General features: G+C 73.2%; 51 protein-coding genes, 1 other RNA gene, 4 pseudogenes and 1 riboswitch (1 of these 57 cut by a window edge). Of the genes and pseudogenes, 30 read left to right on the forward strand and 26 right to left on the reverse strand.

Annotation, left to right across the window (positions count from 1 at the left end; translation table 11 throughout):
- The first annotated feature begins 256 nt into the window (after positions 1-256).
- The 3 genes and pseudogenes from AC5WRT_RS24510 to AC5WRT_RS24520 all read left to right on the forward strand — a co-directional run bounded on the left by AC5WRT_RS24510 (position 257) and on the right by AC5WRT_RS24520 (position 1,811).
- Positions 257-904: a biliverdin-producing heme oxygenase gene (locus AC5WRT_RS24510; protein ID WP_496098890.1), complete on the forward strand. Its 648-nt coding sequence runs from the start codon at positions 257-259 to the stop codon at positions 902-904.
- A 243-nt stretch (positions 905-1,147) separates the two neighbouring features.
- Positions 1,148-1,579 (forward strand): annotated as a pseudogene (locus tag AC5WRT_RS24515) (PP2C family protein-serine/threonine phosphatase); the annotation flags it as partial.
- 37 nt (positions 1,580-1,616) lie between these two features.
- Entirely contained in the window at positions 1,617-1,811 is a 195-nt protein-coding gene (locus AC5WRT_RS24520; protein WP_496098889.1) for a hypothetical protein, read from the forward strand.
- A 56-nt stretch (positions 1,812-1,867) separates the two neighbouring features.
- Here AC5WRT_RS24520 and AC5WRT_RS24525 read toward each other — a convergent pair whose 3' ends face one another.
- Positions 1,868-2,512: a PhzF family phenazine biosynthesis protein gene (locus AC5WRT_RS24525; RefSeq protein ID WP_496098888.1), complete on the reverse strand. Its 645-nt coding sequence runs from the start codon at positions 2,510-2,512 to the stop codon at positions 1,868-1,870.
- A 178-nt stretch (positions 2,513-2,690) separates the two neighbouring features.
- Between AC5WRT_RS24525 and AC5WRT_RS24530 the strand changes: the two are divergent.
- Both AC5WRT_RS24530 and AC5WRT_RS24535 read left to right on the forward strand, forming a co-directional pair.
- Positions 2,691-3,110: pseudogene (locus tag AC5WRT_RS24530) on the forward strand (FTR1 family protein); the annotation flags it as partial.
- Positions 3,073-4,065 carry an SCO2278 family lipoprotein gene (locus AC5WRT_RS24535; protein ID WP_496098887.1) on the forward strand — a complete coding sequence of 331 codons (993 nt, stop codon included), beginning with the start codon at positions 3,073-3,075 and terminating at the stop codon, positions 4,063-4,065. The pseudogene AC5WRT_RS24530 and the gene AC5WRT_RS24535, both read left to right, overlap by 38 nt.
- A 313-nt stretch (positions 4,066-4,378) precedes the next feature.
- Here AC5WRT_RS24535 and AC5WRT_RS24540 read toward each other — a convergent pair whose 3' ends face one another.
- The 4 genes from AC5WRT_RS24540 to AC5WRT_RS24555 form a co-directional block, all read right to left on the reverse strand.
- Positions 4,379-5,107 (reverse strand): bifunctional DNA primase/polymerase, encoded by a 729-nt coding sequence (locus tag AC5WRT_RS24540; protein ID WP_496100601.1) that lies wholly within the window; start codon positions 5,105-5,107, stop codon positions 4,379-4,381.
- Positions 5,108-5,242: 135 nt separating this feature from the next.
- Positions 5,243-6,238: a small ribosomal subunit Rsm22 family protein gene (locus tag AC5WRT_RS24545; RefSeq protein WP_496096528.1), complete on the reverse strand. Its 996-nt coding sequence runs from the start codon at positions 6,236-6,238 to the stop codon at positions 5,243-5,245.
- A gap of 46 nt (positions 6,239-6,284) precedes the next feature.
- Entirely contained in the window at positions 6,285-7,466 is a 1,182-nt protein-coding gene (locus AC5WRT_RS24550; protein ID WP_496096529.1) for a serine hydrolase domain-containing protein, read from the reverse strand.
- A complete protein-coding gene (locus AC5WRT_RS24555; RefSeq protein WP_496096530.1) occupies positions 7,406-8,710 on the reverse strand; it encodes a multidrug effflux MFS transporter in 1,305 nt (434 codons plus the stop codon). The genes AC5WRT_RS24550 and AC5WRT_RS24555 overlap by 61 nt, the downstream gene beginning before the upstream one ends.
- Positions 8,711-8,818: 108 nt before the next feature.
- On the opposite strand from AC5WRT_RS24555, the gene AC5WRT_RS24560 reads away from it, so the two are divergent.
- A complete protein-coding gene (locus tag AC5WRT_RS24560; RefSeq protein WP_496096531.1) occupies positions 8,819-9,826 on the forward strand; it encodes a Gfo/Idh/MocA family protein in 1,008 nt (335 codons plus the stop codon).
- Positions 9,827-10,217: 391 nt separating this feature from the next.
- The gene (locus AC5WRT_RS24565) at positions 10,218-10,976 is read left to right on the forward strand and encodes an SDR family oxidoreductase (RefSeq protein ID WP_496096532.1); all 759 of its coding nucleotides are present in this window, start codon (positions 10,218-10,220) and stop codon (positions 10,974-10,976) included.
- Positions 10,977-11,240: 264 nt separating this feature from the next.
- On the opposite strand, the gene AC5WRT_RS24570 is transcribed toward AC5WRT_RS24565, so the two are convergent.
- The 3 genes from AC5WRT_RS24570 to AC5WRT_RS24580 form a co-directional block, all read right to left on the reverse strand.
- Positions 11,241-12,461, reverse strand: a complete 1,221-nt coding sequence (locus tag AC5WRT_RS24570; RefSeq protein WP_496096533.1) for a D-alanyl-D-alanine carboxypeptidase family protein — start codon at positions 12,459-12,461, stop codon at positions 11,241-11,243.
- Positions 12,462-12,776: 315 nt separating this feature from the next.
- Positions 12,777-13,757 (reverse strand): aldo/keto reductase, encoded by a 981-nt coding sequence (locus AC5WRT_RS24575; RefSeq protein WP_496100602.1) that lies wholly within the window; start codon positions 13,755-13,757, stop codon positions 12,777-12,779.
- Between the two features lie 51 nt (positions 13,758-13,808).
- Entirely contained in the window at positions 13,809-14,135 is a 327-nt protein-coding gene (locus tag AC5WRT_RS24580) for a nuclear transport factor 2 family protein (RefSeq protein ID WP_496096535.1), read from the reverse strand.
- Between the two features lie 136 nt (positions 14,136-14,271).
- Here AC5WRT_RS24580 and AC5WRT_RS24585 point away from each other — a divergent pair, with 136 nt between their 5' ends.
- Positions 14,272-14,817 (forward strand): DoxX family membrane protein, encoded by a 546-nt coding sequence (locus AC5WRT_RS24585; protein WP_496100603.1) that lies wholly within the window; start codon positions 14,272-14,274, stop codon positions 14,815-14,817.
- A 163-nt stretch (positions 14,818-14,980) separates the two neighbouring features.
- Entirely contained in the window at positions 14,981-15,340 is a 360-nt protein-coding gene (locus tag AC5WRT_RS24590) for a MazG-like family protein (RefSeq protein ID WP_496096537.1), read from the forward strand.
- Between the two features lie 20 nt (positions 15,341-15,360).
- Here the strand turns inward: AC5WRT_RS24590 and rnpB are convergent.
- The 3 genes and pseudogenes from rnpB to AC5WRT_RS24605 form a co-directional block, all read right to left on the reverse strand.
- Positions 15,361-15,762: RNase P RNA component class A (gene rnpB / locus AC5WRT_RS24595), an RNA gene on the reverse strand.
- A gap of 118 nt (positions 15,763-15,880) precedes the next feature.
- Positions 15,881-16,660, reverse strand: a pseudogene (locus AC5WRT_RS24600) (DMT family transporter); the annotation flags it as partial.
- A 22-nt stretch (positions 16,661-16,682) separates the two neighbouring features.
- Positions 16,683-17,531, reverse strand: a complete 849-nt coding sequence (locus AC5WRT_RS24605) for an AraC family transcriptional regulator (RefSeq protein WP_496096538.1) — start codon at positions 17,529-17,531, stop codon at positions 16,683-16,685.
- A 544-nt stretch (positions 17,532-18,075) separates the two neighbouring features.
- On the opposite strand from AC5WRT_RS24605, the gene yaaA reads away from it, so the two are divergent.
- Both yaaA and eda read left to right on the forward strand, forming a co-directional pair.
- The gene (yaaA, locus tag AC5WRT_RS24610) at positions 18,076-18,858 is read left to right on the forward strand and encodes a peroxide stress protein YaaA (protein WP_496100604.1); all 783 of its coding nucleotides are present in this window, start codon (positions 18,076-18,078) and stop codon (positions 18,856-18,858) included.
- Between the two features lie 87 nt (positions 18,859-18,945).
- Positions 18,946-19,593 (forward strand): annotated as a pseudogene (gene eda, locus AC5WRT_RS24615) (bifunctional 4-hydroxy-2-oxoglutarate aldolase/2-dehydro-3-deoxy-phosphogluconate aldolase); the annotation flags it as partial.
- 27 nt (positions 19,594-19,620) lie between these two features.
- Here eda and AC5WRT_RS24620 read toward each other — a convergent pair.
- The 3 genes from AC5WRT_RS24620 to AC5WRT_RS24630 form a co-directional block, all read right to left on the reverse strand.
- On the reverse strand, positions 19,621-20,850 hold the full coding sequence (locus AC5WRT_RS24620) for a bifunctional RNase H/acid phosphatase (protein WP_496096540.1): 1,230 nt from the start codon (positions 20,848-20,850) through the stop codon (positions 19,621-19,623).
- Positions 20,851-20,875: 25 nt separating this feature from the next.
- The gene (locus AC5WRT_RS24625) at positions 20,876-21,571 is read right to left on the reverse strand and encodes a zinc ribbon domain-containing protein (protein ID WP_496096625.1); all 696 of its coding nucleotides are present in this window, start codon (positions 21,569-21,571) and stop codon (positions 20,876-20,878) included.
- Positions 21,572-21,637: 66 nt separating this feature from the next.
- Complete coding sequence (locus AC5WRT_RS24630; protein ID WP_496096541.1) at positions 21,638-22,474, reverse strand: Nif3-like dinuclear metal center hexameric protein; 837 nt, start codon at positions 22,472-22,474, stop codon at positions 21,638-21,640.
- 187 nt (positions 22,475-22,661) lie between these two features.
- On the opposite strand from AC5WRT_RS24630, the gene AC5WRT_RS24635 reads away from it, so the two are divergent.
- Positions 22,662-23,900, forward strand: a complete 1,239-nt coding sequence (locus tag AC5WRT_RS24635; RefSeq protein ID WP_496096542.1) for a hypothetical protein — start codon at positions 22,662-22,664, stop codon at positions 23,898-23,900.
- Between the two features lie 97 nt (positions 23,901-23,997).
- A complete protein-coding gene (locus tag AC5WRT_RS24640) occupies positions 23,998-24,156 on the forward strand; it encodes a hypothetical protein (RefSeq protein WP_496096543.1) in 159 nt (52 codons plus the stop codon).
- Positions 24,157-24,402: 246 nt separating this feature from the next.
- Here AC5WRT_RS24640 and AC5WRT_RS24645 read toward each other — a convergent pair whose 3' ends face one another.
- The 3 genes from AC5WRT_RS24645 to AC5WRT_RS24655 are packed head-to-tail and all read right to left on the reverse strand — an operon-like array spanning position 24,403 to position 27,345.
- Positions 24,403-25,344, reverse strand: a complete 942-nt coding sequence (locus AC5WRT_RS24645; RefSeq protein WP_496096544.1) for a 3-oxoacyl-ACP reductase — start codon at positions 25,342-25,344, stop codon at positions 24,403-24,405.
- 11 nt (positions 25,345-25,355) lie between these two features.
- Positions 25,356-26,432, reverse strand: coding sequence for a Zn-dependent alcohol dehydrogenase (locus AC5WRT_RS24650; protein ID WP_496096545.1), 1,077 nt, complete (start codon positions 26,430-26,432; stop codon positions 25,356-25,358).
- A gap of 37 nt (positions 26,433-26,469) precedes the next feature.
- Positions 26,470-27,345, reverse strand: a complete 876-nt coding sequence (locus AC5WRT_RS24655; protein ID WP_496096546.1) for a MaoC/PaaZ C-terminal domain-containing protein — start codon at positions 27,343-27,345, stop codon at positions 26,470-26,472.
- Between the two features lie 243 nt (positions 27,346-27,588).
- On the opposite strand from AC5WRT_RS24655, the gene AC5WRT_RS24660 reads away from it, so the two are divergent.
- Genes AC5WRT_RS24660 through AC5WRT_RS24670 form a run of 3 tightly spaced genes read left to right on the forward strand, consistent with a single transcriptional unit; the run spans position 27,589 to position 30,577 of the window.
- Positions 27,589-28,578 (forward strand): ABC transporter ATP-binding protein, encoded by a 990-nt coding sequence (locus tag AC5WRT_RS24660; RefSeq protein ID WP_496096547.1) that lies wholly within the window; start codon positions 27,589-27,591, stop codon positions 28,576-28,578.
- Positions 28,578-29,294 (forward strand): ABC transporter permease, encoded by a 717-nt coding sequence (locus AC5WRT_RS24665; protein WP_496096548.1) that lies wholly within the window; start codon positions 28,578-28,580, stop codon positions 29,292-29,294. The genes AC5WRT_RS24660 and AC5WRT_RS24665 overlap by 1 nt, the downstream gene beginning before the upstream one ends.
- Positions 29,295-29,311: 17 nt before the next feature.
- On the forward strand, positions 29,312-30,577 hold the full coding sequence (locus tag AC5WRT_RS24670) for a sensor histidine kinase (protein WP_496096549.1): 1,266 nt from the start codon (positions 29,312-29,314) through the stop codon (positions 30,575-30,577).
- Here the strand turns inward: AC5WRT_RS24670 and AC5WRT_RS24675 are convergent.
- Positions 30,555-32,138: an alpha-L-arabinofuranosidase B gene (locus AC5WRT_RS24675; protein WP_496096626.1), complete on the reverse strand. Its 1,584-nt coding sequence runs from the start codon at positions 32,136-32,138 to the stop codon at positions 30,555-30,557. The genes AC5WRT_RS24670 and AC5WRT_RS24675 overlap by 23 nt on opposite strands.
- Before the next feature lie 485 nt (positions 32,139-32,623).
- Between AC5WRT_RS24675 and AC5WRT_RS24680 the strand changes: the two genes are divergently transcribed.
- Positions 32,624-33,265 carry a response regulator gene (locus AC5WRT_RS24680; RefSeq protein ID WP_496096550.1) on the forward strand — a complete coding sequence of 214 codons (642 nt, stop codon included), beginning with the start codon at positions 32,624-32,626 and terminating at the stop codon, positions 33,263-33,265.
- 9 nt (positions 33,266-33,274) lie between these two features.
- On the opposite strand, the gene AC5WRT_RS24685 is transcribed toward AC5WRT_RS24680, so the two are convergent.
- On the reverse strand, positions 33,275-34,711 hold the full coding sequence (locus AC5WRT_RS24685; RefSeq protein ID WP_496096551.1) for an MFS transporter: 1,437 nt from the start codon (positions 34,709-34,711) through the stop codon (positions 33,275-33,277).
- A 194-nt stretch (positions 34,712-34,905) separates the two neighbouring features.
- Here AC5WRT_RS24685 and AC5WRT_RS24690 point away from each other — a divergent pair, with 194 nt between their 5' ends.
- From AC5WRT_RS24690 to AC5WRT_RS24710, 5 genes are all read left to right on the forward strand, one after another.
- A complete protein-coding gene (locus AC5WRT_RS24690; RefSeq protein WP_496096552.1) occupies positions 34,906-36,654 on the forward strand; it encodes an MFS transporter in 1,749 nt (582 codons plus the stop codon).
- Between the two features lie 135 nt (positions 36,655-36,789).
- Complete coding sequence (locus tag AC5WRT_RS24695) at positions 36,790-37,443, forward strand: class I SAM-dependent methyltransferase (RefSeq protein ID WP_496096553.1); 654 nt, start codon at positions 36,790-36,792, stop codon at positions 37,441-37,443.
- 22 nt (positions 37,444-37,465) lie between these two features.
- Positions 37,466-38,431 carry an N-acetylmuramoyl-L-alanine amidase gene (locus AC5WRT_RS24700; RefSeq protein WP_496096554.1) on the forward strand — a complete coding sequence of 322 codons (966 nt, stop codon included), beginning with the start codon at positions 37,466-37,468 and terminating at the stop codon, positions 38,429-38,431.
- An 83-nt stretch (positions 38,432-38,514) separates the two neighbouring features.
- A complete protein-coding gene (locus AC5WRT_RS24705; RefSeq protein WP_496096555.1) occupies positions 38,515-39,312 on the forward strand; it encodes a DUF5336 domain-containing protein in 798 nt (265 codons plus the stop codon).
- Between the two features lie 105 nt (positions 39,313-39,417).
- Complete coding sequence (locus tag AC5WRT_RS24710; protein WP_496096556.1) at positions 39,418-40,428, forward strand: LLM class F420-dependent oxidoreductase; 1,011 nt, start codon at positions 39,418-39,420, stop codon at positions 40,426-40,428.
- Here the strand turns inward: AC5WRT_RS24710 and AC5WRT_RS24715 are convergent.
- A complete protein-coding gene (locus tag AC5WRT_RS24715; RefSeq protein ID WP_496096557.1) occupies positions 40,425-41,006 on the reverse strand; it encodes a hypothetical protein in 582 nt (193 codons plus the stop codon). The genes AC5WRT_RS24710 and AC5WRT_RS24715 overlap by 4 nt on opposite strands.
- Positions 41,007-41,135: 129 nt before the next feature.
- On the opposite strand from AC5WRT_RS24715, the gene AC5WRT_RS24720 reads away from it, so the two are divergent.
- Positions 41,136-41,429 carry a hypothetical protein gene (locus AC5WRT_RS24720; RefSeq protein WP_496096558.1) on the forward strand — a complete coding sequence of 98 codons (294 nt, stop codon included), beginning with the start codon at positions 41,136-41,138 and terminating at the stop codon, positions 41,427-41,429.
- A gap of 489 nt (positions 41,430-41,918) precedes the next feature.
- On the opposite strand, the gene AC5WRT_RS24725 is transcribed toward AC5WRT_RS24720, so the two are convergent.
- The 3 genes from AC5WRT_RS24725 to AC5WRT_RS24735 are packed head-to-tail and all read right to left on the reverse strand — an operon-like array spanning position 41,919 to position 45,186.
- The gene (locus tag AC5WRT_RS24725; RefSeq protein ID WP_496096559.1) at positions 41,919-42,989 is read right to left on the reverse strand and encodes a prenyltransferase/squalene oxidase repeat-containing protein; all 1,071 of its coding nucleotides are present in this window, start codon (positions 42,987-42,989) and stop codon (positions 41,919-41,921) included.
- Positions 42,986-43,732 carry a class I SAM-dependent methyltransferase gene (locus tag AC5WRT_RS24730; protein ID WP_496096560.1) on the reverse strand — a complete coding sequence of 249 codons (747 nt, stop codon included), beginning with the start codon at positions 43,730-43,732 and terminating at the stop codon, positions 42,986-42,988. The genes AC5WRT_RS24725 and AC5WRT_RS24730 overlap by 4 nt, the downstream gene beginning before the upstream one ends.
- The gene (locus AC5WRT_RS24735) at positions 43,726-45,186 is read right to left on the reverse strand and encodes a glycosyltransferase family 4 protein (protein WP_496096561.1); all 1,461 of its coding nucleotides are present in this window, start codon (positions 45,184-45,186) and stop codon (positions 43,726-43,728) included. The genes AC5WRT_RS24730 and AC5WRT_RS24735 overlap by 7 nt, the downstream gene beginning before the upstream one ends.
- Before the next feature lie 219 nt (positions 45,187-45,405).
- On the opposite strand from AC5WRT_RS24735, the gene AC5WRT_RS24740 reads away from it, so the two are divergent.
- The gene (locus AC5WRT_RS24740) at positions 45,406-46,026 is read left to right on the forward strand and encodes a TetR family transcriptional regulator (RefSeq protein WP_496096562.1); all 621 of its coding nucleotides are present in this window, start codon (positions 45,406-45,408) and stop codon (positions 46,024-46,026) included.
- A gap of 225 nt (positions 46,027-46,251) precedes the next feature.
- On the opposite strand, the gene AC5WRT_RS24745 is transcribed toward AC5WRT_RS24740, so the two are convergent.
- Both AC5WRT_RS24745 and AC5WRT_RS24750 read right to left on the reverse strand, forming a co-directional pair.
- Positions 46,252-46,482 (reverse strand): ferredoxin, encoded by a 231-nt coding sequence (locus tag AC5WRT_RS24745; RefSeq protein ID WP_496096563.1) that lies wholly within the window; start codon positions 46,480-46,482, stop codon positions 46,252-46,254.
- 3 nt (positions 46,483-46,485) lie between these two features.
- Positions 46,486-47,937, reverse strand: coding sequence for an aldehyde dehydrogenase (locus tag AC5WRT_RS24750; protein WP_496096564.1), 1,452 nt, complete (start codon positions 47,935-47,937; stop codon positions 46,486-46,488).
- A gap of 178 nt (positions 47,938-48,115) precedes the next feature.
- Here AC5WRT_RS24750 and AC5WRT_RS24755 point away from each other — a divergent pair, with 178 nt between their 5' ends.
- Together AC5WRT_RS24755 and AC5WRT_RS24760 are read left to right on the forward strand one after the other, a co-directional pair.
- Entirely contained in the window at positions 48,116-49,141 is a 1,026-nt protein-coding gene (locus tag AC5WRT_RS24755; protein ID WP_496100605.1) for a Strvi_7410 family MBL fold metallo-hydrolase, read from the forward strand.
- A 40-nt stretch (positions 49,142-49,181) separates the two neighbouring features.
- On the forward strand, positions 49,182-49,661 hold the full coding sequence (locus tag AC5WRT_RS24760; protein ID WP_496096566.1) for a nuclear transport factor 2 family protein: 480 nt from the start codon (positions 49,182-49,184) through the stop codon (positions 49,659-49,661).
- On the opposite strand, the gene AC5WRT_RS24765 is transcribed toward AC5WRT_RS24760, so the two are convergent.
- On the reverse strand, positions 49,639-50,307 hold the full coding sequence (locus AC5WRT_RS24765; protein ID WP_496096567.1) for a phosphotransferase family protein: 669 nt from the start codon (positions 50,305-50,307) through the stop codon (positions 49,639-49,641). The genes AC5WRT_RS24760 and AC5WRT_RS24765 overlap by 23 nt on opposite strands.
- A gap of 276 nt (positions 50,308-50,583) precedes the next feature.
- A riboswitch (cobalamin riboswitch) is annotated at positions 50,584-50,655 on the forward strand.
- A gap of 133 nt (positions 50,656-50,788) precedes the next feature.
- Here AC5WRT_RS24765 and AC5WRT_RS24770 point away from each other — a divergent pair.
- The 4 genes in view from AC5WRT_RS24770 to AC5WRT_RS24785 are tightly spaced (each overlapping or abutting the next) and all read left to right on the forward strand, a layout consistent with a single transcriptional unit that may run on beyond the window.
- A complete protein-coding gene (locus tag AC5WRT_RS24770; protein ID WP_496096568.1) occupies positions 50,789-52,018 on the forward strand; it encodes an SCO2321 family membrane protein in 1,230 nt (409 codons plus the stop codon).
- On the forward strand, positions 52,015-52,665 hold the full coding sequence (locus AC5WRT_RS24775; protein WP_496096569.1) for an SCO2322 family protein: 651 nt from the start codon (positions 52,015-52,017) through the stop codon (positions 52,663-52,665). Before AC5WRT_RS24770 ends, AC5WRT_RS24775 begins: the two co-directional genes overlap by 4 nt.
- Positions 52,652-53,845 (forward strand): CbiQ family ECF transporter T component, encoded by a 1,194-nt coding sequence (locus AC5WRT_RS24780; protein ID WP_496096570.1) that lies wholly within the window; start codon positions 52,652-52,654, stop codon positions 53,843-53,845. The genes AC5WRT_RS24775 and AC5WRT_RS24780 overlap by 14 nt, the downstream gene beginning before the upstream one ends.
- Positions 53,842-55,369: the 5' portion of an ABC transporter ATP-binding protein gene (locus AC5WRT_RS24785; RefSeq protein WP_496096571.1), read on the forward strand. 236 nt of this gene lie beyond the right edge of the window; the window shows 1,528 of its 1,764 coding nt (coding positions 1-1,528); it begins with the start codon at positions 53,842-53,844; its stop codon lies off the right edge, out of view. The genes AC5WRT_RS24780 and AC5WRT_RS24785 overlap by 4 nt, the downstream gene beginning before the upstream one ends.

Consider the following 55,369-nt stretch of genomic DNA (forward strand, 5'->3'; position numbering starts at 1 on the left):
TAGGGGGGTTCGTTTGGATCGGCCCGGGTCCGCGACGGCCGGCACAGCAGCGCGCCGCGTTGCCGGACCACCCGGGGACGCCGAGGACGCGGGTGGTCCTCCGCCCCGCGACGCACCGCGGAGGAGTCCGCGGCCTGTCCGACCCGATCCAGACGCCCCCCAGGCCCGCGCCCGCATCGCCCGCCCTCTGCGAGGGCGGGCTTTCTCTCGTACACTTTTACCGACACCCTGTCGGCAAATGCGCAGAGGCGGTCCCATGGAGTCCTTCTCGACCCTCATCCGCACCGCGTCCCACGAGCAGCACGCGGCGGTGCAGACCTCGTCGTTCATGAGCGCCCTGCTCGGCGGCCGGCTGGGCGTGGCGGCCTATGCGCGCTACACCGAGCAGCTGTGGTTCGTCTACGAGGCCCTGGAGAGCGGCGCCGAGCGGCTGGCGGCGGATCCGGTGGCGGGACCGTTCATCCGGCCCGAGCTGTTCAGGCTGGCCGCGCTGGAGCGGGACCTGGCACATCTGCGGGGGCCGCGGTGGCGGGCGGGCCTGAGCGCCGTACCGGCCACACGTCGGTACGCGGACCGGGTCCGTGCGTGCGCCGAGCGCTGGCCCGCGGGCTATGTCGCCCACCACTACACCCGCTACCTGGGCGACCTGTCCGGCGGCCAGGTCATCCGCGACCGCGCGGAGAAGACCTGGGGTTTCGCAAGGAGGGGCGACGGTGTCCGCTTCTACGTCTTCGAAGGCGTCGCGAACCCCGCCGCGTTCAAGCGGGGCTACCGGGAGCTGCTGGACGGCATCCGGGCGGACGAGCTGGAGCGCCGGCGGGTGGTGGCCGAGTGCAGGCGGGCCTTCGCCCTGAACACGGCGGTCTTCCGGGCGCTGGGCGACGAGTTCGCGTTGAGCGCCTGATGGCAGACGATCACAATACGGGGAAAATTAAGGGGGGATGTTCGCATTGTTCCCCTGCGAGTGAGAGCTGCGACGACGAAGACGTCCGCCACCGGGGGCCCGCGCGTGTGGGCCCCGGCATCACCCGGCGCTTCCTGGCCGGCCGTCCCACTGCTGGTCGTCGCCATCCCGGTCGCCGACGCGTTCCTCCCGCCGGACATCCACCTCGCCCATCTCCTGGTCGTGGCGGCCGCGGTGACCGCCATGGGCTACGGCCCCGGACCCACGGCGCTGGTCGGCGCGCTCGCGGTCCTCGCACTGATCGCCGCCGGGGTGGAGAGACACACCCTGGCCACCGAGAGCGTGCTGGTGGAGCTGGGTTCACTGACGGTGCTGTGCACGCTGCTCGTCGTCTTCACCCATCTGCGGGACCGGCGGGGGCGGGAACTGCTCAGGGCGCGCATCGTCTCCGACACCGCACAGCGCGTCGTCCTGCGCCCGCTTCCCACGCGCGCCGGACCACTGTCCCTGGCCGGCGAGTACCACAGCGCCGAGGCCGACGCCTACATCGGCGGCGATCTCTACGCCGCGGCCCGGACCTCCGGCTCCACGCGCCTGGTCATCGGAGACGTCCGCGGCAAGGGCCTGGCCTCGATCAGCGGCACGGCGATCGTGCTGGGCGCCTTCCGCGCCGCCGCGCACCGCCGCGTCCCGCTGCCGGAGCTGGTGGCCTATGTGGAGGACGCCGTCCGCTGGGGTCTCACCGAGTTCGCGGACGCGGACCCGGACGTGGAAGAGCACCGCTCACGCCCCACGCCCCCTCCTGCGGGAGATCGTCGCCGACCTGCGCGCCCACGCGGGCGGCACGCTCCACGACGACATGGCCATGATGGTCGTGCAGCGCGACGAGGCGCCCGCGCCCGGGTGAGCCGACGCGGACCGTTCCGCTCCGGCGGTAGGGGCGTGCGCCCCACGGGCGGCCGGTCATCGCTCGAGGTGCACCCGGCCCCCCACCTCCACCCACCCGTGCGGCTGCGGCGCCGTGAGGATCTGGGAGCCCTTGCCCTGGGTGATGTTCAGGGCGCGGCCCAGCTGCTCGGTGAGGAGGAGGGCGGCGGCGCCGGTGGCCTCGTCCTCGTCGATGCCGTCGTTCCGGCCGGGGAAGGCGCGGGCGCGGATCCGGCCGGCCGCCTCGTCCTCCCAGGCCCAGGCGTAGATCCAGTCCCCCGGCGGGGGCACGTCGAGGGCGTCCACCTCGGCGGCGCCCGCGTACTGGCGCAAGGTGCGCGGCGGGGCCCACTCGGCGCGGGCCTCGATCCAGCTGAACTCGCCGTCCTGGCGGGCGCCGACCACCCCGGCGGGCGTGACCAGTTCGGGCACGTCGAGCAGCCAGGCGGTGCCGACGCAGGGGTGACCGGCGAAGGGCAGGCGCACGGTGGGCGCGTAGATGTCGATCACGCCGCGCTCGGGGTCGTCCACGAACACGGTCTCGCTGAAGCCGAGTTTGGCCGCCAGCTCCTGCCGGTCGCTCTGCTCGGGCAGGACCGAGCCGTCGCGGACGACACCGAGTTCGTTGCCGTAGCCGCCGTCCGGCCCGCAGAAGACGCGGAGTACGTCGTAGTCAGTCACAGTGGAATTGAAACATCGCGGCCCGCGCGACCGTGTCCCACTGCCTGCCGCCGAAAGGCGGCAACACCCTGTCGCCCCCCTTCGAGATCCGCATCACGACCCCAAATTGGTGGCAGCAGCGGGTGGGCAAGGCCGGGATCACCCGGCTGACGTTCGAGGCGCGGGAGGCGCTCGGCGGCTCGGCGTGGCCCCGGGCCTGGCCACGGCGGTCCTGCCGGGCCGTCCGTTCCACCGGGGCGTCCCGCGCGTCAGCCCGGGGAAGTTCTTCACCTGGACCGGCGGGATGCTGGTCGTGGTCGCGGCGGGCGGTGCCGGTGTACGGCTTCCGCGACCTGCGGGAGGCGGACCGGCTGCCCGGCCTGACGCACCTGGCCTTCGACGTCAGCGGTACCATCCCGCCGGACAGTTGGTACGGCATGCTGCGGAGGGGCGTGTTCGGCTCCGGCCCGACCCGGCCGTCCTCCAGGTCACGGTGTGGCTGCTGTACCTGATCCCGACGCTCGGGATCTTCCTCGCCCCGGTAGGGTTCGCCTCCGAAAAGGGGAAGGTGAAGGGACCCGATGAGCAGGGATCGCAGCCCGCGCAGGCTCCGCAGGCGTGGGAGGAACGCACTCGTGGCGGCCTCGCTGACCGCTTTGTCGCTGACGGCGAGCGGATGCGTGGTGGTGCACGGGGAGCGCGAGGTGCTCCCCACCGCCACCCGCGCCGAGGCCGCCAAGGCAGTCACCGCGTTCCTGGCCGCGTACAACAGGGCCGACAAGGCCTACGACAACTCCCTGGACGCGCCCTATCTCACCGGCCCGTTCGGCGACATCACCGCCGCGCGCCTGAAGGCGGGCCACGCCAACAGCCCCTCCGGCAACGCCGGTCACGTGCCGCTGAAGCTGTCGGACATCAAGATCACCATCCCCGAGAAGGCCGGCTGGCCGCGCTGGTTCCTGGCCGACGCCCAGGGCAACAAGACCGGCAAGGTGCGCTGGCTGATGGTGTTCACCCGCGACGGCCTCGGGCAGCGCTGGCGGGTTGCGTACGTCACCCTCGTGGCGCCCGGTGCCGTACCGCGGTTCAGGACGGACAAGGACGGCCGGGCCGAGGCGGTACCGTCCGACTCCGGACAACTCGCCCTACCGCCCGGGAAGTTGAGCGCGGACTACGCGACATACTTGAAGAAGGGCGGCACGTCCTTCGCCGACGGCACGTACACCAGCGTCGAACGCGCCGACCGGACCAGGCGTGCCCGCAAGCCGGGCCTGGTCACGCAGTTCATCGACCGGCCGCTGACGAACGGCGACTACGCTCCGCTGGCGTTGCGCACGGCGGACGGCGGGGCGCTGGTGTTCTTCACCACCCACCACTACGAGAAGCAGACGGCCGCTGCCGGCACCACCGTGCCGGTCCCGAACAAGGACGTCCAGGCCCTGACCGAGGGCGAGGTGAAGCAGTCCCTGACCCTGGAGTTCGTCTCGGCAGAGGCCGCCCTCGACCCGGCGGGCACCGGCAAGGTGTCGGTGCTGGGCAGGGTGCCGGGTCTGACTGCGGCGCAGGGAGAGTGAAGGCGCCCCCTGACAGCCCCTAGGGCATGTTTCGAAAGTAGCGTCGTCCGCCCGGAGGGCGGGGTCCGCGGCGTCCGGTGCGGTGCATCGCAAGGCGGAGGGTCGTCCTCGTACCGGGCGTACCTGGACGATCCCGACAACGCGGCGAGGTGCCGTGCCAGGCGTCGCGGAGCAGACGGGACTTTCGAAACACGCCCTAGAAGTGTCCTGAAGATCTTGAAAATGCGCCCGGCTTGCCCCGGTTGATAGCGATTGACATTTACCGGCAATACGGGGTGAGTCGGGCGGCCAGAGCAAGATCTTCAGCGGTCTCCTAGTGCTGCAGCGGCCAGGAAGCCCCCTGGGGGTCGGTCCCGGCGTACCGCGAGCAGGCGTCGGTGAGCACCTCAAGCAGGCTGAGGGGGTCAGGCAGCGCATGCTCCGGTCCCCGCACCCACCGCACGCGCCGGTCGTCCCCCGGCAGCCTGGCCGGCGGCACCAGCACGTACGACCCCCGGCAGTGCCAGCGCAGCCCCGGGTGCTCGTCCATGGTCTCGGGGTGGCAGTCCAGCTCGCAGGGCCACCACTCGTCCTCGTCCTCGGGGGTGCCGCGGGTGAGGGTGAAGAACAGCATGCGGCCGTCGTCGCTCTCGGCGACGGGCCCCACCTCGACGCCGGAGCCGAGCAGCCGCTCCAGCGCCTCCCGGCCGGGCTCCAGGGGGACGTCCAGGACGTCGTGCACCATGCCGGTCGCGGTGATGAAGTTGGCGTCCGGCTGGTGCCGGGCCCAGCGCTCGATCTGCCCGCGGTCGGTGGTGGACTGCGTCTGCCAGGCGAAGGACACCGGGTGGCGGGCAGGGGTGGGACAGCCCACGCGGTCGCAGGAACACCGGTAGCCGGGAGCGGGGTGCGCGGCGGGGGCGAGCGGCAGTCCCGCCGCGGCGGCGGCGAGCAGCAGGGTCTCCCGGCCGCCGTTGTCGGCGGCCTCCTTGGGGCGGCGTCCACGCAGCCACTGGGAGAGTCTGCCCTGCCGGCCGGACCGGCCGCCGAACGTCGCGCTCATCTATCCCCTCGCCTCGCTGGTGTGCGGACAGTGTGCCCTATCGTCCCATCTTCATGTGCTTCGGGGGGTGCCGCCGCAGACGCGAGACCCACCGGAGACGACCGTCGCCACCTCGCGAACCGCCGGACGGAACGGCTACGCGGGCGGCTCCTGCGGCGGCCAGGGGTCGCCCCACTCGGCGTCCCGGGCCGCCCTGTACAGGTCGCCGTGGCGCTTGCTGACCGTCGTGCGGGCCAGTTGTCCACCGGCCTCGCACAGGTCCAGGAGCACCTGGCCCTTGCGGATCTGCGGGCGCCGGATCACCCGGGAGGGTGCGGGCACGGCGGCCAGGCGGGTGGCGGCGACGTACGAGAACTTCTCGTCCTCGTACGGCAGGGTGCCGCCCTTGACCTGGCGGTGCAGGGAGGAGCGGGCCACCCGGGCGGAGAAGTGGCACCAGTCACGGCCGGGCTCGATGGGGCAGGCGGCACTGTGCGGGCAGGGGGCGACGACGTGCAGCCCGGCACGGACCAGGCGGTCGCGGGCCTCGATGACACGGGCGTAGCCGGCCGGCGTGCCGGCCTCCACGATGACCACGGTCCGCGCGGCGCCCGCGGCGGCGTCGACGAGCGCGGCGCGATCGGGCTCGGCGAGTTCGTTGAGGACGTACGACACCGTGACGAGATCGGTGGCGTCGAGGGTGAGGTCCGCACCGATCCGGGCGCGCTGCCAGCGGGCGGCGCGCAGGTCGGGGTTGGCGGCGGCGAGCTCCCGGCCGAGGGCGAGGGCGGGCTCGGCCCAGTCCAGCACGGTGACGCGGCGCTCGCCCGGCCAGGTCGCGGTGACGGCCCAGGTGGCGGCGCCGGTGCCGCCGCCGATGTCGGTGTGGCCCGCGGGCGTCCAGCCGGGGACGGCCGCCGCGCACGCCTCCAGTGCCGCGTGGACCGCCTCGAAGGTGGCGGGCATCCGGTAGGCCGCGTACGCGGCGACGTCGGCGCGGTCGCGGAGGATCGGGGTGTGGGTGGGGGTGTCGCCCCGGTAGTGGGCGATCAGCCGCTCGACCGCCCCGGCGGCCTGCCTGGGCGGGAGTCCGTCGAGCAGCTCGGCGAGGCTTTTGCGCAGGGCGTCCGCCGGGGGTACGGGGTCGTTCACCCGGTGATTCTACGGCCGGCCCCGGAACGCCGTCCTCGCCGGAACCTCAGATCACCGCCCTGGCCAGATGGGTGGCCAGTCTCGCCCTCGGCCCGCTGTCCGGTGTCCTGCGCCGTGGATGGACCGTGTTGGCCAGCAGCACCAGGAAGGTGTCCGTGCGCGGGTCCACGACCAGGGACGTGCCGGTGAAGCCCGTGTGGCCGGCCGCCCCATGACCAGCCAGTTCGCCCATGAACCAGGGCTGGTCCACGGCGAAGCCCAGCCCCGGCGGGGTGAGCAGGAGCTCGACGAAGTCGGGGCCGAGGATGCGGGCGGGACCGTAGGAGCCCCCGGCAAGCAGGGCGCGGCAGAAGACGGCCAGGTCGCGGGCGGTGGAGAAGAGGCCCGCGTGGCCGGCGACGCCGCCGAGCGCGAAGGCGTTCTCGTCGTGGACGACACCCCGCAGCATCCCGCGGTCCGCCTTGGCCCACGGCCGCCGCTGGTCCTCGGTGGCGGCGGCGCCGGGGCAGGGCCCGAAGGCGGTCGCCGTCATGCCGAGCGGGCGGGTGATGCCGTCCGCGATCAGGACGTCGAGGGTGCGGCCGGTGATGCGTTCCAGCACGGACTGGACCAGGAGCATGTTCAGGTCGGAGTACAGATGCCGGCCGGGCTCGCCGACGGGGGCCTCCGCGCGGAGCAGGGCGAGGCGGGAGGCGTCGTCGGGGCAGTCGTACAGGGGCAGCTCGGGGCGCAGCCCGGAGGTGTGGGTGAGCAGCTGGCGCACGGTGATGCCGTGGGCCGCCGCGGCGTGGAAGTCGGGCAGGTAGTCGCCGACCCGGGCGTGCATGCCGAGGGTGCCGCGCTCGATCTGCTGCACGGCGGCGACGGAGGTGAACAGCTTGGTGAGGGAGGCCAGGTCGAAGGGGGTGTCGGCGGTGGCCGGGACCCGGGCGGCGGGCGGCAGTTCGACACCCGTGTCGGTCTCGGGGTCGTACGCCGAGTAGCGGACGGCCCAGCCCGCGGCCTCGGCCACGGCGATCACGGGGCCGCGGCCGGCCAGCACGACGGCGCCGGCCGCCCAGGGGCGGTCTCCGGCGGTCAGGGCGTGCACCTCGCCGACCAGGTGCCCGAGGTGCACGGGGTCGAGCCCCGCCCGTTCCGGTGCGTCGGCGCGCAGTCTCGGTGCGCTCAGTTCTCGTCTCCCTCCGAACCCGCACGGGTGTTCCCGCGTGCGTTCCAGGGACGGCACATTCCCACGAAGCAGGCCGCCGCGACCAGTGCTCCCACCAGTTGGACCACCGCCATGGGTACCGCGGTCCGCTCACCGGCGACGCCGACGAGCGGTGAGGCGACCGCCCCGACGAGGAAGGAGGTGGTGCCGAGCAGCGCGGAGGCGGAGCCGGCGGCGTGCCGGGTGCGCAGCAGGGCGAGGGACTGGGTGTTGGGGAGGGTGATGCCCATGGCGGACATGAGGACGAAGAGGGCGGCGGCGACGGGGACCAGGCCGGTGTCGCCGAGGGCGCCGGTGGCCATCAGCAGCAGGGCGGTCGCGGCGAGCACGATCACCGTGAGGCCGGTGGCGAGCACCTTGTCCAGGCTGACGCGGCCGACCAGCACCTTGCCGTTGATCTGCCCGGCGACCACGAGTCCGATCGAGTTCAGGCCGAACAGCAGGCTGAACGTCTGGGGGGAGGCGCCGTAGACCTCCTGGATGACGAAGGGCGAGGCCGCCACGTAGGCGAACAGCGCTGCGAAGGCGAAGCTGCCGGCCAGTGTGTAGCCGGTGAACGGCAGGTCGGCGAGCAGGCCGCGCATCGAGCGCAGCGCGCCGCCCAGTCCTGCGTCGTGGCGTGCCGCGGGCGGCAGGGTCTCGGGGAGCCGCAGCCAGACCAGGGCGCCCAGCAGCACGCCGACCACGGTGAGCACCATGAACACGCCCCGCCAGTCCGTCACCCGCAGGATCTGACCGCCGATCAGCGGCGCCACGATCGGCGCGACCCCGGAGACCAGCATGAGGGTGGAGAAGAAGCGGGCCATGGCCACACCGTCGTACAGGTCGCGTACGACGGCCCGGGCGATCACGATCCCGGCGGCGCCCGCGAGGCCCTGGGCCAGCCGGAAGGCGACCAGGGTCTCGACGTTCGGCGCGACGGCGCACAGGGCGGTCGCGAGGACGTAGACGGCGAGACCGGCCAGGAGCGGGCGGCGGCGGCCCCAGCGGTCGCTCATCGGGCCGACGACGAGCTGCCCGAGGGCCATGCCCAGCAGGCAGGCGGTGAGGGTGAGCTCGACCGTGGCGGCCGGTGCGTGCAGGGCCCCGGTGACCTCCGGCAGGGAGGGGAGGTACATGTCCATCGAGAGCGGGGGCGTGGCGGTGAGGCCGCCGAGGACGAGGATGACGAGGGCGCCGGTGCGGCGGGGCGCGGCGGGCGGCCGGACGGGAGTCCGCGCGGGCCGTGACCTCGGTGTCGGTGCCTCAGCCTGCTCGTGCATCCGCCCCTCCCCTTGTTCGCCGTCGGTGCTCGCCTGCCGGGCACGGACGGCACCTATGCTCTCAGCTCGTACAGAATGCCGGGGTACACACGAGCGAGGGGTGGGGCGATGGACAAGGTGCGCTGGGGGATCCTGGCGACGGGCGGGATCGCGGCGGCGTTCGCGGCGGACCTGGTGGATCTGCCGGACGCGGAGATCACGGCGGTGGCCTCGCGGCGGCCGGAGCCGGCCCGCGCGTTCGCGGAGCGGTTCGGGGCGGCGCGGGCGTACGGCGACTGGGAGTCGCTGGCCGCGGACCCTGACATCGATGTCGTGTACGTGGCCACCCCGCACACGGCGCACCGCGCGGCGGCCGGGCTGTGCCTGGCGGCGGGGCGCAACGTGCTGTGCGAGAAGCCGTTCACGCTGAACCTGCGTGAGACGGAGGAACTCGTCGCGCTGGCCCGCGAGCACGACCGCTTCCTGATGGAGGCGATGTGGATGTACTGCAACCCGCTGGTACGGCGGCTGAAGGCGCTGGTGGACGACGGGGCGATCGGCGAAGTGCGGACCGTGCAGGCCGACTTCGGGCTCGCCGGTCCCTTCCCGTCCGCGCACCGGCTGCGGGATCCGGCACTCGGCGGCGGAGCGCTGCTCGACCTGGGCGTGTATCCGGTGTCGTTCGCGCAACTGCTGCTGGGCGAGCCGGACGCGGTCGCGGGGAGCGCACTGCTGTCGCCGGAGGGCGTCGATCTGCAGACGGGCGCGGTGCTGTCCTGGGAGAGCGGGGCGATGGCGTCGCTGCACTGCTCGATCGTCGGCGGTACGGGCGGCACGGCCTCGGTGACCGGTTCGCACGGGCGGATCGACGTGCCGTCGGGCTTCTTCCACCCGGAGCGGTTCGTGCTGCACCGCGAGGGCCGCGACCCCGAGGAGTTCGCCGCCGGTCCCGCGGACGGCCCGCGCACCACCCTGCGGCACGAGGCCGCCGAGGTGATGCGCGCGCTGCGGGCGGGCGAGAAGGAGTCTCCGCTGGTACCGCTGGAGGGCTCCCTCGCGGTGATGCGCACGCTGGACGCGGTGCGGGAGCGGATCGGGGTGCGGTACCCGGGCGAGGAGCTCACCGTGGCCGTGTGACGCGGTGGCGGGGCGGTTCGTGCCGGTGGCTCCCGGCGCAGACATCGCCGCCGGTACGCCGTGGACCCGGTCACCGGCATGGCGGACCGGGCCGCCGGCACGTCCTGCACGCAGCCGTGGACACCGGTCGCGGCTGCGGCGCCCGCGCAACCGGGCCATCGACGTCGCCCGGGCGCCGTACCGACCACCGCACCGGCTCACCGGCACCGCCCCCGCACACGGGCCGCCACCCTCCGCCGACGGGCACCGTCGGCCGCCGCCGACTGCCCGCACCCGCCACGCCCACCGGCATCGGTGCCCGCACCCCACGCCCACCCCCATTCACCGTCGGACAACCGTATGCCGGACGCGGCGTTCCGCATCGCGGACTTGCCGCCTACGCTGCGGTGCCATGACTGACAGGCAATCGAAGATCGCGGTCGTGACCGGCGCCGGGTCGGGCATCGGGCGGGCCGTCGCCGCCGAGCTGCTGCGGGCCGGCTGGTCGGTGGCCCTGGCCGGCCGGCGCACCGGGACGCTCGAGGAGACGGCGGCACTGGTCCCGGAGGGCGACGCGCTCGCCGTACGCGCGGACGTGTCCCGGCCCGAGGATGTGGACGCGCTGTTCACGGCGACGGTGGAGCGCTTCGGCCGGGTGGACCTGCTGTTCAACAACGCGGGGACGTTCGGGCCGGGCGGGGTCCCGGTCGAGGAGCTGTCCTACGACGCCTGGCGGCACGTGGTGGACACCAACCTCAACGGCGCGTTCCTGTGCGCCCAGGCGGCGTACCGGCGGATGAAGGAGCAGGACCCGCAGGGCGGCCGGATCATCAACAACGGCTCCGTCTCCGCCCACACGCCCCGCCCCCGCTCGGTCGCCTACACCGCGACCAAGCACGCCCTGACCGGTCTCACCAAGTCGCTGTCGTTGGACGGGCGGCCGTACCGCATCGCGGTCGGGCAGATCGACATCGGCAACGCGGCGACCGACATGACGGCCCGGATGCAGACCGGCGCGCCGCAGGCGAACGGCGAAGTCGTCCCCGAGCCGGTGATGGACGTCGCCGATGTGGCGCGCACGGTGCGTCACATGGCCGAGCTGCCGCTGGAGGCGAACGTGCAGTTCGCGACGGTGCTGGCGACGGCGATGCCGTACATCGGGCGCGGTTGACGCCCCTTCGCGCCGTCGCGCCGGGTGTTTTCACACAAGCGGAGTTTGAACATCCGTGGCATTGCGGCCGATCGAGCCCGTATGCTCAGCTTTCTCCACAAGAGCTTCACAGTTGGAGTGAGCGGATTCCGCGACTGCTCGGGTGGTCGCGTCCGAGCCACACCGAAGGGGGGAGGCGGCGGCCGTTCCACCGGGCCGGAGTCGGGGGGCCTCGCGACGGGACGCGGGGGGCACACCGGCCGGTGGAACGGCCGTCGAACACGGTCAGCGCCGATGCCTGCCGCCCGGCTCTGCCTCCCCCTCGACCGCCTCCGGCTCCTCGGCCGCCCCCGCCGCCGCGACCGCCCTGCGCCGCCGCCGTACGGCCCACACCCCCGCCGCCGCCAGCAGCAGCGCCGTACCGGCCGCGCCCTCCACCAGCCGCCCGGTGGACGGACCGCGGGAGCCCGCGCCCGCCGCACCGGCCGCCGCCGGGGCCGCACTGCCGTCCGCCGGTGCCGGACTCGCCTTCGCCCCGCCCTCGCTGAGCGGTTCGACCAGCACACCCACGGGCTGCGCCGAACGCCCGTGCCCGAAGCCCCAGTCGAGCAGCGCGGCGGTCTGCTCGTAGACCGCGTTGCTGCCGGCGGCCGGATGCATCACGGTGACCAGCAGGGTGCGCCCACCCCGGGTGGCGGCACCGGTGAAGGTGTTCCCGGCGTGGCTGGTGTAGCCGTTCTTGACGCCGATCAGGCCGTCGTACGACTTCAGGCCCCACGCCCCGGTCAACAGGCGGTCGGTGTTCTGGATCTGGAAGGTCTTCCTGCCGCCCGCCGGGAAGTTCGCGGTCCTCGTGCCGCAGTAGCCGCGGAAGTCGGCGTCCTTCAGACCGTGGCGGGCGAACAGCGTCAGGTCGTACGCCGAGGAGATCTGGCCCGGGTGGTCGAAGCCGTCCGGGCTGACCACATGGGTGTCCAGGGCCTGCAGATCCTGGGCCTTGGCCTGCATCTGGGCGACGGTCGCGGCGATCCCGCCGTTCATGTGGGCGAGCACGTGCACGGCGTCGTTGCCGGAGCGCAGGAACACGCCCTGCCACAACTGCTCGACGGTGTAGGTGATGCCGGGCTTGATGCCGACCAGGCTGGAGCCGAGCGGCACGTCGGCGAGGTCGGCGTCCTTGACGGTGTACCGCTCGGTTCGGTCGAACTTCTTCAGCACGGTGTCCGCGAACAGCATCTTCAGCGTGGACGCGGGCGGGAGGCGCCGGTGCGCGTTGAACGAGGCGAGCACCTCGCCGCTCGCGCAGTCGGCGATCAGCCAGGAGCGGGCGGTGAGTTTCTCGGGCAGTCCGGAGGCACCGCGCACCTGGACACCGGTGCGGGCCAGCTGCTCGCCGCCGATCACCTTCGACTCGGCGGCAGAGGCCGGGGTGGTCATGGACACGGGAAGGGCGGCGGCCGTCAGTCCGAGGACGGCACGCCGGCTGGGCCGGGAGCATTCGCGCACCTGGGGACGGTACACCGCGCCCAGCAGCGGGAACCGCGCGGGCACCTCGCACCGCCGCCGAAATTTGCCACCTTATGAAAATCCGTTGAGTTGGCCCGCTTTCTCGGTCCCCGCACATCCCTTACCGGGGATGGCTCAAGGGTTCCTCCCCGGCTCGTGGCCCTCAACCCGGTGTCGGCGGGATGACGCAGGCACAGAACAAGGTCCTGAAATCGCCTACGGCCTCGGCACCGACATGACCGTCACCGAGGTTCGGCCGGCGCCGGAGCCGGGCAGCGGTTCAGCGGCCGCTGAGCCCGGCCGTGGCGGTGTCGCTCACCTGCCGAGGATGCGGTCGACCTCGGCAAGCTGCGCGGCGGTGAGCGGTCCCTTCCCGATCGCGCCCGCGTTCTGCTCGGCCTGCACGACCGAGCGGAAGCCGGGAATCGGTACGGTGCGCGGGCTGCGGGCCCAGATCCAGGCCAGCGCGCCCTGGGCGAGGGTGCGTCCGCCACTGGTGAGGACGTCCCGCAGGGCGTCGACCCGGGCCGTCCAGTGCGGATCGGCCCCCGTGCCGTCGCCGAACCCCTGCAGCCAGGCGGGCGGCCGACTGCGGATGTCCCCGGCCTCCAGCGGGCCCTGCCGCCTGCCGGCCAGCAGCCCCATGGCGAGGGGACCGCGGTTGACGCTGGCGAGTTCCGCCCGCTCGCACAGGTGGAGGAGGCGTGGCGCGTCCTGGAGGACGTTGAGGGTGTGCTGTACGGCCGTGCAGTGCGGGCCCTCGGCGAAGACGGCGGCGCGGTGGGGGTCGTCGGTGCTCCAGGCGTAGCCACGGATGAGCCCTTCGGCGACCAACTCCTCGCACATGTCCCGCAGTTCGGCGGCGCGCCCCGGATCGGCGTGCGACAGATGGAACTGGTAAACATCGATGTGGTCCGTGCCGAGGCGGCGCAGGGAGGCGGTGAGGGCGCGGCGGACGTACTCCGGGGTGTCGTCCTGGCCGTCGGCGGTGCGGGTCTCCGGGTCGAAGACGTTGCCCCACTTGGTGGCGAGCACGACGTCGTCGCGCCGTGTACCGAGGGCGCGGCCGAGAACGGTCTCGCTGTGCCCGGTGCCGTAGCAGTCGGCGGTGTCGAAGAAGGTGACACCGAGATCGAGGGCGCGGTGGATCGCCCGTACCGACTCCTCGTCGTCCACCCTCCCCCATCCGAGCGGCTGCCCGTCGACGTCCTGCCACTCCCCGCCGATGGCCCAGCACCCGAAGCCGAGCGCGCTCACTTCGATCCCGCCGCGTCCCAAGGTCCTTGTGGTCTCCATGTCCGAGGACGCTAGGAGTCGGAGTGCACGCGAGCACAAGCCCCCGCCGGCCTACGCCTGCCCGGTCTCGAACCGCGAGATCCGCCCGTCGTCCTCGACGGTGAAGGTCCACTTGGTGCGCATCTCGCCCCAGGTGTCGTTGCGGTAGCGGGCGAGGAGGGTGCGGCCGCCGGCGGACTCGTTGTCCACCTCCATGTGGCCGTGGGAGGAGAAGATCTCCTGGTCGATCCACTCGGCGAGGTCACGGTCGGAACCGTCGTCGGACATGGTCGCGCCGGGCGCGAGGAGCGCCATGAAGCCCTCCCGGTCATGGGAGTTGACGGCGTTGACGAAGGCCCGGACGGCCGGATCGCTGAGCTTGGACGGTTGAATCGTCATGGCGCAAGGCTCACACCGCCGCCCCCGCCCCGCCACCCGAACGCCGTCCCCGGCGGGCCGCCGGGTGTGAGCGCTGCGACGGTGGATACGCGGAACCCACTCGTCCGCGCCCGCACGTCCTCGCATGGGAGTCGCCGTGACCTGTCTCGACCGACGTGATCTGGGCCTGCTGCTGCTCCGGCTGGGGGCCGGCGGGGTGCTGGCCGCGCATGGCGCGCAGAAGCTGTTCGGCTGGTTCGGCGGCCACGGCCTGGAGGGCACGGGCCAGTTCATGGAGTCCGTCGGGTACGCGCCCGGGAAGGCGAGCGCCACGGCGGCGGGCCTCGCGGAGGCCGGCGGCGGCACCCTCCTCGCCCTGGGCCTCGCGACCCCGGCGGCGGGCGCGGCGGCGGCCGGCGCGATGGCCGGGGCGGCGGCGGTCCACACGCCCAACGGCTTCTTCGCCCAGGAGGGCGGCTACGAGCACGCGGCGAGCCTCGGCCTCGCGGCGGCCGGCCTCGCCGTCACCGGCCCCGGCCGCCTCTCCCTCGACCACGCCCTCGGCCACGTCTTCGACCGCGGCTGGATGGTCCCGGCCGCCCTCGGAGTCACGGCGGCGGCCACGGTGCTGGTGATCGGGGCGCGCAGTCAGCGGCTGCGGGCGAGGAGGGAGGGCGAGCAGGAGGTGCTGTTCGAGGAGTAGGGCGAGTGGGCGAGCGGGACGTACGGCGCGGCGCCGAGCGGAGGAGGCCGGTACGACGCAGGACGTACGGCGCGACGCCGGGGCGCAGGAAGCCGGTGCGGTGCGGCGCCGGGGCGGAGGAGACCGGCACGGCGCGGTGCCGGGGCATGGGAAGCTGCCTGGCATGACCGCTCAGGACACCCCCGCCCCTTCCGCCGCCCCCGCCCTCTGGCAGACGATCGACGAACTCTTCTCCCGCCTCGAGGACACCCGCAGGCACCCCGGCCAGGAAGGCCTTCTCCTGCGCGTCCTGAAGCTCTCGGAGGAGGTCGGCGAGGTGTCCGAAGCGATCATCGGCACCACCGGCCAGAACCCCCGCAAGGGCGTCACCCACACGTGGGAGGACGTACAGGCGGAACTGTGCGACGTGGTGATCACGGCCCTGGTCGCCCTGCGCACGCTGACGCCCGAGGCGCGGGAGGTGTTCGAGGGGCATCTGAAGCGGGTGCGGGAACGCCCGCTGACCCCCTCGGAATGCCGCTGACCCCCTCGCAGGGAGAGCGGCAGACGAGTCGGGCTGTACGCCGGGTTCTGTTCCCCGGTGCCCTCGCGGGCCTCGGGGCGACGGCCATCCATCTAGGGCCGGCGTTGCCGCCGGCCTCGTGCGGTCCACCCGCGGACTCGGGCGGGCAGCCCTCGAACGTCCGCGCAGGGACACCGGGGTGTCCCCTTTTGACCTTGCTCCGGGTGGGGTTTACCTAGCTGCCCAGGTCGCCCTGGGCACTGGTGGTCTCTTACACCACCGTTTCACCCTTACCGAGGGCCGTGGCCCCCGGCGGTCTGCTTTCTGTGGCACTGTCCCGCGGGTCACCCCGGGTGGCCGTTAGCCACCACCCTGCCCTGTGGAGCCCGGACGTTCCTCGGGAAGCCCCTAGGGGGACTCCACGCGGCCGTCCGCCCGGCTCGTCTGCCGTGTCGACCATGGTACCGGGCGCCGGGAGCGGCGCGGGCCGGTGGCCGCCGTCGCCAGGACGGAGCCCGCGAGGATCAGCCCGAAGGCCACCAGGACCGTCGGTGTCAGCCGCTCGCCGAGGAACAGCGCGCCCGCCGCCACCGCCACCGCCGGGTTGACGTACGTGATCACCGTCGCCCGCGTCGGGCCCGCCTCCTTGATCAGCTCCAGGAACGCCACGAACGCCACCGCCGTGCAGAGCACGCCCAGGCCGACGAGAGCGGTGAGGGCGGAGGACGAGGGGACGGAGGACGGCCAGGTCACCGTCGCCGGCAGCGCGTAGACCACCGCAGCCAGAGTCAGGCAGGCCGATGTCAGGTGGAGGGACGGGACGTCCTTCATGCGGCGCGCGGCGATCACGGGAGCGGTCGCGTAGCCCACGACCGTCACCAGCACCTCGGCCAGCGAGCGGGCGTCGCCGCCGGTGAGATGAGGCAGGGTCAGGACCGTCACGCCGGACAGGCCGAGGGCCAGGCCCGTCAGGCGGCGCGCTCCCAGGTGCTCCGTGTCGCCCAGCAGCCGGGCCACGATCAGGCCCACGATCGGCACCCCCGCGATCAGCAGGCCCGACGTCGAGCTGGACAGATGCCGTTCGGCGTCCGTGAGGGTGAACCACGGGATCATGATCTCCAGGCACGCGAAGGCCAGCATGGGGCGCCAGTGGGCCCGCACGGTCCGCGGCAGGCTGCCCTGGCGCAGGGCGAACGGGAGCAGCAGGAGCGCGCCGAGGGCGCAGCGCGTGAACACGACCACCGGCGGGGACACCTCGTCCACCGCCACCTTGATCATCAGATAGGGGACGCCCCAGATCACTCCCATCAGGGAGAACAGGAACCAGCCACGTGCAGTCATGCGGTGAGTCTCGGCCGCCCGGTCAGGGGATGTCTTGAACGCTGTTGCGGTACGCCGCCGAAGTGACGCTCGTCCGGTACGCCGCCGGCGTCACCCCGAGCACCCGGCGGAACCAGCGGGTCAGATGGGCCTGATCGGCGAAGCCCACCAGGCCCGCGACCTGTGCCGGGCGCAGACCGGCCTCCAGCAGCACCCGGGCCCTGTTCACCCGGTACTGGGCCAGCCAGGCGTACGGCGGTATGCCCATCGTCGTACGGAAGGCGCGCAGCAGTTGGTAGCGCGACAGGCCCAGCTCGGCGGCGAGACCGGCCAGCGGGGGCGGTGCCGTGAGGTCGTCGGCGAGGCGGTCGCGGACCGTCAGGGCGACGGCGCGCGCGCCGGGGATCTCGTCGGACGCGGGCCTGGCCGTGGAGTGGCGGCGGGCCAGCGCCGTCAGCAGCCAGGGCAGGACGGACTCCGCCTCCAGGGGGTCGGGACAGGCGCTCAGCCGGGTGTGGGCGCGGTGGAGGGCGGCGGCCAGTTCGGGGTCGTCGAGGAGGGGCTCACGGAAGTGCGGGAGGCCGCCGAGGGTGCCGTCGGCGAGGAGGGACGGCTCGGCGTACAGGGCGCGGTAGGCGTAGCCGTCGGTGGCGTTGCCGGGGCCGCCGGTGTGCATCTCGCCGGGGTCGAGGACGACGATGGTGCCGGGGCCGGTGCGGATGCGGCCGCCGCGGTAGTCGATCACCTCGTCGCCGCCCACGCAGACGCCGATCGTGTACTCGTCGTGGGCGTGCGGGGCGTAGGTGTGCCGGCGGAAGTCGGCCGTCAGCAGGTCCAGCGGGGGTCCGCCGTGTCCCAGCCGGGCACGCGTCCACAGCGCCTGTTCCGCCATCCCTCGTCACCCCTCCCGGCTCCCCGGCACTCCGGCTCCCCGACAAGGGTGCAACGCCGTCGGGCCCCGCTTTCATGCCGCGTCCGATGCGGCACCCGCGAGAAGCCCGCCGGGCCTGCTCCCGGAGCCCGGGCGCAAGTCGGACCGCTGCCGGGACCACGCTCTCCGGCACGCCGTCGCCCTCGGCCCGACCGAGGTGCGCGTCGTGCGCGCGGGTGCCGGCGGGAGGGACCTGGCCGAAGTGCCGACGAACCGGACGGTGTCGCCGCAACCGGCGGTGCTCGTCGGCTCGTTGCCCGCCGCGGACTCCCCGTGGCCGCCGAGGACCGGGAGGCGCTCGCCGCGATCGGCACCGGGGCGGCGCCCGAGGAGCGGGAGCGGCCGGTGAGCGTGGGCGGCTGCACGTCGACGGCCCCCAGCCCCTCGTACGGGCCCTCGTACGGGCGCTCACGCGGGCGTGAGGAGGACCTCCGCCGATCTCCGCGCGAGGAGGCATCGACGGCACGCCGTACGCTGACGCGGAGGTCTACGTGAGGAGTATGTGGTGCTGGTCCTGCTGCCGCCCTCGGAAGGCAAGGCGAACGGGGGCGAGGGCGTCCCGCTGGAACTCCGGTCGCTGTCCCTGCCGGGGCTGACCGCCGCGCGGGAGGCCGTGCTCGCCGAACTGGTCGAGCTGTGCACCGGCGACGAGGAGAAGGCGCGCGAGGTGCTCGGGCTGAGCGAGGGGCTGCGCGGCGAGGTCGCGAAGAACGCGGGCCTGCCCACGGCCGCCGCCCGCCCCGCCGGGGAGATCTACACCGGTGTCCTCTACGACGCGCTGGACCTGGCCACCCTGGACGCGGCGGCCCAGGAGCGCGCGGCGGACTCGCTGCTGGTGTTCTCCGGGCTGTGGGGCGCGGTGCGCGTGACCGACCGCATCCCCTCCTACCGCTGCTCGATGGGCGTGAGGCTGCCGGGGCTCGGCGCGCTGGCCGGGCACTGGCGGGCGCCGATGGCCGAGGTGCTGCCCGGGGCGGCCGGCGACGGGCTGGTGCTGGACCTGCGCTCCTCGGCGTACGCGGCGGCCTGGAAACCGAAGGGCGAGGTCGCGGGGCGGACGGCGTCCGTACGGGTGCTGCACGCGCCGACCCGGAGGGTGGTCAGCCACTTCAACAAGGCGACCAAGGGCCGGATCGTGCGCGGCCTGCTGTCGGCCGGCGCCGCGCCGGAGAACCCCGCCGAACTGGTGGAGGTGCTGCGGGAGCTGGGGTACGTCGTGGAGGCGGAGACGCCCGGCGGGGCGGGCAGGCCGTGGTCGCTGGACGTGCTGGTGGACGAGATCCACTGAGCCGGGGAGATCCAACGGTCCGCGCGCCTCATTGCAGCATGTGCAACGTTCATTCCGGACTGTGCACCGCGTCGGCACGATGAGGGCATGACCTCGTCGCCGCCCTCCGCTCCGGCCGCCTCCGTGCTGGATCTCGCGCCCGTCGTACCCGTGGTGGTCGTCTCCGACGCCGCCGACGCCGTACCGCTGGCGCGGGCGCTGGTGGCGGGCGGGCTGCCCACGATCGAGGTGACGCTCAGGACGCCTGCGGCGCTGAATGCGATCCGCGCCATCGCCGCCGAGGTGCCGCGGGCCGTGGTCGGCGCGGGCACGGTGCTCACGCCTGAGCAGGTGGGCGCGAGTACGGCGGCGTAGGCGCGGTTCCTGGTCGCTCCCGGATGGACGGACACGCTGCTGGCGGCGATGCGCGGGTCCAAAGTGCCGTTCCTGCCCGGGGTGTCCACCGCCTCGGAGGTCGTGGCGCTGCTGGAGCGCGGGGTGCGGGAGATGAAGTTCTTCCCGGCTCGGGCGGCGGGCGGTACGGCGTATCTGCGGTCGCTGGCCGGGCCGTTGCCGCAGGCCCGGTTCTGTCCCACCGGCGGGATCGGTCCGGCAGACGCGCCCGAATATCTATCGCTGCCCAACGTCGGTTGTGTGGGCGGCAGTTGGATGGCCCCGGCGGATGCGGTGGCCGTCGGCGACTGGGCGCGGATCGAGGAGTTGGCGCGGAGCGCGGCGCGGCTCGGCGAGGCCGGGGAGCCGGGGCAACGGTCCCGCGTGGGTTCAGGGTCGCAGGTGAGAGGTGTCGTTGAAGAGCCGGACGCTGGCGTTGCCGTCCGCGTAGTACGCCACCGCCGACAGGGAGGCGGCCGACAGCTCCATCCGGAACAGGGACTCGGGCGGGGCGCCGAGGGCCTGGCGGACGAACATCTTGATCGGGGTGACGTGCGTGACGAGGAGGACCGTGCGGCCCGCGTAGGCCGCGACCAGCTTGTCGCGGGTGGCGGCGATCCGGACGGCCGTCTCGGCGAAGCTCTCGCCGCCGCCGGTGGGGTGGGCCTCCGGGTCGGCAAGCCAGGCGTTCAGGTCGTCGGGGTGGCGCTCGCGGACCTCGCCGAAGGTGAGGCCCTCCCAGGCGCCGAAGTCCGTCTCGCGCAGGCCCTCTTCGATCGTGACGTCCAGGCCGAGGCGGGCGGCGACGATGGCGGCGGTCTCCCGGGTGCGGGTGAGCGGGGAGGCGACGACGGCCTGGACGGTGCCGCGCCGGGCGAGGGCCTGCGCGGCGCGGTGGGCCTGTTCGCGGCCGACGGCGGAGAGGGCGGGGTCGGTGCCGCGGCTGCCGGAGAAACGCTTCTGGGGGGTGAGGGGGGTCTCGCCGTGGCGGAGCAGCACGAAGGTCGCCGGGGCGCCGAGGTCGGGGGCGCCGCCCCAGCCCGGTGTGGAGACACGCTGCTCGTCTGGGGTCGGAGCGCGCCGCTCCCCGGGAGGTGCCGCTCTCTGCGGGACGGGCGCCGCCCCTGCGGCTCGGCTGCCCGCAGCCGAGCCGGATGTACCGGACGAGGCGTCAGGAGCTGCCGTCGACCCCGACGGCGACCACCGCTGCCCCTTCCCCCCCGCGTCCATCGCCTCGTTGGCCAGGCGGTCGGCGTGCGTGTTCCGGTCGCGGGGGATCCACTCGTAGGTGACCCGGTCGGGTGGGAACACCGCCCGCGCCTGGGTGGCCAGGGGTTTCATGGCGGGGTGCTTGATCTTCCAGCGGCCCGACATCTGCTCGACGACGAGCTTGGAGTCCATGCGGACGTGGACGCGGGCCGACGCATCGAGGGCGTGGGCGGCGCGCAGGCCGGCCAGGAGACCGCGGTACTCGGCCACGTTGTTGGTGGTGACGCCGATGTACTCGGCCACCTCGGTCAGCGGCTCGCCCGTGGCCGCGTCCCGCACCACCGCGCCGTAGCCCGCGGGCCCCGGGTTGCCCCGCGACCCGCCGTCCGCCTCGACGATGAACTCCCGCACCCGACAAGCCCCTTGTCTACGACGTCTACAGTCCCGACTCGGCCGTGCGCACCAGGATGCGGCGGCAGTTCTCGCAGCGCACCACGGTGTCCGGCGCCGCCGCGCGGATATCGTTCAGCTCGGTGATCGCCAGCTCCTGGCGGCAGCCCTGGCAGGTGCGGGCGTACAGCTTGGCCGCGCCGATGCCGCCCTGCTGCTCGCGCAGCTTGTCGTAGAGGCCCAGCAGGTCGGCGGGGACGGAGCCGGCGACCACCTCGCGCTCCTTGGTCACCGAGGCGACCTCGCTGTCGATCTGCTCGCAGGCCGCGTCCCGGCGCGCGGTGGCGTCGTCGATCTTCGACTGGACCGAGGCGACCCGCTCGGTCAGCTCGTTCACCCGTTCCTGGGCGGCCTCGCGACGCTCCATGACCTCCAGGACCACGTCCTCCAGGTCGCCCTGCCGCTTGGCGAGGGAGGCGATCTCGTGCTGGAGGTTGGACAGGTCCTTGGGCGAGGTGACCGCGCCGGAGTCCAGGCGCTGCTGGTCGCGGGCGGCGCGCTGGCGCACCTGGTCCACGTCCTGCTCGGCCTTGGTCTGTTCGCGGGCGGTGTCGCTCTCCTCGGTCTGCGCGGCGACGAGCAGGTCGCGCAGCTGGGTGAGGTCCTTGGTCAGCGCGTCGATCTCGGCGTGCTCGGGCAGCGACCTGCGCTTGTGCGCGAGCTGCTGCAGGCGGACGTCCAGGTCCTGGACGTCCAGGAGGCGGATCTGGTCGGCGGGCGCGGCGTTCAGTTGGGGGCTCCCTGAAATTCAGCTAGAGGTGATGGACGCCGCGTGGGCGGTCCAGGGGTCGGTGACCGTCTTGGAGACGTGGACCCTGAGGTCCCAGCCCTGACGGTCGGAGATCTCGTCGAGCTGGCTCGCGGCCAGCTCGCACCAGGGCCACTCGGTGGCCCAGTGCGCCGCGTCGAGCAGCGCGAGGGGGCTTTCGGCTACGGCTTCGCTGGCCGGGTGGTGGCGCAGGTCGGCGGTCAGGAAGGCGTCGACGCCGGCGGCGCGGACCTGGTCGAAGAGGCTGTCGCCGGCGCCGCCGCTGACGGCGACCGTGCGGACGACGGCCTCGGGGTCGCCGGCCACCCGGATGCCCTGCGCGGTGGCGGGCAGCCGCCCGGCGGCGCGTGCGGCCAGTTCGCGGACGGTCAGCGGGTGGTCCAGTTCGCAGACGCGGCCGAGGCCCCGGCGGCCCTCGGGATCGGTGGGGTCGGGCACCAGGGGCCGTACGACGCGCAGGTCGAGCGCGCCGGCCAGGGCGTCGGAGACGCCCGGGTCCGCCGTGTCGGCGTTGGTGTGGGCGACGTGCAGGGCGATGTCGTTCTTGATCAGCGTGTGCACGACACGGCCCTTGAAGTGGGTCGCCGCGACCGTGGTGGTCCCTCGCAGATAGAGCGGGTGATGGGTGACCAGCAGGTCGGCCCCGAGCTTCACCGCCTCGTCGACGATCTCCTGAACGGGGTCGACGGCGAACAGGACCCGGGTGACCTCCTGGCCGGGGTCGCCCACGACGGTGCCGACCGCGTCCCAGGACTCGGCCCGCTCGGCGGGCCACAGGTTCTCCAGCGCGGCGATGACTTCAGACAGACGGGGCACGAGGGCAAGGCTACCTGGCTGGCCTGCGCCGCCGTACCGCATACGGCGGCTCTGCCCCGCTCAGCACAAAGGTCCCGTTTTCCTCAGGTGAATCGCTTCTGCACCACCCGTACGTGTGAAGCCGGACTCGGCCCCTCCCACGCCCGTGCAGGCGAAAACTAGCTTCGTCGCGGGAGGTGACCGAACGATGACGGCCTGTGCGACCGAACCCCCGTCCACGGACGGGACCGACGGGGTGCCGGGGACGGTTTTCGCCCTCACGGCCGACGGCGCCTACGCCGCCCGGCTCGCTTCGGCCGGCGACTCCTGGTTCCCGGAGCGCTGGACGCTGGACGGCCCGGAGCCGTACGCGGTGCCGCTGCCCGGCAACCAGCCCGAGGAACCCGGCACGGAGGTGCAGCCGCTGTCCGACGGCCGGGTGCTGATCCACCGGCTGGTCGAGCACCGGCACGCCTTCTCGCTGCTGTACCCGACCGGGCCCGGCACCGGCGAGCTGCCGCTGGGCGCGGTGGAGTGCCCCGAGCCCGGCACCCGGCTCACCCTGCTGCCGCCCGCCCCGGGAGGCGCGCGGGCGTACGCCCTCGCGGTCGGGCCGCGGTCGAGTGCGGTCTGGCTGGTGGCGGGCGGAGCCTTCGGTCCCGAGCGGGTCGCCCAGGTGCCGGGGCGCTGCTCGGGCGGGGTCTGGCTGGACCGCGCCGGGCGGATACTGGCACTGGACCGGGAGGCGGGCGGACCGGTCAAGACGGTGGTGGTGGACCTGGCGCGCGCCGAGGTCACACCGCTGCTGCAGATCACGGACGGCAGCGAGGACCGGCTCCTGCTCGCCGACCTCGACAGCGGGCTGCTGCTCATCTCCTCCGACGCTCCCTCGCCGGGACAGGAACGACTGGGCTGGGGCGTGCTCGGCAGCACGCTTCCGGTGCGCTTCCCGGAGAGCCTCAGGGTGCCGGACTGCGTGGTGACGCCGTTCGCGATCCAGCCCGGGCAGGCGCTGATGCCGGAGAACTGCGCGGTGGCGCTGCGCGTCGACGGGCCGTACGGCAGCTGGGTGGGGGTCTGGCGGCCGGCCGGGCGGCGGGTGGACCATCTGCCGGCGCCCCTGGGCTGGCTGGCCGGGGCCGGGCTGTGGACGCGGGAGGGTGTACTGCGGCTGCCGTACGCCACTCAGGAGACTCCGTGCGGGGTGGCGGAGCTGGCGGTGCCCAGGGCCGAGGAAGCCGCGGGACACGGTACTCCGGCGGGATCGGGGAACGCGGATCCGGAGGGCCCGGTCCGGGACGGCACGGCCGGCGGGGCGCCCGAGGCGTCGTCCCGGTCGGCGGAACCGGGCCTTCCGGATCCCGCACGAGCGGAGCCCGCGGAGCAGGTCGGGGCACGTCCGGTGCCGTTGCAGCAGGCGCCTCTGGGACGTCTTGTAACGAACTAGTGCCGGTTGGCGTGTGCGCCTGGATTCGGCCCGTGGTGTGCCGGTTAGACTCGCCCGGCTGTACGAAAGATCATGTTGACGGGGTGAATTACTTCCGATGAGCGACACCAGCAGGACTCAGCAGCTGTCTGCCGACTCTCAGGAGGCGGTCGGCCACGGCCGGCACCGGGGCCCGGTAGCGGCCCAGGAGAGCGAGTCGGCTCCGCACGGCAAGCACCGCAAGCCGGTCGAGGAGACCGCGGAGGCGGCTGCCTGACGGTAGATCAGGATCCCGGCCCGGTCGGCAGCCGGAGGCTGCGACGGATCTCCAGGACCGCCTCGGTGCGGTCGAGTGTGATGCGGTGCGGACCGGGCGCCCCGGCGCCCCCTTGGACGCCGGGCCGGTCCCACCGCGTGCTCGGCACCGGCGCGGTGGGACCGCGCGGGACCACGGCGGACCGAGTCGGTGGCGGGCCGCTCCCGCTCCGGCGTCAGCGGCCTCCCGCCCGCCGGACACGGCGCCTCAGGCCCGCCTCAGCCCCAGGACCTCCGTCGCCGCGAAGGTCTCCTGCTCCGGGCGGGCCGCGTAGTGCGGGGTGAGGAGGGCGTCCAGTTCGTCGTACGTGAACGCCTCCTGTTTGCTGTCGAACCGCGCCCGTACCCGTGGCCGTTCGACGACGGCGACCATGCCACCGTGGACGACCAGCAGTTGGCCGTTGATCCGGGCGGCGGCGGACGAGGCCAGGTAGCCGACGAGGGGGGCCACGTGCTCGGGTGCGAGCGGGTCCAGGCCCTCGGCCGGCTGTGCCGACCCCGCGAAGACGTCCTCGGTCATCCGGGTGCGCGCGCGTGGGCAGATGGCGTTGGCCGTGACGCCGTACTTGGCGAGAGCGAGGGCGGTGGAAGTGGTCAGGCCGACGATTCCGCCCTTCGCCGCCGCGTAGTTGGGCTGCCCGGCGGAACCGGCGAGGAAGGCCTCGGAGGAGGTGTTCACGATCCGCCCGTAGACCTTCGCTCCCCCGGTCGCCTTGGACCGCTGCCGCCAGTGTGCGGCGGCGAAGCGGGTGGTGTTGAAGTGGCCCTTGAGGTGAACCCGGATCACCGCGTCCCACTCGTCCTCGGTCATGGAGAAGATCATGCGGTCGCGCAGGATCCCCGCGTTGTTGACGAGGACGTCCAGCCGGCCGAATGCGGCGATCGCCGTCTCGACCAGCTCACGGGCCTGTCGGAAGTCGGCGACGTCTCCGGTGTGGGCGATCGCCCGGCCGCCCGCACCGCGTATCTCGGCGGCGACCTGTTCGGCCGGTACCGCCGACGCCGCGCCCGTGCCGTCCCGGCCCGGCTGCCCGTAGTCGTTGACGACGACGGCCGCGCCGAGCCGCGCGAGTTCCAGGGCCTCCGCCCGGCCGAGCCCGCGTCCGGCGCCGGTGACGATCGCGGACCGTCCTTCGAGTGGCAGTGACATGAGCCGGGTCCTCAGATCTCGATGCACGTACGCAGGGCGGTCCCGGTACGCATCCGGTCCAGGGCCTCGTTGATCTCCGTCAGCCGGACCCGGTGGGTGATCAGCCCCGCGAGGTCGACGCGGCCGGTCCGCCACAGGGCGACGGCGCGTTCGTAGGAGCGCAGCACGTCTCCGCCGCCGTACAGGGACGGCAGGATGCGCTTCTCGTCGAAGAACAGCTCGAACATGTTGAGTTGCAGGAAGTCGTCCATGGCGCCGGCGCCCACCACGACGAGGGTGCCGCCGCGCCGGGTGTTCTCGTAGGCGGTGCGGGCGGTGGCGGACCTGCCCACGACCTCGAAGACGTAGTCGAACCCCTCGCCGCCCGTGACCTGCTGCCTGACGTCGGCCAGTGCCTCCGGTGCAACCGCCTTCGTGGCACCGAAGTGGAGGGCGGCCTCGCGTCGGGAGGCGACCGGATCGACGGCGACTATCTCGGCGGCGCCCTTCAGCCGCGCGCCCTGCACGGCCGAGATGCCGACGCCTCCGCACCCGATGACGGCGACCGACGAACCGGCCTGCACGTCGGCGGTGTTGAGGGCGGCGCCGAGACCGGTGGTGACCCCGCAGCCGATCAGCGCGGCGATGTCGTAGGGCACGTCGTCCGGGATCGGCACCGCGCACCCGGCGTCGACCACGACCTCCTCGGCGAAGGTGCCGGTGCCGGCGAAGCCGAAGACGTCACCGCCGGAGCGCCGGAAGTTGGGGGTGCCCGCGTTCATGAACCCGGACAGGCACAGTTCGGTCTGCCCGCGCTTGCAGGCCGGACAGGCGCCGCAGGCGGGCAGCCAGCACAGGAGGACCCGGTCGCCGGGCTTCACATGACCTACGCCGTCGCCCACTTCGAGGATCTCGCCCGCACCCTCGTGACCGGGCACGAACGGGGCGGGCTGCGGCAGCACCCCGCTCATCGCGGACAGGTCCGAGTGGCACAGCCCGGTGGCCCGCACCCGGACCCTGACCTTGCCGGGGCCGAAGCCCACCGCCTCGATGTCGTCGAGGACCTCCAGCTTCTCCTGGCCGATCTCGTGCAGTACGGCTGCGCGCATGGTACGGCTCCCCTCGGTACGGGCCTCGGTACTGGTGTCAGGTGTGCTCGACGACGGTGTCCGCGAGGACCGGCGCGTCGCCCCGGTCCACGGCGCTCACCACCACCTGGACGCTCCCCTCCCGCCGCCACATGCGGATGCGCAGCGTCTCCCCCGGGTACACGACGCCCGCGAACCGGGCGGTGTACGACCGCACCCGGCTCACATCGCCGCCGAGCAGCGTGTCCACGACCGCCTTGAGCGTGATGCCGTAGGTGCACAGCCCGTGCAGGATCGGCTTGTCGAACCCGGCGAGCTTGGCGAACTCGGGGTCGGCGTGCAGCGGGTTCCAGTCGCCGGAGAGGCGGTAGAGGAGGGCCTGGTCCGGGCGGACGGGGCGTTCGACGGTCCGGTCGGGTGCGTCGGGGGGCGGGTCGAGCCGGGTGGAGGGGCCGCGGTCGCCGCCCCAGCCGCCTTCCCCGCGAACGAAGATCCGGGCGTCGTTGGTCCACAGCGGGCCGTCGGCGTCGGCGACGTCGGTGCGCAGCACCAGGACGGCGGCCTTGCCCTTGTCGTGGACGGCGGCGAGCCGGTGGGTCGCGGTCGCCGTGCCCTCGGCCGGGATCGGGCGGTGGATCCGCAGACTCTGCCCCCCGTGCAGGACCTTGGCGAGCTCGACCTCCACGCCGGGCAGGGACAGCCCGCTGATGACGCCGGGCGCGCCGGAGCCGGCGACGGTGGCGAAGCTCGGCAGGACGTGCAGCCGGGACTCCAGCGTGTAGCGCAGCTCGTCGGGGTCGGTGGCCGGGTCGTCCTTGTCGGGGTCGGCTCCCGCGCCGATGCCGAGGTGGTAGAGCTGGACGTCCTTGGTGGTCCAGGAGATCTCGCCGGTCCGGGGTTCGGCCGCGAGGGCTCGGCGTGCGTCGATGGGCATACGGCTCCTGACACTGGCGGTTCGAGACCCCGGCGCGGACGTCCGCACCGTCGGCCGCACCGAGGTCGCTACGGGGCCGACCTAGAACGCGTTCCAGTCCGGCGCCCTCTGTATAGCCGAGGGCTCCATGGTTGTGAAGGGTCCTGACACCGCGTCAGCTCGGGTGGCCGTGACATTTGTCCTGCCCGAGTCCGTACATGCGCCTCTGCCCGAGGCGGGGCCGCGCTCGTTAGCGTCGCAGGCATGACACAGACGGAGAACACCGCCGTGTCCTTCACGGGGGCGGTCAAGACGTACGGCGCGGTGCGCGCCGTCGACGGAGTGGACCTGGAGATCGGCTGCGGAAAGACCGTGGCCCTGCTCGGCCGCAACGGCGCGGGCAAGTCGACCGCGATCGGGCTGCTGCTCGGGCTGTACGCGCCCGACGCCGGCGCGGTGGAGCTGTTCGGCGCCGCGCCGGAGCGCTCGGTGCGGGCAGGGCGGGTGGGCGCGATGCTCCAGGACGCACGGCCGGTGCCCCGGGTCACCGTGGCCGAACTGGTCGCGTTCGTCGCCTCCCGCTACCCGGCGCCGATGGCGGTCGCCCGGGCGCTGGACCTGGCCGGGATCGCGGACCTCGCCGGGCGGCGGGTGGACCGGCTGTCCGGCGGGCAGGTGCAGCGGGTGCGGTTCGCCGTCGCGCTGTGCGGGGACCCGGCGCTGCTGGTGCTGGACGAGCCGACGGCGGCGCTGGACGTGGAGGCCCGGCACGCCTTCTGGGCGTCGATGCGCACCTATGCCCGGCGGGGGCACACGGTTCTGTTCTCCACGCACTATCTGGAGGAGGCGGACGCGTACGCCGACCGGATCGTGGTCGTCGACCGGGGCCGGATCGTCGCCGACGGAACCGGTGAGGAGCTACGGCGCGCGGCGGGGGGCAACCTGGTGTGCGTGGACCTGGCGGGCCGCGCGCCCGAGGCCTTGGGCCTGCTGCCCGGCGTCCGCTCGGTGGAGGTGCACGGCGACCGGGCCCGCCTGCGCACCGACGACTCGGACGCGACGGTGATCGCCCTGGCCGAGCTGGGGGCGATCAGGAACCTTGAGGTGTCCCCGGCCTCACTGGACGACGCCTTCCTCGCCGTCACGGCGGGTGACGGCGCCCTGAACGGTCGCGGGCCGGTGTCCGATGTGCGTCTGCCGTTGCCCGGGCGTGACCGGCCCACGACCACCCGCACCCGAAGGACGGCCGTCTGATGCTCGCCTACATCCGCCTGGAGACCCTCCGCACACTGCGTGACCCGGGCTTCGTCATCGGTGGCATCGCCATGCCGGTGATGATGTACCTGCTGTTCACCAACCTCGGCGAGAACAAGGGCAGTTGGAAGACGGCAGCCATGATCGGCATGGCCGCCTACGGCGCCGTCGGCTCGGCGCTGAACACCGGAGGCGCGGTCGCCGAGGACCGCGCGACCGGCTGGCTGCGGCAGCTGCGCGTGACCCCGATGACCCCGCGAGAGGTGGTGACCGGCCGGGCCCTGACCGGCGTGGTGACCGTACTGCCGTCGATCGTCGCGGTGCTGGCGGCGGGCGGACTGGTCAACGGTGTACGGCTGACGGCGAGTCACTGGGCGGCGGCCGCAGTGCTGTTGTGGCTCGGCTCGGTACCGTTCACGCTGCTCGGCCTCGGCAACGGCTACCGGCTCACCGGGCCCGCCACCGGGGTGGTCAACATGGTGTGCAATCTGGGGCTCGCGGTGCTCGGCGGGCTGTGGTTCCCGGTCAGTCTCTTCCCGGGCTGGCTGCGGGCCGTGTCGGCGTACGCCCCTACCCGCCGGTTCGCCGAGCTGGGCACCGGCGTATCGGGGGGGCACGCGCCGGGTGCCGGTGCCATCATCGTGCTGACGGCCTGGCTGCTGCTGTTCGGTTCGTACGCCGTGCTGTCGTACCGCCGTCGGGCGGGGACCATCTGACCGGGGGAAACACAGACATGACATCGGGAGTTCGGTGCCGGCTACGGGCCCTGCGGGCCGAGCGGCGCCAGTGGCAGGCCGAGCACGAACGTTTCAAGGCCGCGCAGCGGGCCGCCCGCAAGGAGGGCAGGGAGCCCGACGTCGACCATCCGGGACCGCCGCCCACCGGCTTCGCGCTGCTGCCCTGGCTGCTGATGGGGATGGGAGCCTTCTCCAACCTCCTCCAGGGCAGGACGCCGAGCCCGTGGATCGGCGGCGTGGGCCTGGTGACCTTCAACACCCTCTACATCTACGTCACCTTCCGCTCCTTCCGGCGGGAGACCCGCGAAGCGGTCTCCACCCGGGTGGCGCTGCTGCTCATGGCCCTGGTCACGACGGCTCTGGCGCTCGGCTACGGCGGCAACTGGCTGATGTTCTTCCCGCTGCTGGGGCTGGCCGCGGGGGCGGCACTGCGCGGTCCGTGGCTCGGCCGTACGGGTCTGCTGCTGGCCGGCTACGCGGGGGCGGTCTCCTGGATCCGCGACGGCTCGGACGCGGTGAACATCGCCTACGGCACCTTCCTCTCCAGCATGGTGACCGCCGCCATCCTCGGCCTGTCCGAGGCAGTGCGGGAACTGCGTGCCGCGCGCGAGGAACTGGCGAGGCGCGCGGTGGAGAAGGAGCGGCTGCGTTTCTCCCGGGACCTGCACGACCTGCTGGGGCACACGCTGTCGGTGATCGTGGTGAAGTCGGAGGCGGCCCGCCGGCTGGCCCCGCGCGACATGGATGCGGCGCTCGGCCAGATCGCGGACATCGAGTCGGTGGGCCGACAGGCGCTCACCGAGATACGCGAGGCGGTGACCGGCTACCGGGAGGGCAGTCTCGCCACGGAGTTGGCCCGGGCCCGCTCGGCGCTGTCGGCGGCGAGCGTGGAGCCGGTGGTACGGCAGTCGGGCGCGCCGCTGGAGCCGCAGACGGAGGCGCTGCTGAGCTGGGTGGTGCGCGAGGCGGTGACGAACGTGGTCCGGCACAGCGACGCCCGCCGCTGTGAGATCACCGTCGAGTGCGACGTGGAGCAGGTCCGTCTCACCGTCACCGACGACGGCAGCGGCAGGGCCGTCAGCCGGCCCCAGCAGGGCATCGGCGGCACCGGGCTGAAGGGGCTCACCGAACGCCTCGCGGCGGCGGGCGGCTCGCTCACGGCCGGCCCGGCGCCGCGCGGCGGTTTCACGGTGACCGCCGGGCTCCCGGTGGAGTCGGCGGAGTTCGCGGACGCGCTGGCTACGGCGCCCAGGGCGAGCTGACCGCCCAGCTGACGTCGTCGGTCCAGGACGTGCTGCTGTCGAAGCCGTTGGACCCGCCGTCGCTCGCTATGTACAGGTGGTAGTCGTAGTGGCGCAGGTATCTCGTGGGGTAGTTGTACGACGCGAAGGAGGTGCCGGTGCCGCTCTTCCCGGGCTGCGGGCAGAAGGTCGCGTCCGCCCGGAACAGGGGGGTGCCGTCCATGGGCTGCCGGTAGAGCCTGTAGTCGAAGTGCCGCAGGTAGTCGCCGGGGTAGTTGCGGGACTCGAAGGACACACAGGAACTGTCGGCGAGTCCCCGGCGCACGATCCAGGTGGCGTCGTTCTTGTCCAGGCCGGAACTGCTGGAGGTGAGGGAGGAGATCACGCCGGCGTTGTTCTGGTGCCGGACGTAGTCGCCGGTGCAGCAGGAGGTGGTGGCGCGCAGCGAGATCTCCGAGCCGGGGTCGAGGGTGCCGGTGCTGCCGGTCGCGCCGCCGTAGCCGACGGAGACGATGTCGGCCTGAACCGCGTCGTCGGCGGCGTCGGTCGGGATGCCGGAGGTCATGACGCCCTCGAAGAAGGAGCCGACGGAGCCGTTGCTGTTGTCGCCACCGGTGCCGAGGACGATCGCGCCCTCCTGATGCATGGGCGAGTACCCGCTCGTGGTGGGCTCACCGCCGGAATAGGTGGTGGCCAGCCCGCCGGATTGCGCGTTTCCCCATTTCAGCGCGAAATGGTTCTTGCCGTTGTTCTTCAGCAGCGCGGTCACGAACGGAAGGGCTCCGGTACCGGTGTCCGAGGTGTTCTTGCTGTATCCGGCATCGGACTGGAACAGCCCGTTCTCCAGGTCGGCCTGCACCCAGGGGCCCTGCCCGTAACAGGGCGAGAACCAGCACTCGGTGCCGAAGTTGATGGCGTCCATGTGACCGTTGCCGGTGTCCTTGTTGCTGGTCTCGGCGTTGCCGTAGTCGAAGCAGCAGGCGCCGTTGACGTGGGTGCCCGAGGTCACCATGTACATCCCCTCGGCGGCGCCGTCGGTGGCGACGCCGGAGGTGGAGTCGTCCCGGTAGCCCATGCCTGCGGAGATCTCCAGACCGTAGACCTGGTGGCCGCCGACGGTCACCGGCAGGGCGTCGGCGGGCGCCCCGACATCGGCCTTCCCGGCCCCGCCCGCGCCCTCGACGGTGAGGTCGTTGTGCCGGGAGGACTGGTCGTAGATCTTGGTGATGACGCAGGCCGTGCCGGAGCAGAAGGAGTCCTGGGCGGCCGCGTTCGCGTATCCGCCGGCGGCCGACAACCCGATGTCCTTCGTGCCGCCGTCCGAGGCGCGCCGCACCTGGTAGAGGGGGCCGTTGTACGAGGAGTACAGCGCCCGGACCAGACTGTGCGCGGCGACGCAGGGGGTGCCCGCGGCGCCGTAGACGTCGCAGGGCAGCGCACTCGCGGCCGCGGCCCGGGGTGCGCCGGCGCCGAGGAGCAGCGCGGCGAGGGTCGCGCAGACGGCGAGCACGGACAGGGCGGCGCCGCGCAGGCGCCGGGGGCGGCAGTGGGGGGTTCTCAGGAGCACGGGGCACCTCGGCATGGTCTGGCCGACCACGTTCGATATCTCGGACATTGTTCGATCGAAATACCGAACCCATTCGGCGGCGGAATTATGGAGGGGTTTCCTGGAAATGCACCGGCGATTGTTTGGGCGTCTTGCACGGCCGTCAACCCCCGCCGCACCGGAAAAGGGAGACTCTTTAATCGACCCGCGCCGCGAGCAACGGCTGGAAGAAACCCGTCCGTTCGGGGTCAGCCAGGCGACCTGTGTGAATCCCGCACCTGCCGCGAACCGCGCGAGCCGGTCGCGGCCGAGCGCCCAGTAGGCGGCCCGCCGGACCCGGACCCCCCTCCCCCGAGCCCTCCGGCTCGCCGTGGGCCGGGACCAGCTGGACGTTCTCCAGGAAACACCCCGGCGCAGGCGCGACCGCCGCACCCCGGCGCGAGGGGCCGCGCCCGGGCCGCACCCCCGAAGCGCTCCCGAAGCCGTCGGGGTCGACGGGGTTCCGGCCGTAATCTGAAGCCATGAACGAGATGCCCCGGGAGCACCGGACCGTGAAGTCCATTCGGGTGCTGCTCGCCGAGGACCAGGGCATGATGCGGGGTGCGCTCGCGCTGCTGCTCGGCATGGAGGAGGACATCGAGGTGGTGTCCCAACTGGGGTCGGGCGACGGCATCGTGGACGCGGTGCTCGACCACCGGCCGGACGTGGCCCTGCTGGACATCGAGCTGCCGGGCACCAGCGGTCTCGACGCGGCGGCCGAGCTGCGCGAGCGGGCGCCCGACTGCCGGGTGCTGATCCTCACCACCTTCGGCCGGCCCGGCTATCTGCGCCGGGCCATGGAGGCCGGGGCGGCCGGGTTCCTCGTCAAGGACGGGCCCGTGGAGGAGCTGGCCGCGGCCATCCGGCGCGTGCTCACCGGGGAGACCGTCGTCGACCCCGCGCTCGCCGCCGCCGCGCTCAGCGCCGGTCCGAATCCGCTGACGGCCCGTGAGTGCCAGGTACTGAAGGCGTCGGTGGACGGGGCGACGGTCGCCGACGTCGCCGGCAAGCTGCATCTGTCCGAGTCCACCGTCCGCAACTACCTGTCCTCGGCCATCGGCAAGACGGGCACCCGCAACCGGACGGAGGCGGTACGGGAGGCCCGGCAGCAGGGGTGGCTGTGAGCCACTGGATCAACTCCGCGCTCCGGCGGCCCTGCGCGGCAGCCACACCGGCATCAGGGCCGCCCCGCCCAGCAGCACCGCCGTACTGACCCGGAACGCCAGCGCGTAGCCGTCGGTCAGCGCCCCGGGCCCGTGGCCGTTCCCCGTGCCGGCCGCGGCGACGGTCGACATCACGGCGAGTCCCAGCGAACCGCCCATCGTCCGCGAGGTGTTGATCAGACCCGACACCACACCGGCCTCGCCCGGCGCCGCTCCCGACGTGGCGAGGGAGGCGAGCGGGGTCGCCGCCAGTCCCGCGCCGAGCATCATCAGCATCCCCGGAATCATGATCGCGGTGACGTACGCCTCGTGCGCGCTCATCGTCGACTGCCAGCCGAAGCCGGCGGCGGCCACCAGCGTGCCCAGCGTCGCCACGGTCCGCGCACCCGCGAGCCGCATCAGACGCGGCGCCAGCTTCGAGCCGACGACCACGGACAGCGAGCTGGGGACGAGCGCGACACCGGCCTCCAGCGGCGAGTAGCCGAGGACGTTCTGGGCGTAGAGCGTCATGAAGTACCACATGCAGAACATGGCCGAGCCGGAGAGGAACATGGCCCCGTTGGCCGAGGCGACCGGGCGCAGCCGGAGCAGTCCGAGCGGCATCAGCGGGGCCGCCGTGCGCGCCTCGACCAGCAGGAACAGGGCGATCAGCAGGAGCCCGGCGAGCAGCGGCGCCAGCGTGGCCGGGGCCGTCCAGCCCTCGGCCTCCGTCTGCGAGATGCCGTAGGTCAGGGTCGCGAGGCCCGCCGTGACGAGCAGCGCGCCCGGCAGGTCCAGGCGCCGCCCGTCCCCGGCCCGGCTCTCGGTGAGCCGGCACACCGAGCCGGCCAGCACCAGCGCGCCCACCGGGACGTTGATAAGCAGCACCCAGCGCCAGGACAGCACGTCCACGAGCACCCCGCCGACCAGTCCGCCCGCGGCCCCGCCGCCGGCGCCGACCGCGGTCCAGGTGGCGATCGCGCGTGCCCGCGCCGCCCCCTCCGGCACGGCGGAGGTCAGCAGGGTCAGCGTCGAGGGGGCGAGCACCGCCGCGCCCAGGCCCTGCACGCCCCGCGCCAGCAGCAACTGCCAGCCCTCCTGGGCGATGCCGCCGCCCAGCGAGGCCAGCGTGAACAGGCCGAGGCCGACCAGGAACATCCGCTTGCGGCCGTACAGGTCGCCGGCCCGGCCGCCGAGCAGCATGAACCCGGCGAAGGCGATGGCGTACGCGTTCACCACCCACTGCAGGCCGGACGCGGTCAGACCGAGGCCGGACCGCATGGACGGCAGGGCGACGTTCACCACCGACACGTCGAGCACGACCAGGAACTGCCCGGCGCAGGCGAGCGCCACGACCAGCCAGGTGGGCGGTGCCGTACGGCGGGACGTGCGGGGTGTGGTGTCGGCGGCTTCCAGCATGGGCGTCATGGTCTCAAGCCGGTTACGGTCCTTGCATCGGCTTTTCGACCCATCGGCCCTGGGCCGCGAGCCCTACACCCCTTGACGGCCGATCAGAAACCCATGAGCTGGTCAAGAATTCGTTAGGGGCTCGAAGCAACGGAATAGTTGCCTGTGCATACGAGGTTTACCCGGCACTTTCACTACGGGGAGGCCTCGACTTCATGACGCACACGACGACCGATCAGCCGGCCCGCAGGGCGAGCGCGGCCGTGGTCCCGGTGCTCGCCTTCGCGGGCATCGTCGTCGCGGTGATGCAGACGCTGCTCGTGCCGGTCATCAAGGACCTGCCGCAACTGCTGGACACCGCGCCCTCCAACGCCACCTGGGTCCTCACCTCGACCCTCCTGTCCGGCGCCGTGGCCACCCCGATCATGGGCCGGCTCGGCGACCTCTACGGCAAGCGGCGGATGCTGATCCTCAGCCTCGCCGTGATGGTCGTGGGCGCCCTGATCAGCGCCCTCACCAGCCAGCTGCTCACCATGATCGTCGGCCGTACCCTCCAGGGCTTCGCCATGGGCGCGATCCCGCTCGGCATCGGCCTGATGCGCGACACGCTCCCGCGCGAGCGGCTCGGCTCGGCCATGGCCCTGATGAGTTCCTCCATCGGCGTCGGCGGCGGCCTCGCCCTGCCCGCCGCGGCGCTGGTCGCCCAGCACACCGACTGGCACGCCCTGTTCTACGGCGCCGCCGGCCTCGGCGTGCTGTCCATCACCCTGACCCTGCTCGTCGTCCCCGAGTCCCCCATGCGCGCCGAGGGCTCCTTCGACCTGCTCGGCGCGATCGGGCTGTCCGGCGGTCTGGTGCTGCTCCTGCTGCCGATCACCAACGGCAGCGACTGGGGCTGGTCGTCCGGTACGACGCTCGGCCTGTTCGCCGGCTCGGTCGCGGTCCTCGTCCTGTGGGGCCTGTACGAGCTGCGGAACCAGGCGCCCCTGGTCGACCTGCGCACCACCGCACGTCCGGCCGTGCTCTTCACCAACCTCGCCTCGATCATGGTCGGCGTCGCCTTCTACGTCGTCTCCCTGGTCCTGCCCCAGCTGCTCCAGCTGCCGAAGGCCACCGGCTACGGTCTCGGCCGGTCCATGGTCGTCGCGGGCCTGTGCGTGGCCCCGCTGGGCCTGACGATGATGTTCACGGCGCCGGTGTACACGCGGCTGTCCGCCAAGTACGGCCCCAAGACGACCCTCATCATCGGCCTGCTGATCATCGCGATCGGCTACGGCGGCGGGCTCGGCCTGATGGACGCCGCCTGGCAGACGATCGTCACCTCCGTGATCCTCGGCGCGGGCATCGGCCTCGCCTACTCCTCGCTGCCCGCGCTGATCGTCGGCGCGGTGCCGGCCTCGGAGACCGGCGCGGCGAACGGCCTCAACACCCTGATGCGGTCCATCGGCACCTCGGTGTCGAGCGCCGTCATCGGGATGGTGCTGGCCAACACGGCGCACGACGTCGGCGGCGTCGCCGTCCCGACCATGCACGGGTTCCGGGTGTCCTTCGTGATCGCCACGGCCGCGGTGGCGGTGGGCCTGCTGCTCGCGCTGTTCCTGCCCGGCGCCCGCCGCGCGGTCCGGCAGCAGCACGCCCAGCTGCGGGCCGGCAGCGAGGAGGACGCCGCGCTGGAAAGGGCCGAGGAGGCTCTGCGGGGCTTCCGCGGACGGGTTCTCGGTGCCGACGGTGCTCCGGTCGCCCGGGCCAAGGTCACGCTGATCGACCGGCGGGGACGGCAGGCGGGGGCGACCGTCTCCGACGAGGACGGCAGCTACGCGCTGGCCGTGCCGGCGCAGGGGGCGTATGTGCTCGCCGCGAAGGCCTCCGGCCATGGGCCGCGGGCCTCCGCCGCCACGCACTCCGGTGAGGAGCGGGCCGTCGAGCTGGATCTTTCGTTGCCTGGAGAGGTGCTGACCGCGTAGAACTCGGGGGGAACTGTCGACCGGCGACTGCGGCTTCGCCGTGGCCGGTCGCGCCCGCGCGGCGGAGCCGCGCGTGAACACAGCCCCGCGTTCCTTCGGGGGCGCTGTCACAGCCGTACGACCGGAAGGCCCCCCATGCCGCCCACCTCCCCCAAGCCCGAGATCCTGGCCGCGTTCGAGGCGGCCAAGGGGTTCATGCCCCTGGACGAGGGGCTGGCGCTGTACGACGCGGCCGTGCAGGCGGGCCGGCTGGGGCTGCCCCTGCTGGAGGTCGGGACGTACTGCGGCCGGTCCACCGTCCTGCTCGCCGACGCGGCCCGCGCGGCCGGGGTCACCGCGCTGACGGTGGACCACCACCGGGGCAGCGAGGAGCAGCAGCCGGGCTGGGACTACCACGACCCCGACACGGTCGACCCGGAGATCGGGCTGATGGACACGTTGCCGGTCTTCCGGCGGACGCTGTTCAAGGCGGGCCTGGAGGAGCACGTGGTCGCACTCGTGGGGCGTTCGCCGCAGATCGCGGCCCTCTGGAACACGCCGCTCGGCCTCGTCTTCGTCGACGGCGGCCACACCGACGAGCACGCCGGCGCCGACTACGAGGGCTGGGCGCCGCACGTGGCCGAGGGGGGCCTGCTCGTCATCCACGACGTCTTCCCGGAGCCCGAGGACGAGTTCACCGGGCAGGCGCCGTATCGCGTGTACCTGCGGGCACTTGGATCCGGAGCGTTCACGGAGGTCTCGGTGACCGGCTCCCTGCGCGTCCTGCGGCGAACGGGAGCGGGGATCTGACGGCCCGGTTAGAGTCGCTGACGTGTCCTACCTAGGCCCGGAGTTCGATCCCCCACGACCGCAGCGGCCCCGGCGCGGCCCGCTGACCGTCGCGCTCGCCGCGCTGGTGCCCGGCGCGCTGCTCGGCTGGGTGGTGTACGAGGCGGTGGGCGGCGGTGCCGACAAGAGTGCGGACCGTACGGCGTCCGCGGTCCCCGCGTCCGGCACGTCCGCCGCGCCCTCGTCACCGTCGGCCCGCACCGCTTCCCCCACCGGCTCGCCCTCCGCGACGGACGACGGCAAGCAGCACTCGGGAGCGTCCGGGGCCGGGCCGCTCGCGGGGAAGGTCGTCGTCATCGATCCCGGGCACAACCAGGGCAACTTCCAGCACGCGGCCGAGATCAACCGCAAGGTGGACATCGGCACCAACTGGAAGGAGTGCGACACCACCGGCACGTCCACCAACGCCGGTTACACCGAGGCCCGGTTCACCCTGGACGTCGCGCACCGGCTGCGCGCGCTGCTGGAGAAGCAGGGCGCCACGGTGAGGCTGACCCATGACGACGGCAGTCCCGCCTGGGGACCGTGCGTGGACCAGCGGGCGCGGATCGGCAACCAGGCGCACGCGGACGCGGCGATCTCCATCCACGCCGACGGCGCCGCCGAGGGCGACCGCGGCTTCCATGTGATCCTGCCGGGTTCGGTGCACTCCGGCATCGCCGACACCCGTGACATCGTCGGCCCCTCGCGCGACCTCGGCGTGCGCATCGCGGGCGACTTCCTGCGCGACACCGGCGAGCCGCCGTCCAACTACCTCGGCCAGGGCACCGGTCTCGTCACACGCACGGACCTGGGCGGTCTCAATCTGTCAACGGTTCCCAAGGTGTTCATCGAGTGCGGCAACATGCGCGATAGCAAGGACGCGGCACTGCTGACCAGCGGGGCCTGGCGGCAGCAGGCGGCGCAGGGGATCTCTGAGGGAATCGTGGGTTTCCTGCGCGAGTCGTGACCGGCAGGTGGATACGGCCGGACGGCCGGATCTTGCGGACGGTAGTGTCTACCGACGACGAGACGACCTACGAAGGACCTAAGGTGAATATCCGCTCCCTCACTAGAGGCGACGGCGTGGTGATCGGAGCAGCGGTGGTGCTGTTCATCGCGTCGTTCCTCACTTTCGAGAGCATCTCCGGCTTCGGCACCAGCCAGAGCCGGAACGCGTGGGACGACCTGGGCATGGGCCTGGGCATCTACATGGGCGCGGTGATCGGTGCCGTCCTCATCGTCGTCGACCGCTGTCTGCCGCAGCAGCGCAAGGTGCTCGGGCTCGAGCTCGTCCAGGTCGGCACGGCCTTTCCGATCCTGGCGGCCTGGACGCTGCTGTGGACGCTGATCGACGTGCCCGACGGTGTGGACGCCGGCGCCGGTCTCATCCTCGGTCTCATCGCCGCCCTGGTCCTCGCGGGCGCCGCCATCGCCACCCCGATGGTCCCCGCCCTCCAGGCCGCCCTGCTCCCCGCCCCGAAGCCGGTCGCCCCGCAGCCCTACGGCGCCCAGCCGCCCGGGGGTTACGGGTACCCCGGTGCGCAGCCGCAGCCGGGGCAGCCCTACGGTGCGCAGCCGCAGCCCGGGCAGCCGTTCGGGCAGCAGCCCGGGGCGCAGGGTGCTCCGGCGGCGGCACAGCCGGCAGCCCCGGACTTCTCGCCGTTCTGGTTCGCCGTGCCGGTGACCCGTCCGCTGTTCGCGGAGGACGGCTCGCCCAACCCGATCGCCGAACTGGCGCCGGGCACCTGGTATCTGGCGGTCGAGCAGCGCGGTGCCACGCTCGTCGCGCAGACCCAGGACGGCCGCCGCGGCGTGCTCCAGGACACCTCCGGCATCCAGCGCGGCTGAGCCCGCACGCCGTCGCATCAGGCCCCTCGCCCTTCCGGGCGGGGGGCCGTTGTCGTACAGTCGGCGCCTGGCCGATGTACTGACGGTTCGTCAGGAGGGGGGCGTATGCGGCTCGGTCTGGCACTCGGGTACTGGGGGCGCGGCCCGGACCCCGCTCATGTGGCCCTCGCGCGGGAGGCGGAGCGGCTCGGGTACGGCTCGGTGTGGACCGCGGAGTCGTGGGGCTCGGACGCGTTCACGCCGCTGACCTGGATCGCGGCGCGGACGTCAACGATCCGGCTGGGTACGGCCGTTGCACAGATGGCCGCCCGGTCGCCGACCGCCACCGCGATGCACGCGCTCACCCTGGACCATCTCTCCGGCGGGCGGATGATGCTCGGGCTCGGGCTGTCGGGGCCGCAGGTGGTGGAGGGCTGGTACGGCCGTCCGTTCCCGAGGTCGCCGCTGACCGCGACCCGGGAGTACGTGGACGTCGTACGGCAGGTGCTGCGCCGGGAGGCGCCGGTGACCTGTGACGGGCGGTTTCATCCACTGCCCTACCGCGGGCCCGACGGCACCGGACTCGGCAGGCCGCTGAAGCCGATCACCCATCCTTTGCGGGCCGGTCTGCCCGTGCTGCTCGGCGCCGAAGGGCCGAAGAACGTGGCCCAGACGGTGCGCGTCGCGGACGGCTGGCTGCCGTTGTACTGGGCGCCGAGCCGGCCCGAGGTGTACGGGGATGTGGTGCGCACGCTGCCGGAGGGGTTTGTGGTGGCTCCGCTGGCGCGGGTGAAGGTGTGTGACGACGTGGCCGAGGGCCTGCTGCCGGTGAAGGCCATGCTGGGTTTCTACATCGGCGGGATGGGCCACGCCTCCCGCAACTTCCACGCCGACCTCATGGCGCGCATGGGGTACGAGACGGAGGCCCGGCGGATCCAGGAGCTGTTCCTGGCCGGGCGGCGGGAGGAGGCGGTGCTTGCGGTGCCGGACGCGTTCGCCGACGAGGTCTCGCTGGTGGGTCCGCGTGAACGCGTCGCAGAGCGCCTCGAGTTGTGGCGGGCCGGCCCGGTGACGGACCTGCTGGCACTGTCACCGGACCCGCACAGCCTCAGGGTGCTGGCGGAGCTGAACGGCTAACTGCCGCCCTTGAGCTGGGAGACGGACGGCACCTTGTCCTTGACCGGCGCGCCGGCGCCTGCGCCCGCTCCCTTGACCTTGTCGATGGTGTCGTCGAAGGAGTTCACCGCGCTGCCGTCACCCTTGCGGAGCTTGGCGGGCAGGTCCTTCAGGCCGTCGATGGCGGAGTTGAGCGGCGCGAGCGCCTTGGACAGCGTGGGGTCGGCCTTGGCGTTGCGGACGGCTGCCTTGAGGCGGTTGTAGGCGAAGGCACCGGCCAGGCCGGCCTTGACCAGGGCCGTCTTGCGGCCCTGGGCGCCCTTCTTGAACTTGCCCGCCTTGTAGGGCTTCACGATCCACTGGTAGGTGGCGCCGGCCGCGAGTCCCGCGTCCACGACGAAGCGCGTCTTGGCGAACTTGCGCTTCTCCGCGGAGGTGGTCGGGCTGGGGGCGGCGGCAGCCGGGACGGGCTGCAGGGCCGGTACCGCCGCGGTGTCCTTCGTACTGGTCTTCTCGCTGCTGCCGCAGGCGGTGGAGCCGGCCAGCAGGGCGCAGCACAGGGTGAGCGCCGCACAGAGACGCCGTATCGGTACGGGCACGGGATCCTCCGGTACCTCTCCTCCCCGAGCGGTTGACTTCCTCCGGCAGCGTCACCCGGGGTGGCCGGCCGCGCCACCCGGCATACGCCGTTCGGGTTTCACCGGTCGCGACCCGGCAATCCGGAAGGTATGTCCCCTCGATATCGCAACAGCGCGAATCAGGCCGGGACAGTCATCGCGGTCGTCGCCGACGTCATGGCGTTGATCCTCGGCCTGTGGATCCTGATGTATCTGCTGGACGCCAACCGCGCCAACAGCCTGGTGCAGTTCGTCCACCAGGCCGCCTCCTGGCTGGCCGGCTGGTCCCATGACCTGTTCACCTTCAACGAGGCGTGGGCCCGCGTGGTGGCCGGGTACGGTCTGGCCGCCGTGGTGTACCTGTTCGTGGGCCACGCCGTCGCCAACCGGATGCACCGGCACTGAAGTACCGGCACCGAGCCCCGGCCAGGGCCTGTCCGACCGTTCGCGTCGTTGCCCGAAGCACGGCCGCGCGGCGTCAGGTGCCTGCTCTCGGCGTGCCGGCCCCAGGCCCTCGTACCGGACGTACCCGGGCATGGGGCCGGTGCGACGAGTGGGGGCATCTCCCACGCCCTCGAGACAGTGGGGGAGCGTGCAGGGCGTCGCACGGCAGACGGGAACGGTCGGACACGCCCTGGCCGTGCTGTCCCGGGACGTCGGTGGCACGCGCTCGAACGGGTGAGGTCCTTCTGGGTTCGGCGTGGATTGCGAAGTCTGCACCGACGTCCACGAGGCCCTCGTGTCCCACCGTCATGCCCCGCTGACTCCGACCGACAGGCAGCGTTTCCCGACTGGCCGGACCGGTTCACCTACTAGCGGCTACCACCGGCCCCACACCGGAATCGGCGGCCGACCCCCAGCCGGCCGTGTCACCGACCTGTCCGGACAGCACACCTAGCCGCAGCAGTCGGGGTCCAGGCCGGACGGCAGGTGCTCCCCGCCGAAGACCGCGCAGGTGGCCTCGTGGCCGCCGAGCGCGGCGACGGCGAGGAGGAGGGCTCCGGCCGTCCAGGTGGTGAGCTCGCGGGGCCAGATGGCGTCGTCGTCGAAGACGTAGCCCGTCCAGTACAGGCCGCTCTCCGGGTCGCGCAGGTGCTGGATGGACTGCAGGAGCGCGAGGGCCCGGTCCGACTCGCCCACCACCCACAGGGCGAGGGCGAGTTCGCTGGACTCGCCGCCGGTGACCCAGGGGTTGGGGACCACGCAGCGTACGCCGGTGTCCGGCACCACGAACCGGTCCCAGGACTCGGCGATGCGCGCCCTGGCCTCCTCGCCGGTGAGGGCACCGCCGAGGACCGGGTAGTACCAGTCCATCGAGTAACGGTTTTTGTCGAGGAAGCACTCGGGGTGCCGGCGGATCGCGTGGCGCAGCGCCCCGACGGCCAACTCCCAGTCGGGCTGCGGTTCTTCACGCTGCTCGGCGATGGCGAGGGCGCAGCGCAGAGCGTGGTGGATGGAGGAGCTGCCGGTGAGCAGGGCGTCCGCGGCGGGGGTGCCGTCGTCCTCGCGGCGCCAGCCGATCTGGCCGCCGGGCTGCTGGAGGGCGAGCACCCACTCGACGGCCGCGTAGACGGTGGGCCACATGCGGTCCAGGAAGGTGTCGTCGCCGGTGGCGAGGTAGTGGTGCCACACGCCGACGGCTATGTAGGCGACGAAGTTCGACTCGCGGGCGCGGTCGGTGACGTCGTCGTGGGCGCCGTCGGCGTAGGCGGCGTACCAGGAGCCGTCCTCGTTCTGGTGCCGGGCGAGCCAGAGGTAGGCCCGCTCGGCGGCCTCGTGTTCGTCGGCCGCGTCCAGGGCCATCGCGGCCTCGGTGTGGTCCCAGGGGTCCAGGTGGTGGCCGCGGAACCAGGGGATCGCGCCGTCCTCCCGCTGGACGGCGAGGATGCCACGGACGGTCGCGGCGGCCTGCCCGGCGGTGAGGACCCCGGGCAGGACCAGGTGTTCTGTCCGGGGAGTGGTCACCGGGCGGCCGCCTCGTCCGTGAGGCGCGGGAGGTGGGGCTTGGTCGCGTAGACGACGAGGCTCTTGCCGATCAACGGGTTCAGCGCCTGTTCGGCAACCCGGGTGGCCAGCGGCTTCTTCATGATGTCCCAGACCAGCAGCTTGTGGTACGCCCGCACCGGCAGCGCCTTGTCGTTGTCGACGCCGAAGGCGCACTTCAGCCACCAGTACGGCGAGTGCAGGGCGTGCGCGTGGTGGCTGCCGTACGGCTTCAGGCCGGCCTCGCGGATCTTCGCGACGAGTTCGTCGGCCTTGTAGATGCGGATGTGGCCGCCCTCGACCTCGTGGTAGGCGTCGGACAGCGCCCAGCAGACCTTCTCGGGGCCGTAGCGCGGCACGGTGACGGCGATACGGCCGCCCGGCCTGAGCACACGGACCATCTCGGCGAGCACGCCCTTGTCGTCGGGGATGTGCTCCATCACCTCGGAGATGATGACCACGTCGAAGGACTCGTCCGGGAAGGGCAGGGCGAGGGCGTCGCCCTCCATGGCGGTGGCGGTGGCGCCCTCGGGGGCCTCCCCGGCCTCCTTCATCGCCGCGAACCACTTGGCGACCTCGCGGATCTCCTCGCCGTTCCGGTCCAGGGCCACGACCTGGGCACCGCGCCGGTAGCACTCGAAGGCGTGCCGGCCGGCCCCGCAGCCGAGGTCCAGGACGCGGTCGCCCGGGGCGAGCGGGAACCGGGAGAAGTCGACGGTCAGCACGTGGCCCTGCTTTCGGAGGAGACGCCTGCAGTTGCTGGGGCCGCACAGCGGCCGGGAGTCCGGGAGGGGCTGATGCCTGCCGCGGAGTGGCTGTCGGGGCGGGGGCCGGACGAGCGGCCGGCGCGGGCGATGGCCTCGCGGTAGTGGGCGACCGTGCCCTCGGCGGCGCGCGCCCAGGTGAAGTGCCGCAGCACCCGTTCGCGGCCCGCGCGGCCGAGCCGCGCCCGGAGTTCCGGGTCGCCGAGCACCCGGCCGAGTCCGGCGGCCAGCGCGCCCGCGTCGCCCGGCGGTACGGCCAGGCAGGTCTCCCCGTCGCGGCCGGCGACCTCGGGGATCGCGCCGCCGGTGGTGGCGACCAGCGGGGTGCCGGTGGCCATGGCCTCGGCCGCGGGCAGCGAGAAGCCCTCGTAGAGGGAGGGCACGCAGGCGACTTCGGCGGAGCGGATCAGGTCGACGAGGGCGGCGTCGGAGATGCCCTTGACGAACTCGACGGCGCCTTCGAGGCCGTACCGCTCGATCGCCGCCGCGACCGGTCCCTCCTCGGGGCGTTTTCCGACGACGACGAGATGGGCGGCGGGGTGCTCGGTGCGTACCTTGGCGAGGGCCTCCACCAGGAACACCAGTCCCTTGAGCGGCACGTCGGCGCTGGAGGTGGTGACGATCCGGCCCGGCACCTCGCGGACGGCGGGATTCGGCGCGAACAGATCGGTGTCCGCACCGATGTGGACGACGTGCACGCGCTCCTCGCGGACGCCGAGGTGGTCGACGATCTCCTGCCGGGATGTGCCGGAGACGGTCAGGACGGCGGGCAGCCGGCGCGATACGCGCTTCTGCATCCGGGTGAAGGCGTACCAGCGGCGCACCGACCAGCGGCGCTGCCGGCCCGCTGCGGCGTCCAGCTCCAACTGCCGGTCGACGGTGATGGGGTGGTGGATGGTGGTGACCAGAGGGGCGCCGATGTCGCCCAACAGGCCGTAGCCGAGCGTCTGGTTGTCGTGGACGACGTCGAAGGCGCCGCGCCGGGCGCGCAGATACCGGCGCGCGCGCAGGGAGAAGGTCAGCGGCTCGGGAAAGCCGCCGGTCCACATGGTGGCGACTTCGAGGGCGTCGATCCAGTCCCGGTACTCGTCGCGTCCGGGGGTGCGGAAGGGGTCGGGCTGGCGGTAGAGGTCGAGGCTGGGCAGCTCGGTCAGGGTGAGTCCGGGGTATCCCTCGTCGAGCACGGGGTACGGCTGCGAGCCGATGACCTCGACGCGGTGGCCGAGCCGGGCCAGTTCGCGCGAGAGGTGCCGTACGTAGACACCCTGGCCGCCGCAGAACGGGTTCCCTTTGTAGGTGAGGAGCGCGATGTGGAGCGGTCGCTCTCCCCCACTCTCGGCACCGTTCGAGCGGGAGGGGCCCCCATCAGCGGCGGGGTCGGGATCGGCGCCCGCCACCCGGGCCTCAGCGGTCACTCCGTGCCCCCTTCTGCCTGCACTGCCCCGCGAGACTACGCGGGACGCTAATCTAGAACAAGTTTCAGACTTGATCGTTCAAGAGGCTCTGAATCTACCGGCAGGTAAGGGTGCTGTGAGCAGTGGATCAGGTGATTCACGCCACGGCGCGGCACCCTGCCATGCTGTTCGATCACGTGCCCCACAGACACCTTCACCGACTGTCACGGAACGGTACCCATGCCTGCGGAAGCCAGTGTTTCGAGGCCGGCCTCACCGCCGCTCACCGAGCGCCAGGAGGCCCGCCGCCGCCGGATCCTGCACGCGAGCGCCCAGCTGGCCAGCCGGGGCGGTTTCGACGCCGTGCAGATGCGCGAGGTCGCCGAGTCGTCCCAGGTGGCCCTCGGCACTCTGTACCGGTACTTCCCGTCCAAGATCCATCTGCTGGTGGCGACGATGCAGGACCAGTTGGAGCACATGCACGGCACGCTGCGGAAGAAGCCCCCGGCGGGTGACACGGCCTCCGAGCGTGTCGCCGAGACACTGATGCGGGCCTTCCGGGCGCTCCAGCGCGAGCCGCACCTGGCCGACGCGATGGTCCGGGCGCTGACGTTCGCCGACCGCAGCGTCTCGCCCGAGGTCGACCAGGTCTCCCGCCAGACGACGCTGATCATCCTGGACGCGATGGGCCTGGAGAACCCCACCCCCGACCAGCTGTCGGCGGTCCGGGTCATCGAGCACACCTGGCACTCGGCGCTGATCACCTGGCTCTCCGGCCGCGCCTCCATCGCCCAGGTGAAGATCGACATCGAGACGGTGTGCAGGCTGATCGACGTGACGGAACCGGACGCACGGGCGTGATCCCGCACCCGTGACGCGCCGCTCAGCAGGCCGGTGTCACTTCGCTCCACGCGCCGCGCGCCAAGTCCTCGGCGGCCCACAGTTCCGGCAGTCCTCGCGCCTGCGGCGGCCGGCGGTGACGGGGACGCCCGCTCGATCAGCCGCCCGGCCTCGGACTCGTGCACGTTTCCCCACCCCCGTCGGTACGTCGGAAGCGCTGGAGCGTACCCCGCGGCTCCGGCACCGCTACTCCTCGGGCGGGAACACGGCCTCCCCGCTCTCCAGCGTGATCACGATCGCCTCCACCGGGCAGTTCTCGGCCGCCCGCAGGACCGGTTCGCTCGCGTCGGTGTCCGCCTCCACCGGGTGCGACTGGCGGGCGGAGTCGAGGCGGAAGTGGCCCTGGGCGCGGTGGAGGCACTGGGCCGAGCCGATGCACACCGAACGGTCGACCTCGACGTGCCAGCGGTCGCCCACGGCCTAGGCCCCCGCCGGCAGGTGGATCGTCTTGTGCTCGAGATACGCGCCGAAGCCCTCGGGTCCGAACTCCCGTCCGAGCCCGGAGTTCTTGTAGCCGCCGAACGGGCCGAGCATGTCCAGGCTGAAGGTGTTGACCGAGTAGGTGCCGGTGCGCACCTGCCGGGCGACCTCGATGCCGTGCTCGACGTCCGCCGTCCACACGCTCCCGGACAGGCCGTACTCGGAGTCATTGGCGATCTTCACGGCCTCGGTCTCGTCGCCGTACGGCAGCAGGCAGACGACCGGGCCGAAGATCTCCTCGCGGGCGACGCGCATGCTGTTGTCGACATCGCCGAAGAGGGTCGGCTCGACGTACCAGCCGCGCTCCAGACCGGCCGGACGTCCGCCGCCGGTGAGGACCTTGGCGCCCTCCTCCTGTCCGATCCGGATGTAGTCGAGGTTGCGCTGCTGCTGGCGGCGGGCGACCAGCGGGCCGACCTGGGTCGCCGGGTCCAGCGGGTCGCCGACCCTGAGCGCGCTCGCGGCGGCGGCGAAGGCGTCGGCGAACTCGTCGTAACGGGCGCGCGGTACGAGGATGCGGGTCTGGGCCACGCACGCCTGCCCGTTGTTCATCCAGGCCGCCGGGACGATCCCGGCCACCGCCGTCCCGGCGTCCGCGTCGGGCAGCACGACCGCCGCCGACTTGCCGCCCAACTCCAGTGTGACGCGCGTGAGACGACGGGCGGCGACCTCCATCACCCGCTTGCCGGCCGCGACCGATCCGGTGAAGGACACCTTGTCGACTCCGGGGTGGCCGACCAGGTACTCACTCACCTCGCGGTCGGCGGGGAGGATCGACAGCACACCTTCGGGGAGTCCGGCGTCCCGCGCGATCTCACCCAGCAGATAGGCGTCCAGCGGGGACTCCGGTGACGGCTTCAGCACGACCGTGCAGCCGGCCAGCAGCGCGGGGGCGAGCTTGGCGGCGGCGACGAACTGCGGCACGTTCCACGGGACGACGGCGGCCACCACGCCCACCGGCTCCCGCCGCACGAGGATCGGCCCGAGCACACCGTCCCGGCGCTCCTCGTACGTGAAGTCCCGCGCGACCCTGATCGCCGCGTCCCACACCATCACCGCGCCGAGCGCCTGGGCGAGGACGCTCCAGGAGTAGGGGGAGCCGTTCTGCGCGGAGATCACCCGGGCGATCTCCTCGTGCCGGGCGGCGATGCCGTCCCTGATCCGGGTGACGACCTCGATCCGCTCCGCCGCCGTCGCCCGCGGCCAGGACCCTTCGTCGAAGGCCCGCCGCGCCATGCCCACCGCCCGGTCCACGTCCCGCCCACAGGCGTGCGGCACCCGCCCGATCACCTCCTCGGTGTGCGGCGAGACCACCTCGATGACGCCTTCGCCGAGCGGCTCGGTCGGCTCCCCGCCGATGAACAGCTGTCCGTGTTCCACGAGCTCGGTCATGGCGGTCACCCTTTCTGACGCTGTTTCAGAACTGATACCAGTTCCAGTCGAACGAGACCAGAGCGCCGATCGCACCCCCCTTGCCGCACGGCCTCGATCACAGGTGCGTGAAACCCGTTCTAGTTATAGTGGGCGATGGCCATGGGTGCCGGTGCCGGTGGCGGGCGGAGGGCTGACGGTGGGGACGTTCGATCACGGTGGGGGTGTGCGGTCCGTGGCCGTTCCCATTCCGGACAATCCGCTCGGTCACACGCTGGTGTACGTCGTGGACACCGAACGGGGCCCGGTACTGGTCGACACCGGCTGGGACGATCCCGGCTCCTGGGACACCCTCGCGGCGGGGCTGGCGGCGTGCGGTACGGCGGCGGAAGAGGTGTACGGCGTCGTCATCACGCATCACCACCCCGACCACCACGGCCTGTCGGCCAGAGTGCGGGAGGCCTCGGGTGCCTGGGTCGCGATGCACGCCGCCGACGCCGCGGTCGTACGGCGCACCCGGCAGGCCCCGCCGGAGCGCTGGTTCGCCTACATGTGCGCCAAACTCGCGGCAGCCGGCGCGCCCGAGGAGCACCTGGCGCCGCTCCGCGCCCCCCGCGCCACCCGCGGCCTGCCCGGCCTCGACCCCGCCCTCCCGGACCGGGAGATCGTCCCCGGGGAACTCCTCGACCTGCCCGGCCGCCGGCTGCGCGCGATCTGGACCCCGGGACACACGCCGGGGCACGTCTGCCTGCACCTGGAGGAGGAGCATCCGGCCCGGCTGCCCGGCCGGGGCCGCCTGTTCAGCGGCGACCACCTGCTGCCCCGGATCACCCCGCACATCGGCCTGTACGAGGATCCCGACGACACGACCGTCACCGATCCACTGGGCGACTACCTCGACTCCCTGGAGCGGGTGGGCCGGCTCGAGACGGCCGAGGTGCTCCCCGCGCACCAGCACGCCTTCACCGACGCCTCCGGCCGGGTGAGGGAGTTGCTCACCCACCACGAGGAGCGCCTGGCCGGCCTGCTCGCCCTGCTCGCCGAGCCGCTCACCCCCTGGCAGCTCGCCGAGCGCATGGAATGGAACCGCCCCTGGACCGAGATTCCCTACGGCTCCCGGAACATCGCGGTGTCCGAGGCCGAGTCCCATGTGCGCCGCCTGGTGAAGCAGGGCCGGGTGGAGCCGGTGGCGGGCAGCGAGCCGGTGGCCTACGTCGCGGTGTGACCGTTTCGCCCGCGGACGGGCGCCCCTGCTGCACAGGCGTATGGACCCCGTGCAGCGGCTTCTCGCCGAACGCGCCTGCGAGCGCGCGATCACCGACTTCGTCCACCGCCTCGACCTCCGTGAACCGGGCTCCGTGGCGTGGTTGTTCACCGAGGACGGCACCTGGGAGTGGCCACCGCCGGGAGACGGGCTCCGCGTGCGGGGCCGGGAGGCGCTGCGCGCCTACTTCGGATCCCGCCCCGCCGACCGGCTCTCCCGCCGTCTGATGTCCAACGTGCTGGTCACGGTGACCGGCCCGGACACGGCCGTGTCCACCGCGTACTTCACGACGTACCGCGTCGACGGATACGAGCCCGGCGCCCCCGTCCCCTGCGGCCCGCCCGTCCAGGTGGGCCACTACGAGGACACCTTCCGCCGCGTCGACGGCACCTGGCTGATCGCCTCCCGCACCCTGCACCTGCCCCTCGGCGGCGACACCCCGAAGGTCGCCGCCGAAGTCACCGGAAGGCCGGCTTCCTGACCAACTCCTCGGCCGACGGCAGCAGTCCGACCTCGCTCCCGCTCATCGTCGGGTTGGCCGCCCGGCGCCCGCACGCCTCGGCCAGGCCGGCCTCGGTCACGTCACAGGGGTCGGTCAGCAGCGCGGTGAGCAGGGCACGGGCCGGACCCGCGAGCGGTGTGCCACCCACGGCGACCTGGCCGAGGATCACCGCCGACATGCCCCAGTCCAGCCCGGGGTGACCGTCCTCGGCGTTGGACCAGTCGATCACCCTGGGCCCGTCGGGTGTCAGCATCACGTTGTCCGGATGCAGATCCAGGTGCAGCACCCGGGTCTCCGGCCGCGCCGTGTCCCGGCCGGGTACGGCGTGCAGCCGGCGCAGCAGGTCCGCGAGCAGCGCGCCCGCCTCCTCCGCTGCGACCCGCCCGTCCCCGAGGGCAGCGAGCAGGGTGGGCCCGGACAGCCGCTCCATCACCAGGTCGGTGCGCGAGCCGGTGGGCCGTACCCGGGGCACCGGATAACCGTGCTGCCCCACGTACGTCATCACGGCCCCCTCGGCGGCCGCGTCCCTCCGGCCCTCCCGGTCGCGGCGCACCACCCAGGCGTCGTCGAGCACGTACACATCGGCCGAACGGCCCGAACCGAGCACTCTCCCCGTCTCCGTCATGATCGTGACCCTGGGGCGTGTTTCGAAAGTCCCGTCTGGTCCGCGACGCCTGGCACGGCACCTCGCCGCGTTGTCGGGATCGACCACGTACGCCCGGTACGAGGACGACCCTCCGCCTTGCGATGCACCGCACCAGACGCCGCGGACCCCGCCCTCCGGGCGGACGACGCCACTTTCGAAACACGCCCTAGTCACCGCGACCGCGTGGGCACAGCCACTGCTCGGGCCGCGCAGGGCTGCCGGTAAAGTGGCGGGGTCGTCATCACACCCGTACGTGGGGAAGCCGGTGCAATTCCGGCGCTGACCCGCAACCGTGAACCCTCCTCAGGGAGGTGAGCCGGAATGCCCCGGGCGGGACGTTGACCGGCTCGCGTGCGCCGGCAGTCCGCCGCGCACGGCACCGTCGAGGTCTACGGAGCCGAGCCGCCCGGGGTGTCTCCCGTGCGCTGCCGGTTCCCCGCAGGAAAGGCAGTCGCCGACCATGAACGTCCGCCGCAGTGCCGCGGCTCTCGCCGCCATGGGCGTGCTGGCCGCAGCCGCGCCCGCCACGGCCGCCGGCCAGTCCCCGTCGCCGTCGCCGTCCGCGAGGGTCACCGTGCCGTCCGGTCTGTACGGCAGGTCAGACCCGACCTACGACGGCGTATGGCGGCAGTCGCTGACGCTCCTCGCGCAGCGGACCCTCGGCTACCGGCCGGCCGCCGCGGCCGTGGACTGGCTCGCCGGCCAGCAGTGCGCAGACGGCGCCTTCGCCGCGTTCCGTGCCGCCCCGGCCAAGGCCTGCGACGCCAAGGTCATGGTGGACACCAACAGCACCGCCGCCGCGGTCCAGGCGCTGGAGGCCGTCGGCGGGCACGACGACGCGGTCGGCAAGGCGGTCGTCTGGCTGAAGTCCGTGCAGAACAAGGACGGTGGCTGGGGCTACTCGCCGGGCAGCGCCAGCGACACCAACTCCACATCCGTCGTCATCGGCGCGCTCGCGGCCACGGGCACGGCCCCGGCGAGCGTCCGCAAGGCGGGCAGGTCTCCCTACGACCTGCTCGCCGCGATGTCCCTGCCCTGCGACCGGGCCGGCGGTGGCGCCCTCGCCTACCAGCCGGACAAGAAGGGCGGCCTCGCCGCCAACGCGGACGCCACGGCGGCCGGGGTGCTCGGCGCGCTCGGCAAGGGGTTCGTGGCCGAGGCCGGCAAGGCACCCGCGAAGGACGCGTGCGGCAAGGCCGACCGTCCGGCCCCGGCACAGGTCGCCGACAACGCCGGCGCGTATCTCGCGGCGGCCGTCGGCAGGACCGGTCACCTGCTCTCCACGCTGCCCGGTGCCAAGGACCAGCCGGACTTCGGCAACACGGCGGACACGGTCGTCGCGCTCGCCGCGGACGGCCGCACCGAGCCGGCGAAGAAGGCCTATGCCTGGCTGGAGAAGAACGCCGGGCCCTGGGCGGCGCAGAGCGGCCCCGCGGCGTACGCGCAGCTGATTCTCGCCGCGCACGCGGTCGGCGCGCAGCCCGGGGACTTCGGCGGCACCAGCCTCGTCCGGTCACTCGACGCGCTGGGCCCGGCGCCGGCCCTGGGCTCCGCCACACACACGGCCGAGAAGCCCGGGAAGTCGGCCGGCGGATCGAGCATCGGTGTCTGGTGGTTCGTCGGCGTCTGCCTCGTCGCGGGCATCGGCATCGGCTTCCTGCTCAGCGGCCGGAAGAAGCGGCAGCCGTGACCGCCGTCCGCCGCGCCGGGGGCGTCCTGCTGAGCGCGTGCGCGCTCCTGGCCGCCGCGGCCCCGGCGCACGCCACCGGCTACCGCTACTGGTCCTTCTGGGAGCGGACTTCGGGCCACTGGGTGTACGCCACGCAGGGCCCGTCGACCGCCCGTCCCGGCGACGGCGCGGTGGAGGGCTTCCGCTTCGCGGTGAGCGAGGACTCGGCGGACGCGAGCCGGCCGCGCGGGGCGGCGGACTTCGGCACGATCTGTGCAAGGACACCCGCCAGGTCCGGTACGAAGCGGGTGGCTCTCGTCCTGGACTTCGGTACCCCGGCGGACGCGCCGTCCGGCGAGACGCCGCCGGCCCGCCGGACGGCCTGCGCGCGGATCCCGGCCGATGCGACGGCCGCCGACGGCCTCGCGGCCGCCGCCCCGCCGCTGCGGTACGACGCCGACGCCCTGCTGTGCGCGATCGCCGGGTATCCGAAGAAGGGGTGCGGGGAGCAGGTGGCCTCCGGCCGGAAGCCGCATGCCGGCGACGCGAGGAACGGCGGTCCGGACAGCGGGCCCTCCCTGGGGCTGCCGGTCGGTGCGGGGGTGGTGGCCGTGGTGGCGGGTGCGGCGGTGTGGCAGGCGCGGCGGCGGCGCAATGAATCCGTCTGACCGCGGCCCGGTGGGGGCCGGGCGCGCCCGAGCGGAGCAGCCGTGCACCGACACGGCCCGCGTCCCCGGGACGTTGCGGTGCCGCCCGCCGGCAGGTGCCCCGCGCCGGTGCCGCCCCACCGTTCACCCGGGTGCCTGGTGGCTCTGGGCGCTGAGTCTGGGCACCGCCGCCACCCGCACCACCAACCCCCTCCTCCTCGCCCTCCTGGTATCGGCCTCCGCCTGCGTCGTGGCCACGCACCGCACCGACACCCCCGCCGCCCGCGCCTACCCGGCCTTCGCCAAGCTCGCGCTCGGCGTCGTCCTCGTCCGCCTGCTCTTCGCGGTGGCGATGGGCTCGCCCGTCCCCGGCACGCACATCCTCCTCACCCTGCCCGAAGTGCCCCTCCCGCACTGGGCGCAGGGCATCCGCCTGGGCGGCGAGGTCACGGCGGAGGCGCTGGTCTTCGCCGCGTACGACGGCCTCAAGCTGGCCACCCTGCTGGTCTGCGTCGGCGCGGCGAACGCCCTCGCCGGCCCCGCCCGCCTGCTGAAGTCCCTCCCCGGCGCCCTGTACGAGACCGGTGTCGCCGTGGTCGTCGCGCTCACCTTCGCCCCGCACCTCATCGCCGACGTCCAGCGCCTGCGCGCCGCCCGCCGCCTGCGCGGCCGCCCGGACCGGGGCCTGCACGGCCTGCTCCAGGTCGGACTGCCGGTGCTGGAGGGCGCGTTGGAGCGTTCGGTCGCGCTCGCCGCCGCGATGGAGGCCCGGGGGTACGGCCGCACCGCCCAGGTCCCCGCACGGGTGCACCGTACGACGGCTGCGCTCACCCTCGGCGGCCTGCTCGGCATGTGCGCCGGCACGTACGGTCTCCTCACCGCCGAGGGCGGCACCTACGGCGTCCCGCTCCTTTTCGCCGGTGTCGTCGCCGCGCTCGCGGGACTGCGGCTCGGCGGCCGGCGTTCGCTGCGCACCCGGTACCGGCCCGACCCGTGGGACGTACGAGCCTGGCTGGTGACCGGCTCAGGCGCCGCGGTCGCCGCGCTGCTCAGCCTGGCCGCCGCCCGCGACCCGGAAGCGCTGCACCCGGGTGTCGTCCCGCTCGTCTCCCCCGGTCTCCCCCTGTGGCCCGCCGCGGCGATCCTGCTCGCCCTGGTCCCCGCCTTCGCCGTACCCAAGGATTCCGAGGTGCCGTCGTGATCCGCTTCGAGGACGTCAGCGTGACCTACGACGGCGCGGCCCAACCCGCCGTCCAGGGCATCGGCTTCGAGGTGCCCGAGGGCGAACTCGTGCTGCTCGTCGGCCCGTCCGGGGTGGGCAAGTCGACCGTGCTCGGCGCGGTGAGCGGGCTGGTGCCGCACTTCACCGGCGGCACCCTGCGCGGGCGGGTCACCGTGGCCGGCCGGGACACCCGTACCCACAAGCCGCGCGAACTCGCCGACGTCGTCGGCACGGTGGGGCAGGATCCGCTCGCCCACTTCGTGACCGACACCGTCGAGGACGAACTCGCCTACGGCATGGAGTCGTTGGGGCTCGCTCCGGAGGTGATGCGGCGCCGGGTCGAGGAGACCCTGGATCTGCTGGGCCTCGCCGCACTGCGCGACCGGCCGATCGCCGCACTCTCCGGCGGGCAGCGGCAGCGGGTCGCGATCGGCTCGGTCCTCACGCCGCATCCCGAGGTACTGGTCCTGGACGAGCCGACGTCCGCGCTGGACCCGGCCGCGGCGGAAGAGGTCCTCGCGGTGCTCCAGCGCCTGGTCCACGACCTCGGTACGACGATCCTGCTGGCCGAACACCGTCTGGAACGCGTGATCCACTACGCCGACCGCGTGGTCCTGCTGCCGGGCCCCGGCGAGCCCCCCGTCGTCGGCGCTCCGGCGGCGGTGATGGCGGTCTCCCCCGTCTACCCCCCGGTGGTGGCCCTGGGCCGCCTGGCGAACTGGTCGCCGCTCCCCCTCACCGTGCGCGACGCCCGCCGCAGGGCCGGTGACCTGCGGGAGCGCCTGGCCGTCGCAGCAGGCGACGCTCGGCCGGCCGCGGGTCCGTCAGGGCTGGTCACTCCCCCCGGTTCACGGCTTCACCCGAACCCGGAGGGACCCCCTCCGCGGCGGAGCCGCACAGCGGTACCGCCCGCACCCCTTCGGGGCACACCCGGCCGCCGACGCCTCTTCCGTCGCCGTCCCTCCCCCGTCCCGGACTCCGCCCACACCCCCGTCGCCCAGGCAACCGCGCTCTCCGTCCGCCGCGACCGCACACACGCCCTGCGTCACATAGACCTCTCCGTCGCCCCCGGCGAAACCATCGCCCTCATGGGCCGCAACGGCGCCGGAAAGTCCACCCTGCTCGCCTCTCTGGTCGGCCTGCTCGCGCCCACCACCGGCACCGTCACCGTCGCCGGCGCCGTCCCCCACCGCACGGCGCCCCCCGACCTCGTGCGCCGCGTCGGTCTCGTCCCCCAGGACCCCCGGGACCTCCTCCACGCCGACACGGTCGGCGACGAGTGCGCGGCCGCCGACCGGGACGCGGGAGCCGAGCCCGGGACCTGCCGGGCGCTGGTGTCCGAGCTGCTGCCGGGGATCACGGACGACACCCACCCCCGCGACCTGTCCGAAGGGCAGTGTCTGGCGCTCGCCCTGGCCGTCGTGCTGACCGCCCGCCCGGCCCTGCTGCTGCTCGACGAGCCGACGCGTGGCCTGGACTACGCGGCCAAGGCCCGCCTGGTCG

This window comes from Streptomyces sp. NTD91 (assembly GCF_059510455.1).

Bases quoted from the DNA above. Each gene is read 5' to 3' on its own strand.
- AC5WRT_RS24580 (WP_496096535.1), bottom strand. From the start codon at position 14,135: ATGACGATTCAACCGTCCAAGCTCAGCGATCCGGCCGTCCGGGCCTTC.
- AC5WRT_RS24660 (WP_496096547.1), top strand. From the start codon at position 27,589: ATGACACAGACGGAGAACACCGCCGTGTCCTTCACGGGGGCGGTCAAG.
- AC5WRT_RS24770 (WP_496096568.1), top strand. From the start codon at position 50,789: ATGAACGTCCGCCGCAGTGCCGCGGCTCTCGCCGCCATGGGCGTGCTG.
- AC5WRT_RS24760 (WP_496096566.1), top strand. From the start codon at position 49,182: ATGGACCCCGTGCAGCGGCTTCTCGCCGAACGCGCCTGCGAGCGCGCG.
- AC5WRT_RS24575 (WP_496100602.1), bottom strand. From the start codon at position 13,757: ATGGAGACCACAAGGACCTTGGGACGCGGCGGGATCGAAGTGAGCGCG.
- AC5WRT_RS24780 (WP_496096570.1), top strand. From the start codon at position 52,652: ATGAATCCGTCTGACCGCGGCCCGGTGGGGGCCGGGCGCGCCCGAGCG.
- AC5WRT_RS24750 (WP_496096564.1), bottom strand. From the start codon at position 47,937: ATGACCGAGCTCGTGGAACACGGACAGCTGTTCATCGGCGGGGAGCCG.
- AC5WRT_RS24555 (WP_496096530.1), bottom strand. From the start codon at position 8,710: ATGCACGAGCAGGCTGAGGCACCGACACCGAGGTCACGGCCCGCGCGG.
- AC5WRT_RS24670 (WP_496096549.1), top strand. From the start codon at position 29,312: ATGACATCGGGAGTTCGGTGCCGGCTACGGGCCCTGCGGGCCGAGCGG.
- AC5WRT_RS24695 (WP_496096553.1), top strand. From the start codon at position 36,790: ATGCCGCCCACCTCCCCCAAGCCCGAGATCCTGGCCGCGTTCGAGGCG.
- AC5WRT_RS24690 (WP_496096552.1), top strand. From the start codon at position 34,906: ATGACGCACACGACGACCGATCAGCCGGCCCGCAGGGCGAGCGCGGCC.
- AC5WRT_RS24590 (WP_496096537.1), top strand. From the start codon at position 14,981: ATGACCGCTCAGGACACCCCCGCCCCTTCCGCCGCCCCCGCCCTCTGG.
- AC5WRT_RS24640 (WP_496096543.1), top strand. From the start codon at position 23,998: ATGAGCGACACCAGCAGGACTCAGCAGCTGTCTGCCGACTCTCAGGAG.
- AC5WRT_RS24560 (WP_496096531.1), top strand. From the start codon at position 8,819: ATGGACAAGGTGCGCTGGGGGATCCTGGCGACGGGCGGGATCGCGGCG.
- AC5WRT_RS24720 (WP_496096558.1), top strand. From the start codon at position 41,136: ATGTCCCCTCGATATCGCAACAGCGCGAATCAGGCCGGGACAGTCATC.
- AC5WRT_RS24655 (WP_496096546.1), bottom strand. From the start codon at position 27,345: ATGCCCATCGACGCACGCCGAGCCCTCGCGGCCGAACCCCGGACCGGC.
- AC5WRT_RS24510 (WP_496098890.1), top strand. From the start codon at position 257: ATGGAGTCCTTCTCGACCCTCATCCGCACCGCGTCCCACGAGCAGCAC.
- AC5WRT_RS24540 (WP_496100601.1), bottom strand. From the start codon at position 5,107: ATGAGCGCGACGTTCGGCGGCCGGTCCGGCCGGCAGGGCAGACTCTCC.
- AC5WRT_RS24520 (WP_496098889.1), top strand. From the start codon at position 1,617: ATGTGGAGGACGCCGTCCGCTGGGGTCTCACCGAGTTCGCGGACGCGG.
- AC5WRT_RS24665 (WP_496096548.1), top strand. From the start codon at position 28,578: ATGCTCGCCTACATCCGCCTGGAGACCCTCCGCACACTGCGTGACCCG.
- AC5WRT_RS24765 (WP_496096567.1), bottom strand. From the start codon at position 50,307: ATGACGGAGACGGGGAGAGTGCTCGGTTCGGGCCGTTCGGCCGATGTG.
- AC5WRT_RS24680 (WP_496096550.1), top strand. From the start codon at position 32,624: ATGAACGAGATGCCCCGGGAGCACCGGACCGTGAAGTCCATTCGGGTG.
- AC5WRT_RS24565 (WP_496096532.1), top strand. From the start codon at position 10,218: ATGACTGACAGGCAATCGAAGATCGCGGTCGTGACCGGCGCCGGGTCG.
- AC5WRT_RS24710 (WP_496096556.1), top strand. From the start codon at position 39,418: ATGCGGCTCGGTCTGGCACTCGGGTACTGGGGGCGCGGCCCGGACCCC.
- AC5WRT_RS24605 (WP_496096538.1), bottom strand. From the start codon at position 17,531: ATGGCGGAACAGGCGCTGTGGACGCGTGCCCGGCTGGGACACGGCGGA.
- AC5WRT_RS24645 (WP_496096544.1), bottom strand. From the start codon at position 25,344: ATGTCACTGCCACTCGAAGGACGGTCCGCGATCGTCACCGGCGCCGGA.
- AC5WRT_RS24650 (WP_496096545.1), bottom strand. From the start codon at position 26,432: ATGCGCGCAGCCGTACTGCACGAGATCGGCCAGGAGAAGCTGGAGGTC.
- AC5WRT_RS24675 (WP_496096626.1), bottom strand. From the start codon at position 32,138: ATGCCGAGGTGCCCCGTGCTCCTGAGAACCCCCCACTGCCGCCCCCGG.
- AC5WRT_RS24740 (WP_496096562.1), top strand. From the start codon at position 45,406: ATGCCTGCGGAAGCCAGTGTTTCGAGGCCGGCCTCACCGCCGCTCACC.
- AC5WRT_RS24535 (WP_496098887.1), top strand. From the start codon at position 3,073: ATGAGCAGGGATCGCAGCCCGCGCAGGCTCCGCAGGCGTGGGAGGAAC.
- AC5WRT_RS24685 (WP_496096551.1), bottom strand. From the start codon at position 34,711: ATGACGCCCATGCTGGAAGCCGCCGACACCACACCCCGCACGTCCCGC.
- AC5WRT_RS24635 (WP_496096542.1), top strand. From the start codon at position 22,662: ATGACGGCCTGTGCGACCGAACCCCCGTCCACGGACGGGACCGACGGG.